Source organism: Leptothoe sp. EHU-05/26/07-4 (assembly GCF_043421015.1).
Taxonomy (GTDB): Bacteria; Cyanobacteriota; Cyanobacteriia; order Phormidesmidales; family Phormidesmidaceae; genus Leptothoe; species Leptothoe turfae.
Window position 1 is genome coordinate 1614805 of the sequence record NZ_JAXSQV010000007.1, and the last position, 57529, is coordinate 1672333.

A 57529-nucleotide genomic window follows, 5' to 3' on the forward strand; every position below is an offset into this window, starting at 1 on the left:
CATCATTAACGCATCCGCTGTGAGAGCATGGCCAATGGACACCTCTAAGATATTGGGAATCTGCAAAAACTGAGGCAAGTTTTCGAGGTTTAAATCATGACCTGCATTGACCCCTAGGCTACATTCCTGGGCCACTTTTGCCGCCACCGCATAGCTGGTATGCAGTGTTTCTAACTCCTCCTCAGTTCCTTCGCGGGATGCCGTAGCATAGGGTTCGGTGTAGAGTTCAATACGAGTCTCCGTCGGCCCCTGCATCGAACCTAATGTGGGGATCAGCCGAATTTGCTCTGGGTCAGGATCCATAAACAAGCTAACCCGCGCCCCTAGCCCTTGAATTTCCTTAATAATCGGGATCAGAGTCTCACCTTGATTGGCAATATCCCAGCCATGGTCGGAGGTAAACTGATTGGGATCGTCAGGAACTAACGTCACCTGATGAGGTTTTACATCCCGCACAATGTCCATGAACCTAGCTTCTAAAGGATTCCCCTCAATATTAAATTCGATCGTCGGATGTGCCTTGAGCATCTCCGCCAAGTCATAAACATCGTGACGCCGGATATGACGCTCATCTGGGCGAGGATGCACCGTGAGGCCATAGGCTCCAGCTTGAATGCAGGTTTCCCCCGCCTTCACGACACTGGGTATACCCATGGTGCGGGAATTCCGGACAAGGGCAATCTTGTTGAGGTTAACACTGAGGGCAGTCATAAATCTTGCTCTGATGCTAGCTACCAGGCCTATGGTGTGGGCTATAGATTGTACAACATACAGACTGACTGATTGTGAATTGCCTAGGGTTGATCCATCGTTATAAAGCTGCCACAACCACCTTTTTCCCATCGGAAAACCGATAGGGACCATCAAACTCGCTAACATACATGGTGTGGGAAACTAACGTCTCCTTTGTCCATACATGGAGTTGATAGGCGGGTGGTTCCATCACAAATTGGCTAGAGCTGTCAGGGTCAAAATCTATAGCACTTTGATGGACTAAGCTAGGCTGGCTGCTGGCCACCGTCCCGGCCCATGGGCAGTAGATAGTGCGGTGTAAATGCCCGCAGCTAATGCGTTTTACTTGAGGGTGTTGGCGAATTAATTCTGCTAGCGCCCCACGGCCTTGAAACCGTTTGCGATCCATCCAGGGAATGCCAGTGGCAAATGGAGGATGGTGCATAAACATGAGGGTGGGTGTTTCAGGTGCTGCTGACAGTTGTTGCCCTAGCCATGCCAAACGCTCGGCATCGATACAGCCCCCACCTTTTCCTGGGATAATGCTGTCGAGCATGATCAGGCGCATGGGATAGTTATCGACAGCATAACTAAGGTGAGAACTCGCCCTTGGCAGATAGGTGTGGGTATTAAATACCTGTCGTAGATGATCGCGATGATCGTGATTGCCTGGCATTAAATACACGGGACACTGCAATGGTGCGAGCATGACTTTTAGCAGCTCATATTCTTCCACAGTGCCGTCTTGAATCAGATCGCCTGATGCCACCACCACATCTGGTTGAGGATTAAGCCTGCTCAATCGGGCAATGGCCTCGGCAACTAAGGAATTAGTGTCTACGATGCCATAGGCGAGTTTGCCCGGCATCTGCACATGGAGATCGCTGATTTGGGCGATGAGGATCATACGACGGGTCCCCGACTCGCAGTGGTTAGAATAGGTTGAAAATGATCTAAGTCAGGGGTTTTTAGGTTTTTAATCTTAGCTAAATCATCCCAGCGACGCAGTTTGACAGCACTTTCTGCATTCGGCTGGTCAATAAAAGCTTGTGCCATCGACTGTGAGAAAATACCTCCCTGAAGCTTCAAACTTAGCTTAGAGGCAGGCGAGAGTGCTTCCCAATAGTTCTCATCTATCGCACAAAGATAGCGTTTGGCGGCTACGTGCAAACGAATGGGTGTGGTAACAGTTTCTGGAAATAGGGGCTCTAATACGGGAATTGCACGATATTCATGGCAATCATCAACGCCCCGCACTGCTGGGTTGTCACCAAGATGATGCACCAGATGTCCCAGGTCATGGAGGAAGCAAGCGGCGATCAGCTCTGGTGATTCACCATTCTCTTCGGCGAGGGTGGCGCATTGGAGGGCATGTTCTAACTGACTGACGGCTTCACCACCATATTGGGCTTGGCCACGTTGGCGATAAAGATCGAGAATTGGGTCTAGAGTTGTTATGTGCATTGCAAGAAAAGGGATAACCCATTGTCGGGACATTCCATGGAACATCCCGACAATGGGTTAACGCGGTTGTTTAACAGGACAAAATCGTCATAGTTTTGTTATAATCTAACAATCTTGTTGATAGGTATAAAGACCTTCAATCAAGTGTCTCAATGACTTAACCAGGAAAAGGAGAGAGAGAAAATCAGGTTTCAGTGAGGAAACTCTCCCATTCCCTTGCCTCTAAGCAATGCGATATCCCTGACGGACAGCGGATGTTAGTCGGGGAATCACACCATCATGGTGCAAGGTAATTATGTCAGCCCGTTTGCCGACCTCTAGACTGCCGCGATCGCAATCCAACCCAATCGCCTTAGCTGGATTTACGGTAAACAGACGCATTGCTTGATGCAGCGGCACCTGAGCCTTCTCCACAATCAGGAACATCGCTTGAACTAAACTTTGGGGCACATAGTCTGACGAGATAATATCGGCTAAATCTCGCTCGATTAAATCCATGGCGGACACATTGCCTGAATGGGATCCACCCAAGATTAAATTAGGGGCTCCCATCAGCACCTGTAGACCATGGGTGTGAGCTGCTTTCGCCGCATCCAATGTGGTGGGAAATTCGGCGATGGCAGCCCCGTCTTCAATGGCTTCTTGGACATGCTCCGGGGTAGCATCATCGTGACTGGCCAGACAAATGTCGCGTTGCTGGGCCAGTTCCACCAGTCTGCGACGGTTATCGACGGCATGGCACTGTTGGGCTTCGATGCGATCGCGAATAAAGCCATCCATTTCCTCAGCCGTTACCCCATGTTTGCCCTGGTAATACTCTTTGTACTTATCAAGTTTTACAAACTGTCGCTGTCCGGGGGTGTGGTCCATTAGGGACATCAGTGACAGCAGCGGGTGATCGGCATAGGTTTCCACCAGATCGTATACCTGGTTATATCCCAGCTCACAGCGTAGGTGTAGTCGATGGTCCACCGAGAAGCGCCCGTCGCTTTGTCCCTGATGAATCGTATTGATCATGGGGCCAAATTGGGTCATGCGCAGAGAGCCAGGGGTAAGATCGCCAATAGATATGGCGTCACACACGGTTGTAATACCGGCCCCCGCTAAATCTCGATCATGGTGTACGGCAGCCACATCCAGAGGCCAGCTCACCTTGGGGCGAGGTGACATGCACCGCTCCAGGTTATCCGTGTGGAGTTCGATCAGCCCTGGCAGTAGATAGTCGCCGTTGCCATTCTGCCCTTGATCCACAGTACCTGGCTGAATGTCTGCAATTAGACCGTCCTTGACGACAAGGGTGCCCAGTAGCTCCTGGCCTGGAAGCTGCAAGCGATAATTGGTGTAGATGGTTTCAATCATGGGGCGTATGGTCTGGATTTATTTGGGTAAACGGGCTTCTCTACCAATTAGACAATTAGATACAACTAGAAAATGTCTAGACATCTCTAACTGATATCTAACCAAGGTTAAGTTAACGTTATCTTTAGGGTTAGGAGACAAAAAATGGCTCAGATCATTGAACTTCCAGAGTCCTGTTATTTTTCTGACTATTTCAAGCTGAATTATTATCTGGAAGATATCGTGACCCACTTTGGGTATAGCTTAGAGCTGACGTCGCTGGTTTTGCCTCAGTCAGAAAAACCAGTAGACACTATCGATCGACTTAGGCAGCGTTTGGAGGAGAGTTTGCCGTTCGTCACATTAGATAGTGAATCGGCGCGCCGAGAATTTTTGATTGCGCCTCTGATTTTAGAGTTAGTGCATTTAATCCATGTCAAGGTTAAGGTTAGCTATTCTCTTAAGGCGACGGATCAGTTGAAGGGCCTTTTAGATTATTATCTTCAGTCTGGCCATAGTTTGCTGATTATCGAGGCCAAAGATGAAAATCTGGAACGCGGATTTAAACAGCTGGCGGCTGAACTCATTGCATTGGATAAAGTCACGGACTCATCGTCGGGGAATCTCCTTTATGGTGCAGTTTCGATTGGGCGTATCTGGCAGTTTGCTGTGCTTGATCGACAGCAAAGAAAAATTTCTCAAGATTTAGAGCTATATCGAGTACCCGCTGATGTAGACCCTCTAATGAGTATCTTGGTGGCTATTTTGACTGACCAAGCAAGCGAGGGTTAGCCAAAGAGGAGGGTGCGATCGCAAACCCTTTCCCTGACTTCGTCATCATGGAAAATTCCTACCATGGCACAGCCCTGGGCTTTACGTTCTTCGATTAACCGCATCACGACGTCTCGATTGGCCGCATCTAGCGCTGATGTGGGTTCATCTAAAAGCAAAATAGGGTAGTCCATGGAGAACGCACGAGCGATATTGACCCGCTGTTTTTCACCCCCAGAAAAGGTGGTAGGTGACAGTTCCCATAGTCGCTCTGGCAAGTTTAGCCGAGAAAATAAGTCTCGTACCTTATCTTTAGCCTTATCTGTATCTAAACCTAGTTCCATCAAGGGTTCTGCAGCGACGTCTACCGCTGGCACCCGAGGAATCACCCGCAGAAACTGGCTGACATAGCCGAGGGTATATTGGCGGACTTCAATTAATTTATGGGCTTCGAGTTGGGGCAGATCAACCCACTCCCCCTGGTGTTTGACCCAGATAGAGCCGCTATCCACACGGTAGTTGGCGTATAGAGAGCGCATAAAGGTGGATTTCCCTGAACCTGAGGCCCCTTGGAGGGCAACACATTCACCGGGATTAACGGTGAGGGAAACCCCTTCGAGCACGGGCAGATTGACACTGCCCTGGTGATGAAGCACAAAGCTTTTATGGAGCCGGTCTGCTTGCAGCAGGGCTGTTGTATTGGTTGGGGCGGTTGCTGGAGATGAGAGTTGTAAGGTGTTCATGGGGGGACAATTGTGTTGTAGTGAGTCTTCATTAAGGCACTAACGTGGCATTCACAAGCTGTTGCGTATAGGGATGATGGGGATCATCCAACACCTGGTCGGTGAGTCCGGCTTCGACAACCTGACCGTTTTGCATCACCATCAGTCGATGGGCCAGCAGTCGCACGACGCCGATATCATGGGTGACCAGGATGACGCTGAGGTTAAGGGTGCGTACCAGCGATCGCATCAGGTCTAACAGTCTGGCCTGGACAGAGACATCGAGACCACCTGTGGGCTCATCCATCAGCACAATGCGGGGGCGTGTGACCAGAATGCGGGCCAACTGCAGACGCTGTTGCATGCCGCCGGAAAAAGTACGGGGAAAGTTATCAAGACGGGCAGCCGGAATTTCAACTTCACTTAACCATTGGAGGGCTTCGGTACGAATATTGCCATAGTGCCGCTGGCCAACATCGAGCAGTCGTTCGCCAATATTGGCCCCAGCGGTCACGTTCATGCGCAACCCGTCACGGGGGTTCTGGCGGACAAAGCCCCACTCGGTTTTCATCAACCGACGACGACGGGGTTCAGGTAGCGTACGCAGGTCGATAGGGTTGTTGTCTCGGTCACAATAGGACATCTCTCCTGTTTCAAAGGGGATACGACCGGCAATGCTATCCAGCAGGGTACTTTTGCCGGAGCCAGACTCGCCGATGATGCCCAGAACCTGACCTGGGTAAAGGTTGAAGGAGATGCGATCGCAGGCACACAGATCGCCATAATACTTACTTAAATTATTAACCGTCAGTAGCGGCTGCATCATGTCTTTCTCCTATTGCCCTAGTTTTTGTGCACTACCCGATTGCGATCGCTGACGCTGCTCGCAATAGTCCGTATCTGAACAAATCCACATGCGTCCCCCCTGGTCATCAATGACCACCTCATCTAGATAGCTGTCAGTGGCCCCACAAAACTCACAGGGCTGCTCCCAGTTCTCCACCGAAAACGGATGATCTTCAAAATCCAGGCTTTTCACTTGGGTGTAGGGCGGTATGGCGTAAATTCGTTTCTCTCGTCCCGCCCCAAATAGTTGCAACGCCGGGTTCATATCCATTTTCGGATTATCAAACCGAGGAATTGGACTGGGGTTCATCAGATGCCGCCCATTTACCATGACCGGATAGTCATAGGCTAAAGAAATCCGCCCAAACTTGGTAATGTCCTCATAGAGTTTGACGTACATGGGGCCATATTCTTCTAACGCATGCATTTTGTTGGCTTCAGTCCGAGACGGCTCAATAAAGTACAGCGGCTCAGGCATGGGCACCTGATACACAAACACCTGCCCTTCTTTGAGAGGTGTTTCAGGAATCCGGTGACGGGTCTGAATCAGAGTCGCTTCCTCTGTGCGTTCGGTCGTTGCCACACCACACACCTTCTTAAAAAAACGTCGGATATTCACGGCATTAGTGGTGTCGTCAGCCCCTTGGTCAATCACCTTCAAGGTATCTTCTTTACCAATCACCGAGGCCGTCACCTGAATGCCACCAGTGCCCCAGCCATATGACATTGGCATTTCCCGCGAGCTAAAGGGAATCTGATGTCCAGGAATCGCCACGGCCTTAAGAATAGCCCGGCGGATAGATCGTTTAGTTTGTTCATCCAGATAAGCAAAGTTAAACCCTGGTTCAGGGTTAGAAGGAGCAGGGGAGACAGGGAGAACAGGCGAGGCAGGGGAAGTCATGGTTTAGCAAAGAGAAAAGGGATATGTGCCGTAGGGGCTGGTCTTGTACCTGCCCTGGAAAGAAAGATGATAGGGTTTAGCCCTTTAATCATGCTGTTTTTGCCTCCTGGGAAACAAGCGGATGACTCTCAGCCTGAGTCGATGGTGGGTTTGTTATCTCCTGGGTCCGTTCATAATCACGGCGTAGCTTACGAATCAGATTTAGTTCTGCCTGAAAATCGATGTAATGGGGCAGCTTAAGGTGCTGCACAAAGCCCTGAGCTTCAATATTGTCAGAATGAAAGAGAACAAATTCTTCATCCTGGGCTGGACCATCCAGAGATTCTCCTAAATCCTGAGCCTGAAGCGCTCGATCCACAAGGGCCATGGCCATGGTCTTGCGTTCGTTGTAGCCAAACGTAAGGCCGTACCCTTGGGTAAACTGTGGCGGAATTTCTTTACTGCCCTTAAACTGATTCACCATTTGCACTTCGGTGACTGTTATATCGGCAATGGCAATTTCAAATCCTAGTTCCTCAGGACATATGATCACATCCACCTCACCCATGCGAATCTCACCAGCAAAGGGATGATTTTTGCCATACCCCCGCTGGGTGGAATAGGCCATAGACAACAAAAAGCCTTCATCACCACGGGCTAAGTTCTGCAAACGAGCATCTCGATGGGTGGGTGTGGTGAGTGATTGTCGCGTAATGTCAAACGGTGCAGTGTCTTGCTGTTGATCACACCCATGCCCCACCGTTCCATTGCCAGGAGGCATCACCAATCCCTCCTGCTCCAACGTATGAGCCACCCGAGGCGTCGTTTCATTGACATCAACCTGTTCACTGGTGGGTGCAGAAAATGTATTATCCTCAGCCGCCAGCTTAAAGTCCAACAGTCGATGAATGTAGTCAAATGTGGGACCAAGCTTCTGCCCCCCCGGAGCCTCCTTAAAGATGGCCGAAATGCGCCGCTGAATCGCCATGGCACTCGTATCCAGCGGTTCACTGTAATACAGCCGAGGCAAGGTTGTTCGATATGCCCGCAGCAAAAAAGCCGCTTCGACCAAATCTCCCCAAGCTTGTTTTATGGCCAATGCTGCCAGGTCCGGATCATACAAACTGCCTTCTGCCATTACTCGGTTTACCGCCAGCTGCATCTGTTGCTTGATCTGCTCCACGGAAAGCTCCGGCACAGTCTCATCGCCTCGCCGCTTTGCCTTGAGTAAGGCTTCGGCATTGCGAATGGCTTGTTCTCCACCTTTGACCGCAACATAGGGCATGGATTTTCTCCTGAAGATTTCGTTAACTAAGTTCGACTCGGTAACTGTATCCGTGTTGGGTGAATCCTAAGGATTCGTAGAAGGCGTGGGCAGCTGTTCTGCGAAGGTTAGTGGAAATGGTGAGTTTGTAGCATCCGGCAGAACGGCACCGTGCGATCGCAACGTTCATCATTCGCCGACCAATCCCCTGGCCTTGCAAATCAGGAGCCACCCCCACAGCTTCGACAATGCCAGATGGGCTGCCATGGTGAACCAGATTATCCATAATCAGCAAGGCAAACGTGCCAACAACTTTCTCGGAGAAACAGGCAACCCACAGCGTGTAATTTGGATACTGTTGAACCCGTGAAAACCATTTCTCGGCATCAGCTAAGGTCAAAACAGCGCCATGCTCCAGCCCCGAATGATTATAGATATCCACAACTTGAGGTAAATCTTCGCGGCTGCCAGGACGAATTGTTAGCGTCATACGCCCCCTTGAGATTCTATGATGGGTTGAGCTGTGCGAGGCAGCCCCAGCACTCGATCGTCGACAAAATACCAGCAGTCTAAACCCAAGGGATAATCTGCCGTCATCATTTGCCACTGTTGCCAAAAATCAGAATTCAGAGGCAGACTCACCGCAATTTCATCCAAAATCCCTGGCCCTTTGAGTTTCATGGGTAATCCCCCCGTTAACTCAGGCAGTTGGATCAATAACGAAGTAGACGCTTCTGGATATTCAGCATTGCCCCAGGAGAATTCAGCAAGCTTAGGGGCGGTGGCGATTTCCTTAATCAAGGCAAAATCAGCAGCCTGGGGATTGTCGGTAAAGCGACAGCCCGTATGAAACACTAGCCACTGACGCACATCTTCAGTAAATCCTGACTGTAGCCACACTACAGTTTCTAAATCGAACAGGGTGAGGCAGGCAGCGGCGCAACTTAGCTCAAGACCATTAGGTGTGGTCAGGGAAACAGTTGTTTGCAGAATACCGGGTCTTGCCAAGGCATCTAATAACGCTCGGAAGGTTTTCTGGGCGTCGTAAACTGTATCTGTAAATCCGGTTAGCTGAGTAATCATCATTAGCTTTCCCCCCGCAGCATTGTGAAAAAGTTGACACGGGTGGATTCAACTTCAGCCGCTTCCCGCTCTCGTTTTTCCTGGGCTGCCGCTTGCAAAGGGATAATCACCTGGGCCTGCACCCGATCATGCCAACCAGGGTGCTGTAGCAGCCCATCACACACAGCTGCTAGCTCTGCATGGCGTTTGGAACGACCCGCTACATACCCAAAGCCAGTCAGCTCATCCAGCTGTACTACACAACGAGTCAGCGTCATTTCACCCAGGTTAAAGGGTTGCCCAGTCCCCTCGGCTCGACCTCGCACCATGGTCAAACCAATTTCGGGCGATCGCAAAAATCCATACCCAGGCACATCGTCAAGTGTCGCAACGCACTCTTCTAAAAGCATCAAGGGCGCTTTAGCTAGGACTGACATCCAGACGGCTCTAGATGGTTGTAGCGCTGTCTTTACCATAACTTAACCAATTTTTAACTGATCGTTAAATTCATGTAGACGTCTAGACAAATTATTGATCCTTTAGGCTGAAGATGCAACTGATTTATGGTGGTGTGTCGGGATGACATAGGGCTATGGCACTCAAAAAGTTCAGTGATGAAGTAAGGGGCTTAAATTTGCCTATTTCCCTTATAGCGATTTCATTGGCGTTTGAACCTGGTTTCTCATGAAATGGAGACCCAGTTTTTGATTTATAAATAAAAGTGATCCAATTTTGGTTAGGTGTCGTACCTCTAATGAACACCTGTTAGGAAGGTATTAATTCATGAAGAAGGTAATGGTACTCACCAGCCTATTGGCTGCTACATTTGCGATGTCTCCAGTGCAGGCTAAAGAGACAGCCTCTGCTCAGTCCAAAGATGGACACACTGGAAACACTATTGTTAGTATTGCATCCACCAATGATTCCTTTGATGTTTTGACTGCGTTGCTAAAACACGCCAAGCTAGTAGGTGTGCTCAATGGTGAAACAGAGTTTACAGTGTTTGCCCCTACTGATGATGCGTTTGGCCGTTTGCCTGAAGGCACAATTGAGAGTCTCTATCAACCCGAAAACAGAGAGCTATTGGCAACCATTTTGACGTACCATGTGGTGCCCGGCAGTGTGCGGTCTACCGATCTGGCATCGGGTAGCGTTGATTCTGTTGCTGGAATTCCTTTAAATATCTCTGTGGGTTCTGGAGTGACCGTAAATGACTCTAACGTGGTTTCAGCTGACATTGAAGCCAGCAATGGCATTATTCACGTTGTTGATGCGGTAATTTTGCCTCCTCAGTAATCATAGTCTTTTCTAGAATCTGTTACGTAGGGGCGCATTGCAATGCGCCCCTACGCAGGATATGGTGCATTGGCCTATAGCATTTGCCTGTATCTGAAGGGCGCACGACAGTGCGCCCCTAGCAGCCATTCTGAATTCTCAATTAAATAGCAGCCCCTAATTGCCCCTTAATCAGCAAGTTTTGTATGGTGCGTATAGCAATGTCCTAAGATGTCTAGAACATGGGGCAAACGCCCTATCTGTACGTTTACTTGCCTGTTTGAGAGGCCGCTAAATTATGGCTGCGTTAGTGCTATTTTCCATTGAGCTAGCCTTAATTATTATTCTTTGTGGTTTTTTATATATTTCTTTTAATTGGGGTTCTCGTTGGGTTTTACAAGCATCTCCACTACAGATGGATGATGCAGGCTTGCAAACGCTACGACAAAACGTATTTGGCATCGTTCTGATTTCAGGCTGCTTGCTCGTTCTATTAGTAGCAGGATTCAACGGATGGATACTACTACAGGGTGAAAAGCCAGATACGTATACCCTGTCTTTGATTCAAAACACACCTCAGGAAGTTTGGCTGGGCATAGCAGCAGGTGTTGCCAAAAGTATATGTTTGCTGGTCCTGGTCGGTATTTTGCAGCGTCCCCTCAAGCACAGGTTAGCTCAGATTAGTCGCCACGTTAAGCAGATAGAGCAAATCACGGCGAATGATGAGAGTATTGAACATTTGTTTAAGGCCTTAAGTACCGTATTACGTGTGGGCATGTGGCTTTTGGCCTTGATATGGTGTGCTCGTTTTTTGCATCTACCCGAAGAGATATCTCCTTATCTCTATGCAACCTGGCGCATCTATTTGATTATTTCCATTGGCGTTATCGTTTTTAGATCCGTAAGTGTTGTTGTTGATAGCTTGGATGCTTTGAGTAAAAAGTATTCTAGCCCTAGTAATCTGTTGCGGTTTTACGATCGTTTACAACATCTTGTTCCTTTTTTAAAGCGCTGTTTGGAATATGTTGTCTGGCTCTATGTAGGTATATTAGTAGTCAGGCAAATTGACTTAATTGCTAACTTAGCAGGCTATGGCGCAATGGCTGTGAAGGTCATTGTCTTAGTTTTTTTAGGGCGATTAGCTGCCAATGTCGCACAACTACTCGTCACAGAATTATTGCTGTCCACTGAGGAAACATCGACTGCAATTTATCAGCGACGGGTGACCATCACCCCACTCATTGTAAGTTCACTTAGATATATTATTTACTTTGGCACGGCTTTATTTTTGTTAAAAGCTCTCAATATTGATCCAGGGCCAATCTTAGCAGGTGCCGGGATTGTGGGTCTAACCGTTGGTTTAGGGGCGCAAAACCTGGTGAAGGATGTGGTCAGCGGTTTCTTTATCCTGTTTGAAGACTATTACTTAGTGGGTGATTTTATTGAAACTGCCGAAGCCCAGGGGACTGTTCAATCGATTGAGCTACGAACGACACGCATTCTGCATCCCGATGGCCAGGTTCAGATTCTGAGAAATGGCGATATTGGATCGATTATTAATTACTCTAAACATCCGATTAATGCAGCGGTAGAGGTGTCTATCACCTACGAGGTAGATCCGGAAAAGGCCTTTGAAATTATTGAGCGTGTGGGAATAGAATTGTGTCAGGACGAGGACGATGTCCTAGAGCCAACTCATATTGAAGGCGTAGAAACATTCTCGGAAGAGATTTGTTTAATTTATACCCAAACTAAAGTTAAGCCTGGCAAACATCTGAAGATTCAACGTGTGCTACGTCAGCGTTGTCTGGTTGCACTCTTGAAAGAGGATATTGAGGTAGGCTCGATGGATACAAAATTGGTTCTCAAGAGTGGTTTTGAGAAGTTTGGTGTGCAGAATGAAGCAGTATAAGGGCTTGGCAGACGTTCCATGGAACGTCTGTGCATGATTCTGAATGGAAGTGGAGAAATGCCCTAGACTTTCGATAGAAAATACCGAGCTTTTTCTCTTTGAAACCAGGTAAAAAACGAATTTGTTCTAGTAGTGCGTTGAGGAAGGCTATTGTTTCTGCAGATGCATGTTTCATGGTGGCCTATCCCTAAGCTACGGTTTTGTAGATTGAGGATAAACGTTAATCAGATGCGAAATAAATCCTAACTAGTATCGTTGAGCCATAAATCAAGAATTATGTTACTGGTTAGTGGCTGGGTACGCTCTAGGGCAAAATTAGACCAAATTAAAGGTCTAACCAAGGTCTAAGACACTGAAAGATACGTAGAGAGTAAACATTTATGGAATGGTATATCAAGGTTTTAAAGAACTATGCAGTATTTGAAGGACGTGCGCGCCGAAAAGAATACTGGATGTTTGTTCTATTCAATTTTCTCGCTGCCTTATGTTTAGGCTTCATAGAAGGCTTTCTGGGAGCATTCAGTAATACGGATCAAAGTATCCTCAGCTTTATTTATAATTTAGCTGTTCTGATTCCATCTATTGCTGTCGGTATTCGTCGTATGCACGATGTTGACCGTAGTGGGTGGTGGATTCTGTGTCCAATTGTAAATTTGGTCTTTGCTGTAACGGATGGGACCGCAGGGTCTAACAAGTTTGGGCCGGATCCTAAAGCAAATGAGCGTTAAAGTTTGAAAGAGCGCTGATGGGGTATAGGTGCCTTTAGATTAGTAACCCCATGCCCCCTTCCCTGTCCCTTAGCAGCAGGTATTTTATCAGCCACTAGATTACGTACAGAAACAATCGGTGTGGTTATACTGTTTCCTCCAACACTTTCTCTTTAGTTTCTTGGGTTGTTACCAAATGACATGCCGTTGGATGGACTCCGTCTACCCTGATCATTACCGCAAAAGCATTTCTTGCAGTTGCCAAGCTTCTGCTACTCAAGCTTGTGAGTTGCTGATTGTCAGCAGGAATATAGGTTTTAGAGGTTCACTCTTGTTTATCAGCAATAGAAATGACTTCTATCCAATAGCACCTCACCATGGTCAGGGACCCAAGCAGCCCAAGTGTTCTCTGATGCCTGGCAAAGTAACTTAGCCTTGTCATAAGCAAAATAGCTAGGTGGTTGCAGCAGCTTAACCCAGGTATCGCGGGTGTAATTAAGCTGACAAACAGAATACCAGCTTGGCGCAGGTTCTACTTCTGGTTCGGATACCAATGGGCATGTGGGAGCGCTAGCCGGAAGGAGCATACTTATTCTCCACTTCGCAGTTATTTATGTATTCAATTTTACAAAATAGAGGTTATAAAGATTACTCTATGGCAATAAGTTAATAAAACCTGACAATCAAAGATATTTTGCGATTGCTGATTTAGGGGATGAATCGGTCTAGAGCCATTGTTATCTGACCGCATCTCCCAGCTAAAATCATCCTGCCAGCTTGGCCTTAATTCCAATCGCTTTTGGCAACAGGATCTTCCGTTTTCTGTTGCTCCCAGTCAGGTGCATGTCTGTTTGTTTTATAGAGGTTAGTTTGGCGTGCTCAATGACGGTAGCTTCAGTCCCATGGGCGCAGGTGACGAGACTTCTCTGACTATCATGGTGCCTAGTGACTAACCAGGGAGGCAGCTTGCAGGAACCAAATGTATTCGCCAAACTAGTGCGAGGGGCAGGGGCCGCATTGACAGTGCAGATAATCAGTGCGGGGGTTTTATATAGCTCTCAAGTGTTGCTGGCGCGCTGGATGGGCACAGCCGCCTATGGGATTTATGACTATGCTACAGCCATTGGTATTTTCTGGGCCTTTATTGCTGGATTTGGCTTGCCAACGGCAGTTCTGCGGTTTATTTCAGCCTACAATGCCCAGGAAGATTGGTCCCATTTAAAGGGAATCATCTGGGGCAGCTGGCTACAGACATTGTTGATTGGTATTCTCACCTCGCTGTGTGGCACTGGCATTTTGTTGTGGCTCAATGCTAACCGTGATTTAGGTGCTTATACCATGCCTGTTGTTATTGGGATTTGGACAATTCCGACCGTTGCCCTGGTGAGTCTCCAAAAAGAGATTATTCGTGGGTTTCAAAGAATTGTATTGTCCTATGCACCATCACTGGTTATGCAGCCGCTGTTGTTGATCATCATGGCAGCTGTTTGGCAAAGGTTGTATGGGCTGACCAGCACAGTTGCGATCGCACTCTCCTTGCTTTCTGCATTATTAACCCTGGGGTTTCAATGGTTGTTATTTCAACAAAGTGTAGATGCCAAAATCCGTCATGCCCAACCCGCCTATGAGATTTCCCGATGGTGGAAAGCGGCTGTACCCTTAATGTTGTTTGGTGGTTCATTCATGGTGCTCAGCCAAACAGACACATTAATGATCGGTGTGTTTTTAGATGCCAAACAGGTGGGCATTTATGGCGCAGCCCTCAAAACCGCATTATGGGTGCCGTTTATTTTGGCCTCTGTAAATGCGATCGCAGCACCATTGATCGCCTCCCTCTATGCCCAGGGCGATCACGAGAGACTGCAACAATTAGTCTCTACTGTGGCCCGATGGATGTTTTATCCAGCCTTCATCACATCGATTGGGCTCATCAGTTTTGCAGGACCTGTACTACAGTTATTTGGCCCCGAATTTGTGGCTGCCAAGGGTGCATTAACCATTTTGATCCTAGGCCAGTTAGTGAATGTAGGAGCTGGTTCAGTGGGCTATATCCTAACAATGACCGGCTATCAAAGCCAGTCCGCCGTTGTTATGGCAATCAGTGCCCTGGTTAATGTCATTCTGAATTTAGTTGGCATTCATGTTTTCGGAATTGTTGGAGCCGCCATGGCCACCGCCTTTTCCATGGCTATGTGGAATGTTTGGCTATATTGTTTAGTGGTGCGGCATGTAGGGGTGCGACCATCAATTTTAGATGCACTGCGCGCACTGCGCTGAGAGAGTTGTCCACAGGCTTTGGGGACTGCACAAAAATAAAGACCCAGGTTGGGGTTGTCGATGGGTGGATGAGTGATGGGCTAATGGGGGGATTATTTAAGCGCAAGCGCCTTACCTAGGCAGTCGCAATACACGTTTGCTATGGTTGAGTTTCATCGTTACTGAGGCTTACACATAGCCAATGTTGGTAGAACTTGCGATTGGTGATGCCTATGGTGCTGGGTTTGAATATTCCCCCAGCAGTATGATCCGTGAACAGAATGATCTCAGTGGGTATGTGCAACATCCACGACATCAGATTCAGCCAGGTTACTATACCGACGATGCCCAGATGAGTATTGCAATTGCCGAAGCAATTGTGTCGGGTGAACCCTGGACTCGTGAGAATCTAGCCCATTATTTTGTTTCAGCCTTTAAGCGTGACCCTCGTGAAGGCTATGCCCGTGGCTTTTATGGATTTTTGCAAGCAATCAACGATGGGGATGAATTCCTTGCCAAAATTAGGCCCCATAGTGACAAAAGTGGAGCCGCCATGCGAGCCGTTCCCATTGGCATTTTCCCAACTGTTAAAACTGTGATTGAACGCTGCAAACTACAGGCCACCCTAACCCACGACACACCAGATGGCATCAACGCTGCAGTTGCGGCCAGTCTAATGTCCCATTACTTTATCTACCAGCTTGGCCCCAAGTCAGAATTGCCACAGTTTATTCATAAACGTGTACCTGGACCATGGATAACACCCTGGCAAGGCAAGGTTGGCTCCAAAGGTATGATGAGTGTTCATGCGGCCCTAACGGCTGTCACGGCCCACGATTCCCTCAGCGAAATTCTCAAAACTTGTATTGCATTTACAGGTGATGTAGACACAGTTGCCACCATTGCCCTTGGTGCAGCCTCTTGCTGCCAAGAAGTAGAACAAAATATTCCACCTGTTTTAATCGAGACCCTTGAAAATGGCGATTACGGCCTTGATTATCTTCGCCACCTTGATGGTCAGCTATTCCAAGCCGTTACATGAAATATTTCCATGGTCAAACAATAGCCGCCTCTTTCTCCTGATGCTCAGGACAATCCAAACGCAAATCGCGATCACCAAACGGCGCATCCACCAACATACAGTGATGAGGACGATCAGCATCCTCATATACATTGGCCCTAAAATATTCACAAGTCACACACATCCGTGACGGAGGAATCTTTCCCTGTGACTGCAGCTTCTGAATCATTTTAGTTAACCCTCTAAAGAAAATCGTTTGCTCTTCTTCAGAGAGTTCTGTGACTGCACTTAATAAGAAATCTGGCCAGCTAGCAGCTTTTTCCGCTTGTTCTTGACCTTTAGGCGTCAGGCGAATGGCGATGGCTCGACGATCATCCGTTGCCTTTTCCCGAGACACCAACCCCTTTTTTACTAAGGATGAGACCGCATCACTGGCCGTCGCTGCACTGGTAGCCAATCCTTTAGCAATGGCAGAAAGGCGAATTCCCCTTTCTGGACTGGATTGGAGCAATGCCAAAATCTGCCCTTGGGTGGGAGTTAACCCTTGAGCTTCCGCTCCTTGCCAGGACTGACTACGCAGAGCTATACCAATTTTGGAAAGCCCTGTGATGACCCGTTGGCCAATGGGTTCATTAATGGTGTCAAATGGATTATCCATTAAGTGTACGGTGGTATGATCGCGACAGGCTCTAACACATGGTTAATGATTTTACTCACCTCTGTTTCGGCTTTATGTCCAAACCATTGTGCCAGGATAGTGAAGTCTCCATCAAATAGAATCCAAGATGGAGTCCCTTGAAGCTGATTGACATGAAAGGTATATGCAGTAGGGGATAGTCTCTGTAGAACTTGCTTTATCCTAGCGCGGGCACGGGCTTGGGTTGCGTCATCCATAGGAGGGAATGAGGGTGTGAGATGACATACATGCTCGACATCGTTGTCATCAAACAGCTCAGCCGCGTCGCCTACCTGGTCAAAGGCTACGGGAAAGGTAATGGGGACGGTGTAGGATCGCTGACCATGGTGTTGAAAGTATAGTCTAGTGGCCCCAACAACTTCACCTGTTTCCAGCAGACATTGGGTGTAGTCGGCGGTGTTTAGATCAAAGTCCTCGAATGCGGTTGAAAGTCCTAAAACATTGAGACGATTACCATAGGTATGATGTAGGTGTTCTGCCAGGGGTAGGGCATGGATAAAACAGCCAGGGCAATTGACCTGAAAGACTAACAAAAGATTTAAATCCTTGATCTGAAAATCGCCCTGTAGAACTTGGTCAATGGTCATTTTAAATTTAGCCACAAGAGTCACCTCCTTTGATTTATCGCAAAAGATCTACACTGTGGGTGCAGTGTTAATGCACCCCACAACAGTCTCAACGGGCCTGAACCACATAGGGCAAACTCAAATCCCCTGAAACCACACTATAAACCTCGTAAACTCCAAGCAGAGGGCGGTTGGCGTCGGATGTGTTGACCTCCATGTAGGCAGCAACACCGTCAAAGTTAAACTCCGTGACATGGTTTATCCGTTGTGCAGGCACCAATACTCGCAATGTGCTCTGATCGGTTATGACCGAGAACCCAGGAGAATCCATATACATGGGCATCCCTGGATTAGTTGGCGGTAATACAACACTCTCATCTTCTTGGGCAAATTCCAGTACGGACAAACCGCCAGATACACGGTCATCAGGTGTTAGCACAACCCAATGGCTATGCCAGATAACTCCGTCATTCGCGAAATTACGATCATTGTTTTCATCCCATAGAGGTGTGTCATCAAAATCAGGATGTGAGGTAACGGCCAGGGCAACAATACCGTCAGTGGCATTGAAACCCACATCGTCAGGGGCCAATGTCGTTGGAAAAACATAGCCCAAGACAGGAGCACCATCTAACTGACCAGCGGCTTGAGGCAATGTAGCTCCTACCATGCCATTCACCTGTTGCTCGAACACCAACAGGTCCAGATCGTCCAGATATTTCACCTGTGCCAATTGAATCTCCAAAGCTGGGTTTTTGTCAGTTGCCTGAACTGCTCGAACGGGCTGGGATACCCCTGTAAAGATAATCAAACTGACAGCTAAAACAAGCAACCCAATAAAACGTCGCATAAACGACCTCCTTTATTTATTTAGGATTCCTAATAATTAGAACTACTAAATAGTATCCAGCTTAAAAGATGGCGTCAAGGGGGAAGGTTGCGATCGCCCATGCAAATCAGGTTTTGAAATCTTCTAATGCCCGTGTGGAACTGATCCTCTAGAAAGAGAAAAGTCTAGATGAAATATTGTTACTAAAAATCAGGATGCCCGTCGGATCGCTTCAGTTTTCTGGATTTGTTCTGGACTGAAGCCAGCCTGTCGTAAATGATCTAAAAACCACGACTCACGATATTGGGGGTCTAAAGCAACCGCCTGCTGATAGGTCTGTTGGGCTGCGCCAATTGCTTGGCTGTCCCATTGGGCTAGGGCTAAAGCTACCCAAGGATGGGGGTTGCCCGGTTCTAAAACCGTTGCCTGTTCTGCATGGTCAATGGCTTGGTCATACTCCTGTAGGCGATGATAAGCCAGGCTTAAGTTGTAGTATCCAATTTCGTTGTCAGGCTTCAGTGCGATCGCTTGGGTATGGGTTTCTACGGCAGCATCTAATTGACCATCCACCAAGTACACAATGCCCAATGCATTTAAAGCAGGCACGTGGTTATCATCTTGGTCCAATGCACGTTGCAAAACATCGATGGCATTTTCCGCCTGTCCATCTAAATGCAGGGTCCACCCCAATATCACCTGGCCCGAAAGATTCTGTGGGTCTAACGTCACAGCCTCCTGCAGGGCTGCGATTGCTTCTTTGTAGCGCCCCTGACCGCGATACTCTAGTCCCATCTGACGATTCTGGGCCGCCTTAGCTTTCTCTTCAGCAGATGGTTCAGTCATGGGAGTCTCGTTTATTTCCTGAGGAGTAGAGGCTACAGAAGTAGTGTCCGCTGAGTCTGATGTGTTAGTCGACTGAGATGGAGCGGTTGAGGTAGCCGTGCGACAGCCCGCTAAACTAAATGTCAGCAACGTAGTCAAAAGGAAACTACTAACTTTTTGAAGACTAATTTGCACTACAGTTATGCCAAGACTCTGGGTCTCATTTTAGCGGTTATTCACCTAAGGCGAGCAATGCTGATTCTGTCCTCTATATGCAAGCAATTATCAAATGCTATGGGTAACATCACTATCCGACAAGGCCCTATGCATTGGCTCATTGTCTTGCTGCTAAGTTTCTTATGTTGGCTTTTGCCCACAACCTTGCCTATGCTGCCCGGCTCAAATGGTGTTGCCTTGGCAGTAACAATTTCATCTGAAACTGCTTTGGCCCGGCTATTTACATCTTCAGAAATTCAGGCTAGCTGGTTTGCTAATAGCTTTTTGTCGCAGATTTCTCTGGCCCAAATTGAACAGGTTGTGCAGGGTATTACCGCTACCCTGGGTCAGTATCAGAGTGTTGAAGCCAGGGGGGATCAGTATCTTCTGACGTTTGAAAAGGGCACTGTGCCCACCCGTATTGCTCTGAATACATCGGGCCAGATTACCGGATTGTTGTTTGAACCGCCTCAGATTGCTGCATTAGATTTAGAGAGTTTGCAGACGGCATTTGCTGAGCTACCTGGTGATGCAAGTTTGCTGATCCTTAAAAATGGAACTGATATAGCCAGCGTTAATGCTGACCAGCCGCTGGCAGTGGGTTCAGCGTTTAAGCTATTGATTCTACAGGCGTTACAGCAGCAGATTGATGCGGGTGAACACAGCTGGGAAGAGATTCTGCAGGTGCAGGATGCCTATCGTAGTTTGCCCAGCGGCCGTCTACAGGATTGGCCAACAGGCACACCTCTGACTCTCCAGAGTTTGGCCACAATGATGATTTCGGAAAGTGACAATACGGCAACAGACCATTTGTTGGCATTGGTGGGCCGTGATGCAGTGGAGGCGCTGACCAAACGCAATCGTCCTTTTCTATCTACGCGAGAAGCGTTTATTCTAAAAGACCCGCAAAACCAGCGATTGCTGGATCGCTATCGTCAGGCCCCTGAGCGAGAAAAATACGACATTTTGAGAGCCATGGCCGCTCTGCCGCTGCCTGCTGTCACTATTTTTAACAATGGCCCTTTAGCTTTAGATGTGGAATGGTTTATGAGCGGTCGGGAATTGTGTATTGAGATCGCAACCGTTGCTGATTTGCCTCCTATGCAGGTCAATCCTGGCATTGCCAACCCAGCTAACTGGCAGCGTGTGGCCTTTAAGGGAGGTTCTGAACCTGGTGTGGAAAACTTCACGACCGATTTGCAAGATGCAGATGGCAACCATTACTGCATTGCCGCTACCTGGAACAATCCTGATGGCATTGACGAGCTTAAGTTTTCGGGTCTTTATCGCGGTGCGCTCTCATCGATAAAGTCAGACTAAAATACTGGTAGCGCTCTCTACCACAGTCATGACATCTGATTGTCTCAAGCGAGTACTCCCCTTTATCCTTGCGGTAATGGTGACCTTGGGAGGGAAGATTGTTGATGCCAAACTCAAGAATTATTGTCCCGGGGGTATACGCCTGATGATATTCGCAAGATCTGGGGTGGTAATTTGATGTGAGTATTTGATGCTGCGATCGCAGTAGCTGAACAGATGCAAGCAGAGGCTGAAGGCTGATGGGTATTTCCTTTTCTAACCCAGATGAGAAAATAGCGTATGAAAACAAGAAGCTTGCCCTAATTAAAGAAATTAACGAGGCATTTGATGGTGTTGCCCGTGAAGATGGCGTCACGCTCCATGAGGCGATGGTGATCGATGATTACGGTAGCCCGGCAGAGCGAGCTGAGGCTAGAGCACAGGATACTGAAGACCAGTGGCAAGACGTTCCAGAAGATGATATTCGATTTTCTGATGCGGTTCTGAGTTTTCTAGACTCAAAGGGTTTTCACTATTACCTTCCAGCCTACATGGTTTGGTATCTCCGCAACATTGATAATGAAGATCCTGCCTACTGGTCAAATACATTTGACTCGGTAATCTTTCATTTGACCTATCAAATAGATGTAGAAAACTATGTCGCTTCAAAATTTCAATTGTTTACCCCTGCTCAACTGAGGGTTACGGGATATTTTCTTCAATTTAACGTAGAACGAGAAGAGACAATTGAGAAGCAGAATTTGCAGGAATCTTTGTCCAAGGGTGGCTTATCACCAGAAGAGATTAACTCTATTTTGCTTGATCATACATTTCACAATCATGAAGACAGGCAAGCGTTAGAGACGTACTGGCGACAATTTATATAGATGAGTCACTAGTTAAGGGAGGCGACACACCATGACAACCCATAACCACGATACTTCCCTTGGCATGGGTGTTTATTTCGCCCCGGATGATTATGTTGGTATGATGCGTCGCATTGCCATTTTGCTTATCGACTTGGCAGTGCTGATCATCGTATATGTGTTATTTGCCATTTTTTTGATACCAATCGTTGGTAACCGCAACGGGTCAATGGGGTTGCTCTATTTTGGTATAGTGTGGGCTTACTTAACGACTCTCAAATCATCACGCATTCGCACGGTGGGTTATCGGCTGATGGGTGCCCGGATCATTAATCTGCGTGGTGGACGCCCCTCCATGTTTCGCATGACCTTTCGTTTATTATTATGGGCATTTGGCCCGTTTAATCTGTTGTTTGATTTGTTATGGTCCAGCGTTGATGACGATCGCCAATCCTTACGTGATCGAATTGCCGGCACCTGTGTTGTTAATGCTCAAGCAGAACCCATCGGTACAGCTGAAATTCAACTCAAGTATTACTATGCATTTGGTCTGGCGTTAATGTATTCGCGAGTGATGCGTCCGCAGGATCCAGAATGATAGATGATCTGGGGCTCAAAGCTTTGGTCTTTCGCATTATGGCTGACTGCAATAGCCTTTGACTGCATCCATCAAGACAGCCCCACAAAAATTTGTACCTTTAGTGGTCACATTGTAGAGACGGGCATGGCGCAAATTTGCCCCTTGTAAATTTGCGTGGTTAAGATTGACGGAATCCAGCTGTGCCCATCTGAGATCCGCATTACTCAAATCCGCACCAGTCAAATCCGCATGCTGAATGCGTACTCCTTTTAACCGACAGCCGGAACAATTTTTAGTCGCCCTTAAGGCAACTACCCTCAAGGGCGTTTCAGCCTGAAGTACTAGCAGGATAATGGCTGTGGTGAGTAAAACTCGAAACAGCTTCATAGCCTCCTCTCCGAATCTGAGACAGTGTAATCCTTTCCGAATCTGAGACAGTGTAATCCTTACATTAGACGAGCTTCAAGGATTAAATCGCAAAATTTAACACTTTTACGGATAATATATATTCTTTTTTAGCCGCTTTCACCAGTTTCCAATGTGTTCAAAGATTAACTATACTGATTTTTTCTGTATATCTCACCAATATTAGTGGACTATATTAACAACCTTCAGTCTATCCTGCTGATTCGGGTGAATAGACTGAAAGTTTGCAGTATAGTATGCCGACAAGACGAAAAGACACGGCCTCTCGCAGCTTCTCAGGCAACTACTCGCAACTTGAATTTTCATTCGCTATAATCGGAAAAATCTAAATAAACCTTGACCATATCCAGACCTAGTGGCTTGACCTACGGGGAAAGCTTAAGTTTTCAAACTAGATGTGGTCTAACCCCAACAAAGGCATTGATGGGAAAGAGTAATTTTTGTGTCGGTGTAGAGCGAGTCAGGGATGGTGTGAGCCTGACCATACGGCAAAAATGAATATCCTCCCTGAGCCGCCCTCCAAAAGAAGGATCGCTCGCGATCGCATTCGAGTAGACAGGGCCGTGGCCTGCACGTTATAGCAGGAGGCTCTTCCCATTTGGGAGTAGCTGCAAAGACCGACGTTGCAAAGCGTTGGCAAAATTGGGTGGTACCGCGCTCACCTCAGCGCCCCAATGTGGAGGAATAAGGTTGGCGATTGCCGACTTTATAACGGCTCTATACCCACAGGGAGTGCGGTAATCATGTTTCGCGATGTTGAAAAAACGCCTAGTTTCTCTAGCCTGGAGCAGACGGTTATAGCTTTTTGGAAAGCGCACCATATCTTCCAAAAGTCGGTAGATAAACCAGCCCCCCAAGGCAATTTTGTATTTTACGAAGGCCCACCCACCGCCAATGGTAAACCGGGTGTGCACCATGTCATCTCTCGGGCCTATAAAGACCTGTTTGTTCGCTACAAAACCATGCAAGGTCATCGTGTTGTCCGCAAGGGCGGGTGGGATACCCACGGCTTGCCGGTGGAGCTAGAAGTTGAGAAGCGCCTAGGGTTTACTAAAAAATCAGATATTGAAGCCTTTGGCATCGCCAAGTTTAATGAACTTTGCAAGGCGTCTGTGTTCGAGCGTATTCAAGATTGGCAGGCCATGACCGAACGGATTGGCTACTGGCTGGATCTTGAAAATGCCTATGTCACCTACGAGAATAGTTACATTGAGTCTTGCTGGTGGCTGATGAAGTCGCTGTGGGATCGGGATCTGCTGTTTGAAGATTATCGAGCTACCTGGCATTGTCCACGCAACAACACCAGTCTCTCGGATCATGAGGTAGCGCAGGGATATCGAGATGCTGATGACCCCTCAGTGTATCCGAAATTCCCGGTTAAAACCCGTCAGCTAATAGAACGGGGCTGGTTAGATGAGGGGAATAGCCAGCAATCGGTCTACTTGCTGGCGTGGACCACAACCCCCTGGACACTGGCGGCGAATGTTGCGATCGCAATCAACCCCAATGCGATTTATGGCTTATTTGAAGCCCCTACCCAGCATGGCGAGGAGACCCAAAAAGATTTCTACCTTTTGGCGCAGGATCTAGCAGATCAGGTCTTTGGTGAAGGAAACTACCGTACCCTCAAAACCTTTTCAGGGGAATCTTTGGTGGGTCTGGATTATACCCCGATCTTGCAAGGGCGAGTCCCCGACGGAGAAGACCTCACCAATGCGTTTCGAGTCTGGGGTGACGATAGCGTCATGATCGATGAAGGCACTGGAGTACTACACATTGCCCCGGCTTACGGTGACCTGGACCTGGGTCGTAAATATCAGCTGCCCATGCTGTTTTCAGTTGATCTGCTGGGACAAGTCTATCCAGAGGTGAAACTGCTAGCGGCCTCGGCGGGTGACGGTCCCTACACCGGCAAGTTTTTCAAAGACGCGGATCGGCTGATCAGCCAGGATTTGCTGGCCCACAATCTGTTATATAGGGCAGCGACGCTGACCCATACCTACCCGTTTAACTATCGGGACAATACGCCCCTGATCAACTACGCGAAAAAGAGCTGGTATCTGCGGACTACGGCAGTTAAACAACAGCTGCTGGACAACAATAACAAAATCAACTGGCACCCAGACTATATCCGGGCAGGTCGTTTTGGTGACTGGCTGAGAAACAATGTTGACTGGGCCTTGTCTCGTGAACGATATTGGGGAGCCCCCTTGCCGATTTGGGTGAGCGAAGATGAGAGCGAGCAAATCTGTGTCGGCAGCGTCAAAGAGTTGGAGACCCTAACCGGACAGGATCTGTCTGAGCTGGATTTGCATCGCCCCTACATCGACGACATTACCTTTGAACGAAACAGCAAGTTGTTTAAGCGTGTGCCTTACACCGTCGATGTATGGTTTGAGTCAGGGGCGATGCCCTATGCCCAGTGGCACTACCCGTTTGAAAATCAGGATGTTCTGGCCCAGAGCTTTCCAGCCGACTACATTTGTGAGGCGATCGATCAGACCCGTGGCTGGTTCTACAGTTTACATGCCCTGGCCACGCTGCTGACAGATAATGGAGACGAGCAGCGATCGAGGGGTGCTTTGACCCACCTGGTGGAAAATTCGCCTGCCTTCAAAAATGTAATCGTGTTGGGGCATATCGTCGATGAGAACGGCGAAAAAATGTCGAAGTCCAAAGGTAACACAGTGGACCCTTGGACAGTCCTCAACGCTCAGGGGGCAGATGCCTTGCGATGGTATCTCTTTAGCGCTAGTCCACCGGAGACCACTAAACGCTTTTCCCAATCTCTAGTGGACGATACCGTCCAAGATTTTCTCATGACCCTGTGGAATACCTATGGGTTCTTTGTGCTGTATGCCAATCTTGATGCCCCCGATCTGATCCAAGTGGTGCCTGATCGTCCTGATTTTGACCGCTGGCTAGTGGCTAAGGTACATGCGCTGACCAGAGCCGTTACCGATCAGCTAGATGACTATAACCCTACCCAGGCCAGCCGTTTGATCCGCGATTTTGTGGTTAACGATCTGTCTAATTGGTATGTCCGTCGCAATCGTCGCCGCTTTTGGAAATCTGAAAATGATCGCGACAAAGCATCAGCGTATAAGACCTTATACGAAGCGCTGGTAACAGTGACTAAACTGATGGCACCGATGGCTCCGTTTATCAGCGAACACCTCTATCAGAATCTGGTCCTGAGTGTTTTTCCAAATGAGCCTGAATCGGTACATTTGGCGGAGTGGAGCCCCTGGGAAGAAGCGGCGATCGATGCTGTATTACTGCAAGATATGGACATCTTGATCCGCCTAGTTGAGTTGGGACGAGCCGCGCGATCGACGGCTGGGGTAAAGCTGCGGCAGCCATTAGGAGAGCTTTTAGTACGAGTTCGAACAGCAGCTGAGATGGCTGGTCTCAAAAGATTTGAAGCTCAACTCAAAGCAGAAATCAACGTCAAACAAGTGACTTATTTAGAGTTAGCTACTGACTTTGTTGATTACATCGTAAAACCCAACTTACCGCTACTGGGCAAGCGATTGGGTAAACAGTTACCGATATTGATCCAAACGCTGGCCACGCTCGATAGCCGCGAGATTGTCCATAATATCCGCAATCATGTTGACACCGTCATCGACCTAGAGGGAGTCCTTGTTCATCTCGAACCAGAAGCCTTTTTAATCAAGGCCAAAAGTCCAGACGGGTACGCAGCTATCGAAGATCAGGGCTATCTTGCCGCTCTGAATACTCACCTCACTCCCGAGTTAATACAGGAAGGGCTGATGCGTCAAGCTATTCGGCACTTGCAGGAGGCCCGAAAAAATGCAGGGCTGGCGATCTCTGATCGGATTCAGCTAGGGTTGCAAACGTCGGGACTCGTTTTAGACACCTTAAAGGCACACTGTGCTAAGGTCGAAAGTGAGGTGTTGGCAACTGAGGTGAGGTTTGATGAGCTCGCAGTTGCCGATTACAGTGGAGCCGTCACGCTCCATAATACAGAGATGCGGTATTGGATTAAGCGACAAACCCCATAGTCACCCTTGCTGTAACGTGCGCTCCCTACTAAATAATAACTCCTATGCACACCGACCGTCGAAAGTAGATCTGTAGGATGCAAAGGTTATCTTCGGCGAGTGATGGGCCACGTTATGCGGCTCCAATTCAAGTATGAATTTTCACTAGACCAAATTATGCTATGTCTTCATTCAGCGTAGAACCTCAAACCATTTTATTTATTGCTGCTAACCCCAAAGACACTGGTCGTTTAAGGCTCGATCAGGAATTGAGAGACATTTCAGAAGGACTGCAACGTGCCCAAAAGCGGGAACAGTTCAACTTGGAGCAACGCTTAGCAGTGCGTCCCCACGATATCCAACGGGCCGTCCTGGATGTGGAACCTCAAATCATTCACTTCTCCGGGCATGGAGGAGGAGACCAAGGGTTAGTTTTTGAAGATGACCTTGGTAATATTAAACTCATAGACGGAGATGCCCTGGCGGGCTTACTCAAACTTTTTGCCGATAAAATCGGATGTGTGGTGATGAACGGCTGCTACTCTGAAGTGCAAGCAAACGCAATTGCCCATCACATTCCTTACGTTATCGGTATGAATCAGGCCATTGGAGATAGGGCTGCAATCGCTTTTGCTGTTGGCTTCTACGATGCTCTGGGGGCAGGGCGTGACATTGAATTTGCTTACAAACTAGGGTGTGCCGCTATTCGCTTAGAGGGGATTGCTGAGCACCTGACTCCAGTTCTAATTAAACGCTTCAACACAGGAATCACAGCTGTTTATCCATCTCCAGGCCCTCTGACTCCTGCCAATACCTCTACCAAAGAGCCGGTTGAGGCGTCGGTTACCGATTTTAACTCGAAACTCACTGGCCTTCAGTGGCAAGACCTAGAAGCGGAACGAGCAGGCTTACAACGACGCCATAACTTGCTCAGCCAAAAGATTCAACGGTTGGGGGAAGCGCTTGATATTGAAACAGATCCAGCAACTCGTTTTAAGTTGGAAATCCAGCTACAACAAGCTAAAGCCGAGCGAGACCCAATTAGTCGTGAAATATCGAATCTAAACTGTAAACTTGAAGAATAAACATCGGTTTTACTAATGATTTCATGCATGAGCTGAGCAAGCAGCAAGACTTATTAGTTGCAAAAATCCAGCGATTGGGTGAATCACTCGCTATAGAAAATGATCCCGCAAGCAAGTTTAAGCTGGAGAAACAGCTGGAAGAAAGCCGGGCAGATCTTGTAGCATTGAAACAACAAGCCCTTAGCCGGAATCTATATACTTGTCTTCTGCGTTTGGGCTACCAAGAACAAGAAGTTGCGTTTACTCGATTCATCCACAAGGAATCGGTGGCTGCATTTTTAATTCATACCAGCCCTGATCCTGATCACGGCTGGTTGTATGGACAACATTGGTTATTCAATCGCCTGAAGTTGCGAGTACTTCAGGGAATTACCGGGAAAAAGGTTATTTTGGATCTGAGCTGTATGGCTCGTAGCCGCGATGTTAAAGCTATGTGGCGAGAGCTGGGCCGTAAGGTAGGGCTTCGGCAGGATAGCAAAATCGATGATATTTGCGATCGCGTCTATCAGTGTTGGCAGACCCAAAACATCTTCCTGATTTTGGATAGCGTCGATTTCATGCCAGAAGCATATCTGAGGGATTTACTGCAAGAATTTTGGTCTCCATTGGTAGCTCGGAGCCAACGAAATCAGTCGATTTCTAAATTTAAGCTATTGATGTTCCTGATTGATAAAAGTGGCTTGGTAGGGCAGTGGAACATCCAGTTTGCTGATCGCCCAAATCCGTTCTGGCGCGCTGAAATCCCCGTAAAACTTCCCTGGATTCAAAAGTTCTCCAACTCCGAATTAACCAACTGGATTTTCTCGGAGTTCCCTAGCCTACCTCAGTTCATCGATAATACCGAAATGGCTATAGAAACAGTCTTGACCAATAGTGATGGCGGTGTTCCTCAGTGGGTGTTTGAGGAAATCTGCAGCCTTTCAAATTGTGAGTGGTGCGACGAATGGAATAGGCTATGACAAACAATGCATTAAGATACACAGGCACAGTACAGCCTCAGCCAAGAGAGCAAGATACGACAGGTCAACTACTCTCTCCATATTTTCCTGAACCGGAATTAGTCGAGATAGTAAATTTGGCGATTTATCTGGGGCGTCCATTGCTCTTAAAGGGGGAGCCGGGGTGTGGCAAAACTCAACTGGCCCGCAGTGTGGCTTATGAGCTGGGGCTGCCGTTGGAATCCTGGTACATCAAATCCACGAGCCGTGCTCGAGATGGGCTTTACATCTATGATGCGGTGGGACGTTTGAGGGACGCTCAACTGGCAGCGTCTGATCGGTTAACTACCAGTGAACTACAGCGGGTTAGCGATCCTGCCGTATATGTTCGTTGGGGACCATTGGGGCGAGCATTTCAAAATGCTCAACGCACTATTGTCCTGATTGATGAAATTGACAAAGCTGACATCGATTTTCCCAACGATCTGCTGCTGGAGTTGGATGAACAACGATTTTTTGTTGAAGAATTGGAGGTTGCTGGAGAAGCCAGAGAAGTCCGTTCAAAGCATGCACCAATTGTCCTTATTACTAGCAATGATGAAAAAGATTTACCGGATGCTTTCTTGAGGCGCTGTTTATTTCACTATGTTAAATTTCCACCGCAGGAGCAGCTAATGAAAATCGTGCAGGCGCACTTGACCGTGTCTTCTCAAGCGGTATCGCCTCAGCTGGTCGAGGTTGCGACGCAACGCTTTTGTGAATTGCGACAAGCTATGCAAGATCAGGGAAAAATTGGCAAGAAGATTAGTACCAGTGAGCTAATTGACTGGGTGCGTGTCTTAAATCAGTATTCTACGGATGAATCAATAGCAATGTTAGACGGTAAGCTGCCATACGCAGGTGTGCTGCTTAAAAACTGGGATGACCACATTCGCTACTTAAAGCAGGACATCCCCCATGAATGATGATCTCCCTTTGCTAGAGCTATTTACCCGATTGCAACAGTCTGGTTTTCCGTTAGGCATTGCCGAATACCAGGCTGTATTACAAGCGCTTCAGGGTGGGTTTGGGATAGGGAGTCGGACTGCTCTAGCGCGACTGTGCTGCTCTTTGTGGGTCAAATCTGCTGAAGAGGAACAAATCTTTAACTACCATTTTGAGCAATTGATTGGCTCCCTGAAAGTCGCTTCCTCAGACCGCCAAACACCAACTTTTATAAAAGATAAGCCTAGAAGACTTTACCCATTGTCACAGCGGTGGCTAAAACTATTACTAACCCTAGCTGCAATAGTAGTTTTAGGGGTGTCAGGCGTGGTCTTTGTTAGTCGATTTTTCTCACCTCCAGAGCCTCAGCCAAACCGTAACGTCGTTCTGATCGTAACAGGATTAGGATTGGCTGCAATAACGTCAGGCATGCTGTGGTTAATAGAAAATCGAGATCACATAAAGCAGAAACAAGGAAATACGCCAAGCAAACCGAAGCCTTCACCACCGCTGTCTTCGGGCTTAAGTGAGGAATTAGAGGATGAGGTACAAATTGCTCAGGCTGTTCGACAGATGACGCGTAGCAGGAATGACCTGCCCAATCAGAGATTCTTAGCCTCTAGTGAGTTTTTCCCCATCACACGTCGACAAATAAAGCAGAACTGGCGCTATCTGCGTCGTTTAGTGCGAGAAGGGCCAGCGACTGAGCTGGACATTGGTGCAACCATCAATCAGTGGGGACGGCAAGGTGCGTTTCTAAATCCAGTTCTGATTCCCCGCCGTCATAACCGAATAGAATTACTGTTGCTCATTGACCAAGACGGCTCGATGGTGCCGTTTCATACCCTATCCTCTCGTTTAATAGAAACGGCTGCACGAGAAGGGCGATTGGGTAAGACAGGCGCCTACTATTTTCACAATTGTCCGATCGACTACCTTTACCACGAACCCTACCTAACCACGGCAAAACCACTGTCGACTGTTTTAGCTCAGCTCAATCCCATGAAATCCGTTGCTCTGATTGTCAGTGATGCAGGGGCTGCTCGCGGTCACTTCAACCCGGAACGGCTGGAATTGACTCAGGCATTTTTGCAGCTGCTGCAACAGCATATTCCTCACATCGTCTGGTTGAATCCCGTTCCTCAAGCTCGCTGGCGTCGTTCCACCGCAGGAGCAATTACCCAACTCGTTCCAATGTTTGAACTCACTAAGCAGGGAATGAATGGGGCAATCGCTGTTTTGCGTGGTCGTTATTCTCCTTTGCAAAAGATTCTCCGCCTATGATACCCCCCACCAGCACTTCATCAACCGCCTCTCCGCGTCAACGGGCTGCCCAACGGCAAATTGTCGCATTTCGCCAAAAATTTGGGGATGCCCATCTCTATTTCAGCTATCATGCAGCGTTTCCTATAGCCTTAACGCCCGAATCACTTTACCAACTGTGGGCAAATTTTCAAACCGATCAGACAGGAATATTTCTTAATATTCCCTGGATTGCCGTTGCCGATTTGTTGCTCTCGGGATTATGCCGAGAGGTGGGGCATGAACTGTACGAGATGGATACGACTGTTCGGATGGAACTCCTGAAGCAGTTGCAAAATGAACCACGCTTCGGTCCACCTCGTATTCATCAGCTTGCAGAGTTTGTTCTGTCGTACATTCATCATCAACTCTACAGTCCTGACCTCGATGTGCGAGAAGTTGCTCTTACTCAGCGCTGGACAGCTCTAGCATACACACGCCCTGGTACGATGACCCGTGAGTTAATTGAAGCTATGGCAGATATTCCCTTAAATCAATCAGCCGAGTGGCTACGGATTACCTCCTTAATTGAAACCTTTGCCGAACCCTTGAAAGAATTCCAGCCCTTACTCGCCTATGCCAGAGGAATGAAATCTTTTTTTCATCGGCACATGGAGGATGCAACGGTTCAACTACAAACATTATCGGAAGCGGGGCAAATTATTTTAGGCGGAACGGAACTTCCTATTCCTGAGCAAATTCGCCGAAATTTTATTGCTGAAGAGGGGCGCGATCAACTCCAATTGCCTCAAAACTTAGTTGCTGGCACATCTTCAGCCGCAAGCAATCTTGCTATATCAAGTATCTCGGATACCCGTGCACCAATTATTAAACTTCACATCAAGTTGACCCCTGATGACATTGTCAAAGCACAGTACTTTCACATCAGGAAAAGCCTTTCTATTTTAACGATATCGATTGTCTTTTTCCTGCTTCTAGTCATCTCAGTTTTTATTTCGAAGATCATTCTATTTTTAACATCGGGGGATCTAAATTACTTAGGAGCGTTATTCCCTGAGCTTTGCATACTCTCTTGCTTTTATTATTTGCTATACATTTATTTTCCTCGCAGAATTCGCCACGATTTCAAGAAAACAAAAATCCTCAGAGTTGACGAGGACTTGACAATCTCTCCGAAGGTAGTCGAAGTAACTTCAGAAATTGCGATGACGCGCTATCAAATAGCTGATTGCTATATGTATAGGGCTAATTCCAAATTTATTTTGCTCTATTTGAGCATGCCTACAGTTTATTTGGTGCTTCCACTATGTATTCTCTTGCCGCGTCGTTGTTTTAATACAGACCAAGACTTTCAGCAACTTCTTGTTTATCTTAAAGCAGTGCTCGGCAAGCCTGGAAAACCTTTGAAACAAAAGTCTTTCTCTCCAAGGAATCTACCCTACCAAGCCTATAGTTCTTTCGAGTCAACAATTTCATTCCGTGTACAGCTCACTTCAGAAGATTATCTTAAATCCAATTATTTGCACCTACGACCAGGGCCAATACAAAAGAGGATCTATTATGCTTTGCTTGGAATTTACTTGGTTTTGGTTGCTTCCACTGGTTATTCTGCCATTCTGTCTGGCAGTAATATAGGTGTTTTTATATTCTGGCTGCTTTTAGGAGGCTTTGCATTGTATTGGTATTTTATAAGTCTTCCTTCGTCTGTACGTCGTTTATCCAAGCAAAATGCTTACCTCCTATTTGAGCATCAAGTAGAAATTTCTCCTGAAATATTGGAGATTACAGAAGTGAATGGAACTACAAGAATTCGCCTGGCTGATTATATTAAGTACAAATTCGATCAAGATTTAGTTATTTTGTATGTTACCGATCGCGCCTTTCATATCTTTCCACGTCGCTGTTTTTCAACTGAATCAAATTTCAAGAAGTTTCTGACCTACCTCCAGAACAATCTAGGAGCGCCTCAACCTTAACAAGTTGATAAATCAATTACTTAAACTAATCTAGATAATCCTTGCCAAAAAGAGAGATATAACGTATGCAGTGGTTTCATTTTCAAATTGGCTGGTTGAATCTATGGATTCTTGCATTAGTAATCTTTGCCACACCAGTTCTGTTGAACCTTATCAGAGGGAAGAAAGGAAAAGAAGGATTGGCGCGCGCTACTATGCTTCCGCCAATGTCACCCAAAGAACGAGCTTTCTACATGCTAGTGATGGCACCGCAGTTCTTGTTACCCATTTATGTGGTTTTCGTACCGTTCACCAGAAACGCAGTTCTATTAAGCGTAGGTTTGGGGTTGTTCATTGCAGGGCAAGTTTATCGGCTAAAAAGTATTTGGGACTACACCACCGTACCCAATGATGAGTTGATATCCCACGGTGTGTACCAGATTTCACGAAATCCTGGTTACTTTAGCGCAACCATGGTCTATTTGGGTATGGGAATAGCTGGTGGGTCCTGGTTTGTTGTGGCAGTAGCAGCTTACTGGTTCATTGGCTATCAGTGGGTTGCATCGATCGAGGAGCGTTTCTGTGAAAAACGCTGGCCAGATGTCTTTTCTGAATACAAGCGTAAGGTAGCGAAGAACTTTTTGTTTTTCTAGTGCGTTTACACTGAGCCAGCGCATCAAGGCACAATTCGTTTTACTGTGTCAGTCACGGGGCGATTGAACCGCAAACTGTTTGGCGGCAAGTATGATCATGATTGAAGTTAAACATCCACAAGAGCAGGCGCGTTTACGCCGTCTTGCCCTGGCTGCCCAAGGTTTGCTGCAGGCTCAACCCTATGGACGTGGTTTGGCAGGGGCACGTAAAGCCATTAACCACCTCGGTTATGTACAGATCGACACCATATCGGTGGTAGAACGAGCACACCATCATGTTTTCCACTCTAGGGTGCCTAAGTTTAAGCCCGCCATGACCAATCAACTGTTGCTCAATGGAGATATTTTTGAGTATTGGGCACATGCAGCAGCTTTTCTCCCCATCGCCGATTTTCGCTTCTCCTTACCCTACAAACACGCCATAAAAAGCGGCCAAACCCATTGGTATAGAAACCGTGATACAAAGCTCATGGGTGAACTGTTGGCCCGCATACGTTCAGATGGCCCGCTACGCTCCCGAGATATAGAAACTAACACCCAAAAACGTGCAGGTTGGTGGGACTGGAAGCCTGCTAAAAAAGCACTCGAACAGTTGTATATGGAAGGCGACCTCATGGTCAGCGATCGCAAAGGTTTCCAGAAAACCTATGACCTGACCGAGCGGGTGCTGCCATCTCACGTAAATTCACAAATGCCCAGCATGGAAGAATTTGCGACGCATATTGTCGATCAACAGTTGCGCTGCCATGGGTTGGTTTCACTCAAAGGACTGACCTATCAGCGCCGCAATGCTGACCTACGCAAGGCTGTAAAAGCTTTGGTAAACACAAAGTTGGCAGAGCGCACGTTAGAACAAGTACAAGTGAGCAGTGGCGAAGTATTTTTATTAGAAACAGGTGCCTTCGAACGCTCTCTTCCCCGATTGAACAACCGCATGTTGATTCTCTCGCCATTCGACAATAGTGTCATTCAGCGAGAACGGCTCAAAGCACTGTTTCAATATGATTACCGGTTAGAATGTTATGTCCCCGCAGCCAAACGTCAGTATGGTTACTTTTGCCTGCCACTCCTTTACCGCGATGAATTTATTGGACGGATGGATTGTAAAGCCCATCGAAAAAACAGCCATTTAGAAATCAAATTACTCCATTTGGAACAACATAATTTTGATGAAGATTTAGTCATTGCTGCATTTGTAGACGCCATCATACAATTCTGTCATTTTCAACAATGTGACTCCGTGGCTTTGACTAAAGCCCACCCAAAACATCTCACTCAATCCATAACAACGGCGCTAGACGGGGTCATCCCCTAAATCAGCCATCGCTAAATTGTTTCATTTCAGCATATACCCGTGCCAGGTCATTAACCTGATAATGGGCGTTGAGACCACTCGGATTAGGCAACACCCACAGGATAGCGCCATGTAACCCATGGGCCTGCCGCCCAATGACAGCCTTAGGCTGATGAAACGCCGTGCGATAGGCTGTGATACCTAGAATAGCCAACACCTTGGGCTGATAGTGTCTGATCTTTTGCTCAAGGGTTTGCCGCCCTGCCAATAACTCTTCTTTGGAGAGTTCGTCAGCCCTAGCTGTTGCGCGTTCACCAATGTTCGTCATACCCAATCCCAGGGATAGCAGCTCTCGATCCTCTGACGGATGAAACAGTCGAGGGGTGAACCCTGCAGCATGGAGCGTTTTCCAAAGGCGATTACCTGGACGGGCAAAATGATACCCCACTGCAGCACTGTAAATGCTGGGATTAATTCCACAAAAGAGCACATTTAGATTGGGAGCAATGATATCGGGAACAGTTTTACCGTAGGCCGCCTGAATTTCAGCTTTTGTGGGTTTTGGGAAAGAAGGCATGGAAGTAATAGTGAGTCGAACTGCCGCTACTAATAGCGTATGAGGGTAGGGTGCCGATGAACTAACGCACGAGTAATACTCATGCTTTTTTTGTAAGAATGGCATGCTGAAGTCGTATTTCAGCTAATCGTTCAGCGTGATCGCTGCGAGCCCCGATTGTAAATTCGCCCACTAGCGCGTAATAAACCATGCGAGCACGTACCATGGCCTCAAACGGTTCAAATCCAACTTCTAAAAATAAGTCTTTTGTATACTCCAAGCGTTGTTGATCAACTTCGACAAGAACGGTAGTAATTTTGGAATCACCCGTTGCCCAAGCCCGAATAGCATTCTCTACTCGACCATCATCCTGAACAGCTAACTCAAATAGGTAAAGCAGTTTTGTTGTTGCATCGCCCCCAATCGTTTCAACCTGTTCAATGATGCGACTGGTTTGACCATTGACCCATTCCTGCAAGATAGCTTCTAAAAACACGTCTCGATTTTTGAAGTGCCAGTAAAAGCTCCCTTTTGTTACCCCCATGCACTTGGCAAGGGGTTCAACGCGGACTGTCTCCACTCCGCTTTCTGCAAGTGTCTGGAGGCCTTGATTGATCCAATCTTGGCGAGTCAACTTGGACGATTTATTTTCCTTTTCCATACGGTAGCGTATTGACGTTTTTTAGGTACGACATTAATCTATATCCATACGTTGCCGTATGGAAGTAATGAGCATGACTACTTTAATTGAAAAAAATAAAGCGATCGCACTCCGCTTTGCCCAAGATGGATGGGGTATCCAATCTGATTGGCGTGGGGTATGGGATGAGTTAATGAGTGCAGATGTTGTCTATCACTTCAATAGTGCAGCGGAGCCAATTGTCGGGTTGGACGCCAATAAGGCATTTAACGAGACCCTTTTTCAAGGGTTTCCCGACATCTATCAACGTATGGGGGATATAGTCGCTGAAAATGACAAGGTTGTATACCGCACAACCATTCAGGGAACCCATACAGGCAACTTTTTAGGCACGCCCCCAACAGGTAAGTCTGTCAAAGTGAATGATTTCACTTTGCTTCAGATTGCAGATGGCAAAATTGTAGAGTGGTGGTACGAGTGCAATTTGTTAGAAGTTATGCAGCAGCTTGGTTTGGTTTCAGCTTAAGTCTAATTGGATGATGGCAAGCTGTTGCGGACCTGAACGTAACCCATATCATTGATTTGATTATCGCCAAATGAAAAACACTTTTTGGGTGGGACAGTCAGACCACCTCATTGGCCGTAATACGTAATACTGCTGATAGATACAGGCATCCCAGTCAATAACACCTCACAGAGTAACCGAGATACCGTTGGCAACTCCGCTTTCAACTTATGGAGACTGGCCTGTCTGGCTTCCAGTAAGTGAGCCAGATATCCCATAGAGGTCTGGCTCACACCAAAGCGCAAACCGTCTAGAATAACGAGAATAAAGGGCATTCCCATGTCAGGCTCAACAACAAAACAGTCCGCTGTAGAACTTGACGTACTTTTCTTAAGGCAACCCTTAAGGTAGTGTGCAAAACATAACTCCCTGTTAACCCTAATACAGCTAAAAATTAGATAGGTTAAAAGCGGGTTAAACTGTGGGTAACGACAAAAGGAATGATGCGCCAAGACGCCTTGCCTCTTTATCTTCAAATTGCTGACGAACTACGCCGTAACATCGAAGAATCGGTGTTTAATGTCGGCGATCAACTACCCACAGAACTAGAACTTAGTAAGCGGTTCGGAGTCCATCGCCACACCCTACGCCGCGCCGTAGAAGTCCTCCGTCAAGAAGGATTAGTCGATGTAGAACGTGGTCGCGGCACATTTGTAGTAGCGCCTATTGCTCTACCCATTGGCAAGCGCGTGCGCTTTAACGAGGCCCTCAAGGCTCAAGCGTTAACGCCTTCCTGGCAGGTGCTTAGAATCGTTGACATGAAAGCTGATCCAAAATTAGCGAAGCATCTTGAACTGGAGCTGGGAGCCTCGGTGATCTTATACGAGCGTCTCGGTCTGATTGACAATCTACCGATCAACATCAGCAGCAGTTATTTTCCTGGCGAACGATTTCCAGAGCTAGCTACCTACTGCGAAAACTATCGTTCTATTTCCCAGATGCTGCTCAAAGAATATAACTGTGACCACCTGCGTCGGTCCACACGCATCTCTGCGCGGGTGGCTCGCCCTCGGGATGCAAGACTCCTTAAAATGCCTGCCAATAGCCCTATTTTGTTATCAGAATCCATTAACGCTGATCAAGCTGGCGGTACCGTCATTGAGTATGGTGTGACCCGCTTCCGAGGAGATCGCATGGAACTGGTCATGGAACACGACGTGTAAAAACGCAGCGGACACATGCCAGAGATTAAGAACCTCAGCCAACATCAACCCCTTACAAAAAAAGGGATTACAGAGGATTACTAACAGCTTCTGTGCTCTTAACCCTTAACCTGACTTTATCTAAATTTTAATTTACCTTGGTTTATCTCTTAAGCTGCTAGCGATGACAATGACATTGAACATTGCTAGTTATAGATGTCTATACATGTCAATGTCTATGAATTTGGCATTGATATGTTTGGCTTAGTGGTTTAGTGGAATGAATGCCTTTGGGTCTAAGGATTTCCAAGGCTGTGTCAAACCCTTGTTAAAAGTGGCTTAGGGCGTTTTCCTAAATGGGTATCATCTGACAAATAAATAATTTAATTCGGCGGAGAGGCAATGCAATCAGTCGCAGAAATGAACTCGAATATGATATCCCCTCAGATTGCTGTGCAGGTAATGGGGGTATCAAAAGCGTTTAAGGGGAAACCTGCTTTGCAGAATGTCAACATGCGGGTGCACACGGGTGAAATGATTGCTCTCGTAGGCGCATCGGGTTCTGGTAAGTCCACATTACTGCGTAATCTCAATGGTCTACAGCAGGCGGATGCAGGGAGAGTAGAAATTTTTGGAAATATCTTACAGATAGAGGGCGAACTCCATTCCAAAGCTCGCCAGATTCGTAGCCAAATGGGATTTATCTTTCAACAGTTCAATCTAGTCAACCGGCTGACGGCTCTAGAAAATGTTCTGGTGGGAAATTTGTCTCAAGTGTCCCTATGGCGCTCCGTAAGTCACAATTTCACTAGGGTGGAGAAAGTGCGAGCGTTGTCGGCCCTAGAGCGGGTTGGTATTTTAGACCAGGCTCATAAGCGAGCATCGACGTTATCCGGTGGCCAGCAGCAGCGTGTGGCCATTGCCCGCTGCCTAATGCAGGGGGCCAAAATTATTTTGGCAGATGAGCCGATTGCGTCTTTAGACCCAGACTCAGCCCGTAAGGTTATGGAACTACTGACCAGTCTAAATAGAGAACAAGGCATCACAATAGTGACCTCGCTGCACCAGGTGCAGGTCGTGCAGCGCTATTTCGAGCGTTCTCTCGCGCTACGCCAGGGAGAGGTTTGTTTTGACGGTTATACAGTTGATCTAGATGCGGCTCGCCTCAACAGTATCTATGGATCGGCGGTTGAAGAGTTGGTAATGAGCGGTCACAGCGAGGTGTTTGCAAGCTGACAACTGCTCATTATCTGGGGTTCGCACACACACGGTTACAAAAACGGATAAGATCAAAGGAACACGGAATCATGTCTACTATTTCCTTGCGTCGATTCGCATCGTTATTTGCAGCTTCTACCATGATGGTTAGTTCTTTGGCTGCTTGTAGCGGTGCTGGTGGAGGTGTTGATACAGCAACTGATGCTGCAGAAGATGCAGCCACTTCAGTGACTGAAGGCGGCATTTGTGCAGCTGATATTAAAGAAATTGAGTTTGGTATTATCTCCACGGAGTCTGCCGACAATCTTAAGCCTCAATGGGAACCACTCTTGACTGATATGTCTGAGGCCATAGGCCGTCCTGTAAAGGGCTTCTACGCCACTGACTATGCTGGTGTAATTGAAGGCATGGGTGCGGGTAAGGTACAGGTTGCTTGGTACGGTGGTAAGTCCTACATTGAGGCGGCTGAGCGTTCCGAAGCGGAAGCATTTGTTCAGACTGTAGCGATTGATGGTTCCAAAGGTTATTACTCTCACCTGATCACTAACGTAGAGAATCCTATTGTTGGTGAAATTGATCTAGAAGCGGGTGACGGTGACAAGTATGTGGTTGAGAATGCTGCTGACCTTACGTTTGCTTTTAACGATCCCAATTCCACCTCTGGTTTCTTAGTGCCCACTTACTATGTATTTGCTCAACAGGGTGCTAATGCCGACAAAATTTTTAGCGAGCTTGTCTTTGCTGGTAGCCACGAAGCAACTGCTTTGGCTATAGCTGAGAACCAGGTGGATGTTGCCACTAACAACAACGAAAACTTGGCTCGTTTAGAAGAGACGGCTCCCGATGCCCTTGAAAAGATTCAGATTATTTGGACGTCTCCTGTCATTCCTAGCGATCCTCTTGCTTATCGTAAGGACCTGCCCGATTGTTTAAAGGATTCCATGAAGGATTTCTTTATCAACTATGACAATGCTGAAGTTCTAGAAGGTCTACAGTGGTCTGGTCTAGATTCTGCAAAGGATGAAGATTGGAACACTATTCGTGAATTGCAGATTGCTAAGGATCTGTTGGAAGTTCAAAATGATGAGAACCTGAGCGATGCTGACAAGCAGACCAAGCTTGACGAACTTAACAAGAAGCTTGAGGCGCTTAAGTAAGTTCTGCTTACCTGAGAGCTCATTGAGCTAAAACTGATAACATAGGCAGCCCAAGGGCTGCCCGTGTTTTTTAACCACGTCTCAGTCAAAACCTGTAGTGTTTTCTACAAAGAAATTGGCATTTTAGACGTGGCGGCGGTTCATTATTGACGTTTTTAAATATGGCTAAGTCGGTGGTTACGTCCCAAACTCGTGATGACGGTAATGTGTCAACTGAGGTCATGCGGGTGTTGGCTGAGGAAAAGAAGCTGGTTACCCCCCTACGGATTGTGTGGCTGTTGATTGCGATCGCAGTCTTGATCTATGCCGCCCAAAAGAGCGACATTAGCCTTATCGAACTAGCCGAAGGCACTGGCAATATGGCGGAATATATCAGCCGCTATTTCCCCCCGGACTTTACCGACTGGAAGTTTTATCTATCAGACATCCTAGAAACCATTGGCATGGGTATTTGGGGCACCCTGATGGCCGCAATCATTGCCGTGCCCTTAGCCGTTATGGCTTCTGAAAACGTTGCGCCACTGTGGATGGTCTTTATTATTCGGCGATTTCTGGACGCCATGCGCGCCATTAATGAAGTTGTTTTTGCCCTAATCTTTGTTGTCGCTGTAGGTCTGGGTCCTTTTGCAGGGGTGTTAGCGCTGTTTGTACATACCACTGGCACCCTGGGCAAATTGTTCTCAGAAGCCATTGAAGCCATTGAGCCTGGTCCAGTAGAAGGCATTCGGGCAACCGGAGCATCCAAGCTACAGGAAATTATCTTTGGTGTGATTCCCCAAGTTATTCCCCTGTGGACCTCCTTCACCCTATATCGCTTTGAAGCTAACGTACGCTCTGCTTCCGTATTAGGAATTGTCGGTGCAGGGGGTATTGGTGTATCACTCTATCAAAGTTTTCGAGCCTTCAAATACGGAAAAGTCTCCGCCATTTTGCTGATTCTCATCGTGGCTGTCGCTTTAATTGACACCATATCTGCTAGAATTCGTCAGCGTCTCATTTAGCTAGTTCTAGCAGGAAAGCTGTATGGCCCTGTTTCTATATCTAGGATTAGGCCTTGCGGTAGGGACCCTGAGCGGTCTCATCGGTATTGGTGGCGGTGTACTCATTACCCCTGCTCTTATTTATTGGTTTGGTTTTTCGCAACACAGTGCCCAGGGTACTACCCTCGCTTTGCTGGTGCCTCCCATTGGTTTATTGGGAGCCTGGACCTACTTTCAACAGGGATATGTGGATATTAGAGCCGCGACCCTCATCTGTCTTGGGTTTGTATTAGGTGGTTTAATTGGGGCTAAGTTTGCTGTTGATTTACCGGAACAGTTTCTACGCAGGCTGTTTGGCATCTCATTAATTTTGGTTGGTCTCCGCATGACTATTCGCTAGAGATTGGGGCCTGTGATCATTTGCTATTTTTTCGCTCAATGATTCTCTTTCGAGTCAGACTGGACACCTGTTCGACCATCAGAACGACCACAAAAATCACAATATCACCATTTAATGGTCTCGGTTTACCATAGAACTAGTTTGCAAGAAAGAACAATATCTCAGGAGAATTAGAGATATTGTTCTTTTTAATATGTTGTTAATAAGGCTTGGATCAGCCTTGAATATGCCTATTCAAGTTTCTCCCCCTTAATCTAGAGGCTAATTACAGGAGTTTGGCTACCCCTCTGCTCAAGCTGATACTCAAATACATTTATCGTATGGGTTCAACTCTAAGCTATTTAAGCTTGATTAGCCGACGTTAGATTCCGTTTACGGCAGGCTGCGACACCCATACCGATGAGACCAGGTAAGAGAGCTGGGGTCGGCACAGGAGTGGGGGGCTTACCGGGGTTTCCAGGATTACCAGGATTGCCAGGATTACCGGGATTGCCAGGATTACCGGGATTGCCAGGGTCGCCAGGTTGCTCTATTTCTTTATCTATGACAACAGTTTTGTTGCTTCCACCAGTAGTATCTAATCCCTCTGCTACGAAGTACAGCATCATCATGAATGCCAGGATCTCTGCCCAAGAATTTGCATCTCCCTTGGATGCAGTCGACCCTCCTTGAGAGATATAGTTTGAAGAGCTACCACCGTATGCTGATTGACCGAAGCTGCCAGTTGAAGAACTGAAGGAGTTAGAAGCACTGGGCGTTGTAAAACTATTGGAGCTACCAGAACTGAGCCTAAACGCTTGGGCTGGCTCAACTGATGCAGTGAGGGAGGCTGCTAAAGCTCCCAGGATCACACAAGAAAATCTTTTGAACATAATCATCAAGCAACAAGAAGAACAACAAAACCATAAAATGAAAGACCCTCAGATGGCAGACAGTTTGAAACAAATACCCTAATTAGGGCTACACATCAAATATGTGCGATTTCTCAAGCTAGGTTGAGTTTTTACTAGATTAATGAAAATTAAACCTGATAGTCTTATCTCAACCTCTTTATTCGAAATCTTTTATAAATTTCAGAAGGATAAGAATTGAAATGTCTTGCCACCATCAAAACTTAACAGAAATCGAAAACCTCCAGCATTGTCTTAGCAAATAGACTTTTCATCTAGACAAAGTCAAGGATGAATGACCCAGAGCCTGACATAATTTAAAGTCATCTAAGGGTTATTTTCTTACTTGAGGTTCCTGCCGTCAATCGTTCCTAGAACTGTACAATAAGTCGACTTGTGTCTTCAAAGGCTACAATACCAGGCATTAAAGCTAGGTTTATTATGTATAGGTTTTATCTTTACCCTCTTTCACTACAATTCTTGATATTTACTTTTTGTCGACTTTAATTATTAGTTATCTTTGTTTTTTTGATGTACTGAATTGCCAACTAAAATCACATTCTTATCCCTAAAAAATCTGATTACTTTTAGGAAATACCAGATATCAAAACATGACTCAAAACATGATATAGACATTTTTTATTTTCATGGGGCATAAATTCTCAATACGAAAAGAACAGAGTGGTAGTTTAAAGGACGTTTTTCAAACAAATGGCAGTCCGGAACCAGGAGGCAGTGAGATTCTAGATCCTGACTCCTGATGTCAAATCCAAATTCATTAACACTGATTACATGGACCATCCTGTAGGGGCACTTAATACAAAAAAACGGAGCTTCCACATAAAGGGAAGCTCCGTTCTCGCCAATAAATGGGGTCTATAACCTCATTTATTGTTTCCTAACACATGTTTGTCTAAGTAAGCTCACTTGTGAGTTCTTGACGTTCAGCAACATACTGTTGAAGCACCTGATTGTGACCATCCAACTCACGTTGCATGACAGCATATTGTCTTAGCAGGGTAGCTAGTTCAGTACGTCGCTCAGTTAGTTTTTTGGCAATTTGATCCAGTGTCTGTTGCTCTATCACCAACATTTGCTGGTGGTGGGATATGTCCATTAGCTCCTGTAAAGGCGCTTCATAGGCAGCTTCCTGCCATAGTGGATCGGGAGACTGTAGACTTGCTACATAGGCATAATCTGCCAAGATAACTTGAGCAGTCTGACGTAGCTGACCTTCAAGTTGGTAGTAGGCTGCATAAAGCTCCCCAAGCTGAGTGTTGTCTAAGTCAGGATTGCTAAATTCAACAGCAATGTCGGTTTCTAATGCTTTAAGTTGTTGCAGTTGCTCTTGATATACGCGGTCTGTTACTAGCAGATGGCTGATATAGTTAACTTCATCTGAGTCTAACGCCAAGATAGAGGTAACGTTAGAAAGCTTTTGCTGTAGCTGTTGCGATCGCACCGTTAACTCAGCCTGTCTATGGGAGAGATCGCTACTACGATACGCCAAGACTGTGCGATGTGTTTGCAGATTCTGCGTTGTATGCTTCGCTTGAAACATCTGCATTTCTGATCTCAGTGCACGAACTTGCTCTTGAATTTGAGGCACTTGTTGATCAATAAACTCAAGCCCCTTACAAGTACTGTCTTTGCAAGTAGTATCTCGCTCACCAGCACCAGAACTAAACGCCACACTCGATGACGCTTGTGGGCTGGCAATCGGCGGTGTAGACACGTCAGCTTCAGCGGCGGCAGACTCTGCGTCTGTTACAGTTGCTGTGTTGTCGTTTGAAGCAGAATCCTCTGGCGGATGCCAAAAACCTGTTTCCGTATGTTGCATCAGGGCTCCGGCAGAGCATACCACCGTTGCACCAATGGCTAAGGCTGTATGATATTGCCAAGGCGAAGATGGTGGAGCAGGAACCGATAAGTCATCTACCCAATAAACCTGATCAGATTTATCAGACGTAGATATATCAGAGTCCAGATCGCCATCTTGACGTTGGTAGAGCGTTTCATCTCCTAGACAATCAGCGATTAGCTGCTGCCAGGGCTTGGTGGGTTGTGGTGTGTTACAGAAAGAAGTCATACCAACGAAGACAGAAACAACATGGCTTGGCTTACAGACTTCTACAAGGTTTTAAGCAAATGTCCGGGGATTTACACAAAAAACCATGGCTATAGGAATAGTTAACGCCATCTATTCGGCAAAATTACAGTGTGATTTCGTCCTGAGCTATAAAACTCAAACTGTAAACGATGACATTCAAACTAATAACCTTGATAAATCAGCCAACAAAATCAGCATACTGTTGTTTACCCATAGAAATAGACTGTTCAGTGTAAAAACACTGCAAACAATGTAAGCACTCCATGAAGTTAACAAAGCTTACATGAAGCAAGTGTTTTTTTCCAGATAAGAACGCCTTATCTGGAAGGTTGAAACAGCTCAAACATGAGATATAGCACGCAAGTTATTCGCTTATTAGATGCACTAAGGGTTTCTGTTGACGCTGAACATCTTGACTCAAACAGAAGCCCTTTGGATTTTGAAAGTATACCGATCTCTCCCGTTGCACCCAAATAACTTTTTGCGTTATGCGACTCTCGACATACTCCCCCACCCCACAGGTAGTTACACCTGCGACGCATCCTTCAGTGCGTAGTAAACGTAAGCGCCTTATAGATATAGTTGGTGCTTTGCTGGGTTTAACGATTACCTCTATCTTATTTTTGCCAATAGTATTAGCAATTCGCTTAGATTCCGCTGGTCCCATTTTTTATAATCAACAACGATGTGGATTAAAGGGTAGGCAGTTTAAGATTTGGAAATTCCGTTCGATGGTGACGAATGCAGATAGCATGAAGCACCTGGTCAAGAATGAAGCTGCTGGGCACATCTTCAAAAATCGGAATGATCCTAGAATCACTCGTGTAGGACAATTTTTAAGAAAAACAAGCTTGGACGAACTGCCACAGTTCTTTAATGTATTAAAAGGCGATATGAGCTTGGTCGGCACCCGTCCGCCTACCTTTGAGGAAGTCGAACAGTATTCTAGATACCATTTCCAGCGGTTGAATGTCAAACCCGGCATTACGGGTGAATGGCAAGTTTATGGACGCTCTAATGTAGAAAACTTTGACGAAATTGTGCGGATGGATCTCAATTATCAGAGAAAATGGTCAATAACTTATGATCTTCTACTAATCTTGCAAACGTTCGCTGTTGTTTTTAACAGACAGGGAGCATACTAACACTCACTATTTGAGACCGTTCAATCAAGGCAAAAGTGCCCATTTCTAACTGAATAAAGCTCAATAGTCAAGAAAACATGAACGTTTTCTCGCGAGTTTAAGCTGCAGTCTTTATATAACGCTTTCCTATTTCAACGTTAACAACTTGTCTATATTGAGGTTTTTATGACTTCTCAAACATTAAAAATATCGCCAGCATCGATGATCTCACCTGCACAGAACCAAATTGCCTCTGAATTAGGTGGTGAAGCGGTGATTCTAAACTTAGAGTCAGGCATGTATTATGGCCTGAACGAAGTAGGCGCAAGTGTTTGGGAATTTATTCAAAAGCCATGTACATTCGCCAGTATACTTGAGCACTTACTGGCAGAATATGACGTACAACCCGACATTTGCGAGCATGATCTAAATACAATTCTCTCAGAAATGCAGCATGCCCACCTGATTGAGGTGAGTGATGAAACAGTTGAATAATCTCCTAAGACTTTCAGGAGTTGAGCGACGAGTTTTACTCTACGCATGTCTGTTGCTTAATGGAATTCGATTGGCTCTGTGGTTGTTGCCTTTCAATATGGTCAGGCAAAGAATATCGCGCCTTGCTTCTGTGTGGGTATGCCATAACTTGACTTCCCCTGTTTCCGTAGGAAAGATTGTCTGGAGTGTTGATATTGCCAGTCGCTATACCCCAGGCGGGGCAATGTGTTTAGTGCGGGCATTAACAACCCAGCTACTCTTAACTCGCTATGGATATAAGCATCAATTACATATTGGTGTTTTGAAAGGAGAAAATAACAGTTTTGCTGCCCACGCATGGATTGAATTTCAAGGACGGGTCATTGTTGGCGGCCTGCCAAATTTAAGCCAATTTCAAAAACTTTCTGCTGTAGGTACTGAATAATGAGCGGTATTGTAGGGGTTTATCATCTCAATCAAGAAACAGTTCGGTCCAGTGATGTACATCAAATGGTAGATGCCCTAGCTCATCGTGGACCTGATAGCATGGATGTCTGGTGCCAAGGACCTGTAGGTCTTGGTCACCGTATGTTATGGACAACCCCGGAATCACTCCATGAGAAATTGCCCTTAGTTAAGGGCGATTTGGCAATTACGGCAGATGCACGTATTGATAATCGAGACGAATTGGCTCAGGTGTTGACTTTACCAGATCAGCCTTTGGAAAAAGTGACTGATAGTGAGTTTATCCTGGCAGCATATGAGAAATGGGGCGATCGCTGCCCTGAATACCTGCTAGGAGATTTCGTTTTTGTTATTTGGGATGGACAACAGCAGCAGTTGTTTTGTGCGCGAGACCATTTTGGGATCAAGCCGTTTTATTATTACCATCAAGCAAGTCAATCTTTTGCAGTTGCTTCAGAAATTAAAGGATTACTCTGTCTAGATTGGATTCCGCAAAAAATCAACGAAACTCGGATTGCTGACTATCTGGCTCTAATGCTTGAAGATAAGGTGATAACAACCTTTGAAGGTATTTGGCGATTACCTCCCGCATCGAGGATGTGGGTTAACAGTGCGGACATTAAAATTGAACCCTATTGGACATTGAATCCAGATTATGAACTCAAACTAGAATCGGACGAAGCGTATGCGACAGAATTTCGTAAGATTTTTATTGAAGCAGTAAACTGTCGATTAAGACGAGCGTTTCCAGTAGGTTCTCACTTAAGCGGTGGCCTAGATTCTTCTTCGATCAGCTGCGTAGCGCGTAAGGTTTTAGCTGAGACCACGGGCGAAACACTCCATACATTTTCTAATATTTTTGATACTGTCAAGGAGTGCGATGAACGCCCCTATATTAATGCGGTATTACAGCAAGGTGGCTATACCCCACACTATATTCACGCAGATACATTTGGCCCCCTTAGCGATGTGGAAAAGATTTGGCAGTACGAAGATGAACCACTGTTGGGGCCTAGTCATTATTATCCTTGGCGCTTAAGCCAAGCCGCTCATCAAGCGAATGTGCGTATTGTTCTTGATGGCTTTGATGGGGACACCGTTGTTTACCATTGTTTAGATAGATTGCATGAACTAGCGGCTCAACAGAAATGGGCCGAATTTTCTGAAGCTGTGGAAACTACTAGCAAAAATTATAATCTTACCATTGGTACACTGCTGGCGTATTACGGTTTACCTGCATTAAGACAGTTGGGGAAGCGTGGGCGATGGTTGGCCTTTATTAAAGCTGCTAACTATATTCACCGTCGCTTTAAATACTCACGCCGGAGTTTGTATATCAAGCAAGGAATCAAGCCGACATTCGAACATCTTTTACATAAATTTCATCAATCCTCAAAGTATCAACATAACGATTTAGCTAAAGTAGATGAACTGGTAAACGCTCGTTTTGCAAAGCAGGTTAGTTTAAAGGAGCGAATTGATAAATTTACCCCAAAGCAGGTATCCGCAGCAGTATCAGTGCGACAAAATCACTGGCAAGCGATCACAGGGGGCGTATTATCGCTCAACTTAGAGATATTAGATCGCTACACAGCTGCTTTCGGGTTAGAGGCTCGTCATCCATTTTTAGATCGCCGACTCGTAGAGTTTTGTCTGGCTATTCCGTCTGATCAGAAGTTTCGGAAAGGATTTGGACGGGTCATCATGCGACAGGGACTGCATAACATATTGCCTGAAGCGATTCAATGGCGAGGTGATAAAACCGATATGTCCGCTAATTTTGTAAGTGGTGTATTAAATATAAACCGTTCATTATTTGAACAAACGCTTGAGCAGCATAAGAATTTAATCCTTCCATATATTAATCTTGATAACTGGCAAACATCTTGGCAGCGATTAAAAAAGTATCCCAAGTCTAATAAAGAAAAGAATTTGACGACGAAGGATAGTTTGGTTGTGTGGCGAACCACCGTACTCGCACTTTGGCTCCAACGTATGTAGAGATATTCCAGAAAAGTATCAAGTTTTCTTGGCAGGTTATAGTTTCTCAATATGATTAACTGTAGCTGTAAGTCCAAAACAGGGAGTATCGCCAAATCTCAACCCAACTGATTTACTTTGAGGAAATAACATCATGAAGAAGACATACACTCAGCCTAGCTTGACAGCTTATGGCAGCGTACAGCAGCTAACTCAAGGTAATGGAACTATTGCAATCGGCGATTCCATTATCTTCACAGATATACCTGGCCCTAATGGCAAGCCTGAAGAGGTCCAAGGTTTTGGTTCTGTAGACATCGAAATCCCAGACAATCTAGCTTCATAGGTTTAGAAAATAAGTCTAGAAGTTAGAACTTCTGGTTAGTTTTTAGGGTATCTAACACAAGATTCACTTTTTTCCACTGTTGCTAAAGATAGATAGGGAAATTCTCTGATGTCTTTAATGACCCTTTGGATGGAATAAAGGGCGTCTCGTTAGATACCCTTTATTGTTACCTTAACGTGAGTAGATTTCAACATATAACATTGTTTACTATCTAAATCTATATATAAAAGTGCCAATAGAAACAGTGTCTCAGAATTTGCGATTGCTGATTTAGGGAATTAACCGGTCTAGAGTGCTGGCTATCCGACTATGTCTCATAACTAGAGTTATCCCAAAGATCAGCAATACCCAGAATTTTATGTTGAGAGCTTTATTTTGGATGTAAGTGGAGCTTATTTTATAAGTTATGTACTGTTATTCTGCCTATCAGCTATGTGTTCACTCAGAAATTCCTTTGCCAGGTTTACCTGAAGCTGACGGTGAGCCAGACGTTATCGTTCGTTTGAAGCATGCGGATCAACAATCTAATTTTGAGAAGATAGAACCAACCACAGAGCTGTTTGGCCGCCTCAGGGGCATAGGAGACTGTTGGATCTCAGATGGAAAGTTTATAACTATTTCCCCTTTTGACGGTGTTAGTTATGAGATGCTGAGTCCCAATGTTTTAGGGGGCTGCATGTCGATTATTTTGCGACAGCGTGGTTTCCTTGTGCTTCATGCCAGCAGTATTGCCATACAAAATAATGTGGTGGCTTTTTTAGGACACTCTGGATGGGGAAAATCTACCCTGGCAGCTGCATTACATGTCCATGGCCACAGTGTGATTACAGATGACGTGCTAGCAATTGACCTGGAGAGTAATGGAACACCTAACGTGGTGCCATCCTTTCCCCAATGTAAGCTCTCTCCTGGAGCGGCAGTCGCATTAGGCAAAGATCCGGCCACTCTGGCCCCTCTTTGCAGCCATTTATCTAAACGGGCCTATAACTTTCAAACAGGGTTCCAACAAGAGCAGCTTCCCTTACAGAGTATTTACCTGTTATCCAAAGGCGATAGCCACAGTATCACTCCCCTGAGTTTCAAGGATGCATTTGCATATTTGGTCAGCCATACCCGTGCTATGGATGTGCTGCGAGATAACCAGTCCTTAAAGACTCATTTTCAACAATGTACCCAATTGCTTAAACAAGTGTCATACTACCGGTTTACTCGGAAACCTGGTTTAGAAGAATTGCCGGATTTAGTGCGAATGGTAGAGGAACATGTGCAAGAAACATCTATTTAACCACTAGGGGTTAACCTACCGTGCAATTTGCTCAGCCATTAGCGGCATTCTTTAAGAAAACCCAGCGATTGATGCCAGCTTTGCGCCTGGTTTGGCGTAGCAGTCCTGGTTGGACCATGGCTAAACTTAGCTTATTGGTAATTCAGGGGGTACAGCCGCTGCTGCAAATCTATCTAATCAAGCTGTTAGTTGATGTCGTGACAACTCAATCTGAGTTGACCACATCACCACAGTTTTTCAGTCACAATAAATTGCTATTTATCGGACTGGCTGTGGTCTTACTGGTTGGCATGATAGCAACTTCACTCTCAGAGCTAGTCACATCGTCACAATCTCAAAAGGTCTCTGACTACATGCGGGGTATTTTGCATGCTAAGTCCATTGAGATTGATCTTAGCTATTATGAGAACCCGCGTTATCACGACACATTACAGCGGGCTCAGCAAGAAGCAACTTATCGCCCTAATCAGATTCTAAAGCGGCTGGCGCTGGTTGGCCAAAACGGTATTTTATTGGTTGCCATGGTGGGTTTGTTATTAACCCTCCATTGGGGTATCACTAGCGCCTTATTAGTTGCAATTATTCCAACCGTGTTGGTTCGGCTACACTATACGCGTAGGTTATATGCTTGGCAGCGTACCTGGACCCCTGTTGAACGGAAATCAGCGTATCTTTCTTGGTTGTTGATAGGGGATCAGTTTGCCAAAGAAATTCGCTTGTTTGGCTTAGGTGACCTATTTAGTCAGCGATTTAATGGGCTGCGATCGCAAATTTACCACGCCAAGCTCAAACTAATGACATGGCGTTCACTCTCGTTTTTAGCTGCCAATGTCATAGCAGGGGTGATGGTTGGTGCAATTTATGCCTTTATCCTCTATCAAACGTTTCAGGGCATATTAAAGCTTGGGGATCTTGTACTTTACCATCAGGCATTACAGCGAGGTCAAAAGGGGCTCAAATCATTTATTGCTGGACTCTCCGGACTGCATGAAGACAATCTATTTCTAGCAAATCTATATGAATTTCTAGATTTAAAATCCCAGATTGTGACACCAGCACAGCCCAAATTCTGCCCCCCTGTAAAAGCGCAGGGCATTACGTTTGAGAACGTTAATTTCCAGTATGAAGGAACGTCTCGACAAGCACTTCAAGATATATCTTTCAATATCAAACCTGGAGAAACCATTGCTCTGGTGGGAGAAAACGGTTCAGGTAAGACAACACTGATTAAATTATTATGTCGCCTGTACGATCCGACTGAAGGACGAATCACACTGAATGGCATCGATCTGCGAGATCTCGATGTTCCCCATTTGCGACAACAGATTAGTGTTATTTTTCAAGACTACGCTAAATATAATCTTTCAGCCCAAGACAACATTTGGTTAGGTAATGTTCAGCTGCCGCTGGACGATCAACTTATTATCGAAGCTGCTAAACATGCAGGAGCCCATGAGGTCATTACCCAGTTACCCCATGGGTATGACACTATGTTAGGCAAATTATTCCAGGGTGGAGAAGAACTTAGTATTGGTCAGTGGCAGAAGGTTGCCTTAGCCAGAGCTTTCTTACGTCAGTCTCAGGTGATTGTTCTAGATGAACCCACCAGTGCCATGGACCCCAAGGCTGAGTACGAACTTTTTAGTAGGTTTCGTGAGTTAATTCAAGATCAGTCAGCAATTTTAATTACCCATCGTTTGTCTACAGTCAAAATGGCTGATCGTATTTATGTCATGGACAACGGCAAACTCATAGAAAACGGTACACATCAAGAGTTAATGGAGAAACAGGGAAATTACGCCCATTTATTTGAAATTCAAGCTAAAAACTATTGGTAGAGGTAGTATCTATTATTTAATTTTCAATTAACTACTTTAGAGCTGTGAGTACTTTAAGAATAACTGAGCTAAATCCAGAAATCTCATTTCTACTAAAATGTGCCAGAGTATATCTAAATATCGATGACCCGTGCGAGATTAACCAGCTAATCCAACAAACCAGCTTAAACTGGCATGAAGTCATTAAAATGGCGCAGGTTCATAGGGTATTGCCCATACTCCATAAGACTCTTACTCTAGTATCCCCACAGGAACTGCCAGATTTTGTCCTTCCAAAGTTACATCAACTACACTTTAAAAATATTAAACGTAACTTTTTTCTATTACAAGAGCTCATTAGATTTTTAGATATCCTAAAAAAGCATCAGATTGATGCAATTACATTTAAGGGGCCAATGACCGCAATGGTTGCCTATGGCGATTTATCATTGCGCACCTTCTATGATCTAGATTTACTAGTACATTCCCATGATTTTTTTAAACTTAGAGATATTGCCAAAAATCATGGTTATACGTGTGATTTGTTGATGGCGAAAGAAGAAAGAGAGTGTTTGACCAAACTTAGCTTTCAAGACCAAGAACTATATTTCAACTCACAAAAAGAGTATAGTTTAGTGAATGCCAAAAATCGTATTTTTCTTGATATTCATCAAGGAGTTTTATCTAAGCAATTCTCCCCATTATTTAACACTCAATGGATTTGGGAGCACACTCAGCAGGTTAAAATCGGAGGATATCAAGTCTTAGGTTTGACACCAGAGGTTCAGATACTTGTGTTATGCGCACAAGGTGTTGAAGATTGCTGGAATCATCTAGGTAAGCTTTTTGATGTTGCAATCTTGATCAAGAACCACCCTGATTTAGATTGGGATCAGCTAGTGAAACTATCAAAGCAGATGGATGTGCTTCCTAGGCTTTTATTGGGACTGTGTTTGATTCGTCAACTATATGGGTTCACTTTGCCCGACCAGATTGAACAGCCGTTGCAGAATTGTACCTTTATTCAAAAACTTGCTGAGGCATTACAACGACAAATAATACTAAAGAGTAATATAAATTCTAAGTCAAAGTTAGATCTTCTCAACGCTGCATATCAACTGCGGCTTATGAGCCAGTGGAAAAATCGTATTAAATTTATCCTAACGCTTATGCAGCCGACTCTTGCAGATATCGCTACAGTATCGCTGCCTAAATCTTTATTCTTTATATATTATTTATTGCGACCCTTCCGGGTGATGCAACTTAGCAAATAATGGCCATACGGACATGCCAACGTAGAAAAATGTCAGGAACTTTACGGATAGCTCCTTATGACCAGAGAAAATAATTAATACGTTATGCCTATTTCTTGATTAGTAAGACTATCGCTTTTGTTGCGATTAAACAAAGGAGGCAATCGAGAGGTGACAGACAAACTTTATAGGGACTAGTTTACCACATTTGAAGATTTATCTTCCCATTGCTCCTGCTTAGATTCCGAGATAATGCCCACTCTCATGTATGGGGACAACGCGATATATCATTCGTTAGTATCGCTTTAATATTAAGACCTAAGCGCCTAACTTATGTTCCGACACCACTTGATTTATTCTTTTTTGCCATGACAAGCCTTCCTAGACCCTTTCCTTCTAAAGCTAATCAAACAGATGTTGGCCAAAATCCACAGATGCCTGCTGCTAAGAATATTTGTTTAGTTGTTGGCTTTACCTGTTTGCTGGGATTTTTAGTTGACATGTTGGTGTTGGCTACACCGCTCAATGTCTTTGCTTTAGAATGGCGTATCAATGTGATGCAACAGGTTGGAGATCGCAGTATTGTATTGCTGCTGGCAGTTGGGATGCTGCTATTTGCCACTTTTGAACAGCGCCAGTTAAAACGTTCATTGGGGTATGCTTGTCTAGCTTTAGGAGTTGCCTTTGTCTTGTCCTGTGGTGTAGTAATCCGGGATAACTTGGTCTTTCAAAAACAGGCTTTGCAAAATATCAACAATCAGGAACAACAGATCCAGACGCAGATTGAACAGGTCCAAGCTGGTGGCAGCCTACCGGAAAACGTGACTCTTGAGCAATTACAGCAAGCGTCTCAACAATTGTCGAGTCAGGCTCAAGCCCTCAAGCAAAATGCTCGTCAGGGTATTACTAAAAATAGTGTGGCCAGCCTCGGTAATCTTATAGCAGTCGGACTAGGGCTGGTAGGATTAGGTCGCCTGGGCATTAAGCGTGGATAAGTCTGGTTGATATTGATACAGCTGATCGTTCAATAGCTATTATCATCAAATAACTGAATAGTCATTGAGTCCCTGTTAACTGCTAGGTGAGAGTTGATAGGGGCTTCTTATTTTAGGACTATTGTATAGCCAATAGTTTTTGGTCAATCCTAAGGAGAATGCTGGACGACGTTGAGTCTGATAGTAAGCGAGATTTTTTGTGTGGATATAGCACATCAGACAGCTTTCTCTTCTCCTTCCCTATTGCCCTAAATATCTCTATTATTGCTCCTTATTTTTGTACGATTTTCTGGATATCCTCGTCAAATCCTGGGGTTCTTTCTTTATTAAAGAAGACTCCGGGGATCGATGTTTAACTAATTAAAGTGTCACCAATTGAGGATATCTCAGCTTCATAGGGCAGAAAATGTATTCAAGAAAGCTTGATAAAGCTTTTTCCTTGATTCTTGCATATGCTTTAAAGTCTTATGGTGCATATGCATGAGGTGTTCCTGTTTCTTGTGCGATTCTGACAAATACTCCAGTTGAATGCAAGTGGGCAACTTAGTTCAACGAGGCTGGAGTTATAGGGTTAAATTGGGCTCTACCGATACATTTTTCAAGCAAACATTTTTCCCTACAAAATCATGCAAAAATATATTCTAACAGGTGCCCTGTTTGCAAGTACTTTAGCTACAAGTTTTCTGGCACAAGCTGATTCCGCAAACGCTGCTTCTATTACATATAACTTCAGAAGATTTGACGTACCGCTTCTAATTGATGTTGCACCATCCAGTTTTACAGTTGATGGTCTAACTGTAGATGTAAGTGGTAATGGTGTCGTCACTCAGACTGCTGACGGTTTGGGTTTGGCCAGGGTCCTAAGCGTTGCTCCTCCTGAACAGGTGGATGGCCTTGCCTTAAACGGTCCAGACTTCCTTGATTTTGACTTTGGTAGTCGGTTTGTAAACATTGTCTCTGCTACGTTCCGACGTGTTGGTACCAATGTGCCTATTGATGAGGTAGGTGAAGTTGGTAACGATGACTTTAGTCTGGCGGTTGACGGTAACTCTGTTATCGAGATCGCTGATATCCCTGGTGGTAATGGCCTTGACTCCGGTATAGGCACCTTTGACTTTACGCCCCTACTATTGCCTAGTGGTAATGTTTGGAGATTTAGTGCTCCTGAGCTGGATGATGACTACACCATTGCCAGTTTGACGGTCACTAGTGAAGAAATTCCCACTCCAGCTGTGTTGCCTGGTTTGATTGGTATGGGTGTTGCCTTTATGCGCAAGCGACGTGGTGAAGCCGCTGATGCCTAATGGGTCTACGGTAGTCTTTAAGAGCTAATGGTTTAGTTGTGGTTGACTAGAAAACCGTTGCTTAAAGATGCGTAGAAAAGGGTAAGCGTCCCCTATATGAAGCTGTTGGTATGACTTCTTTAAAGTGATAGGGAACGCTGGCCGAGATAGTTGACTAAGCGAAGTCGAAAAAAGAGATAGGCTCTAGTTCTTCTACAGTCTATCTCTTTTAAGGTTTATGAATAACGTGTTTGGGGCAAATGCTTTGGATAGCCTGGCTGAGACTGCTATGATTTTTTAGCCGCTCATCTGTCGAGACTGAGACTTCATTAGTGCCTCAACAATATAGTAATAAGCCGTAAACAAAACGCCCGAGAAAATTTGACCACCCCAAAAACCATGCCAGAATTTAAACCACTCTGGTCCCCAATACACATGGGCAATGGTTACCAACATGAGTCTGGGCACATTAGCGATCATGGCAATGATTGCAGCAGCGCTAATTAACAGCACCATTTGACGGCGATCTTGTTTGTACAACAACCCCATAAATAAACCTGCTGCGGCAATGGTAATTGCCATATCTAACCCATTACACCCCCAACCTACTTCCACAGCTCCTTCAGGAAATGTGATAAAGATGCCCTGCTGCGTTGCTGGGAATCCAATCCACTGCATTGATTGTGTGCCTGCCCAGGCCATAACTTTCTCTAATCCTTGATCAGGAACGAAAAAGTCCCACAGCCCCCGAGAAATAATGCCAATGCGAGGATATACGGTTAAACCAATAAAAAAGGTTGGCAGCATAAACTTGGTAAAGACTTTGAGCCCCCAGGTACTACAGGCCATACCGATAATAATAAGTAGCCACAATAACGCTTGGGGCCACATGGCAAATCGACAAAATGGGAATACGACTGTGCCGACAACAATTAATAAATAGCCTAAAGCTCGATCTTCTTCCGATGCTTTTAAGGTGCTAAACACCTGGCGACGCTGCCATAGCTTCCAAGCTGCGATGAGTAGCATACTTAATACTAAAAACCAGCCAATTTTTCCCTTCAGTGCTCGGGGAAAGAGATAGCCAACCCATACGGGTAGGTATACTAACCCCACAACTGAGCCCAAGAGCATCAACCGACCATGGTTAGTCTTTATGGCCTGTTGTAACTGAGCATAAACCACCGCTATAAGCTGCTTTATATCAAAGAATTTTTGTGTTGACATAGGCTTGGTAGTGGATAGTATGAAAATTGATAATGATCAAAATTACGCCACAAAGTACTAGGTTGATCGGGCCCGTGCTCTCAATTATCCACGACCTTTAATACGCAACTCGTGCCAGCGGAGCCCAACTAACACTATACTCGTCAGTGTGAAGCCAGGCTCTTCCATAAGAGTAAAGATAAAACCATTAACGATGACATTGAGGACTAAGAAACGAGATACATCGTCTTTAGTAATTCTAGTTAAGGTAACAAACCATAAATAGATGTAGCTGCCTAGACCTAAAAGACCTAAGTCTCCCCAGATACCGGCCCAGCCCCATAGGGGAGAGAAAAAACTTGAATCTAAATAATTCCCACGCCACCTTGACCAAACTAAATCAGTGACCGGATGGGTCGTTGCACCCATGGGTCCAACAAGAGACCAATAGTCTCTGATCATCCAGCCTCCTATGCGACCAATGGTGTGCCCAGGCCCCAAACCAAAGAACCAGTTTAAGAATGAATTGTAGTGGTTGGGAATAACTCTAAAAGGGGTGGTTTTGAGAACGGTTGCATCGCCGTTAGGGCCATAGATATGGGGGCGAATCCAGCCTCTATAGGCGCTAAAAAAATCGACATTGTAAATACACCAATAGAAGGTGTACCCCAGTAAACCGGCTGCAATAATATATTGGAAGGCTACTTTGAAATCGGTGATTTTGCTAAAAATTAGGCAGCCCCAGGCTAAAAATGCTACTAATATTACCTGTTTCGCATCAGCAAATAAGACCTGTGCCATCACTGCGGCAAGCACAGAAGTACGTATCCAAACGGGCATTGTCTTAGCACTGACGTAATAGTAAAGACCAAATACTAAGGATGCACTCGCCCCCACTACGTGACCACCGGAG

Annotated in this window: 57 protein-coding genes and 1 other annotated feature (2 of these 58 running past the window's edge); of the genes, 33 read left to right on the forward strand and 24 right to left on the reverse strand. The window is 45.9% G+C overall.

Annotated elements, in window-relative coordinates:
• The 4 genes from U2F10_RS31520 to phnM form a co-directional block, all read right to left on the reverse strand.
• Positions 1-711 carry the 5' portion of a pyridoxine 5'-phosphate synthase gene (locus U2F10_RS31520; RefSeq protein WP_499874275.1) on the reverse strand. Its footprint begins 57 nt before the window's first position, so 711 of the gene's 768 nt are visible here — the first part of the coding sequence; its start codon is at positions 709-711; the stop codon falls past the left edge of the window.
• 100 nt (positions 712-811) lie between these two features.
• A complete protein-coding gene (locus U2F10_RS31525) occupies positions 812-1639 on the reverse strand; it encodes a phosphodiesterase (RefSeq protein WP_499874276.1) in 828 nt (275 codons plus the stop codon).
• Positions 1636-2196: a phosphonate degradation HD-domain oxygenase gene (locus U2F10_RS31530; protein WP_499874277.1), complete on the reverse strand. Its 561-nt coding sequence runs from the start codon at positions 2194-2196 to the stop codon at positions 1636-1638. The genes U2F10_RS31525 and U2F10_RS31530 overlap by 4 nt, the downstream gene beginning before the upstream one ends.
• Before the next feature lie 222 nt (positions 2197-2418).
• On the reverse strand, positions 2419-3555 hold the full coding sequence (phnM, locus tag U2F10_RS31535) for a phosphonate metabolism protein PhnM (protein WP_499874279.1): 1137 nt from the start codon (positions 3553-3555) through the stop codon (positions 2419-2421).
• Positions 3556-3699: 144 nt separating this feature from the next.
• Between phnM and U2F10_RS31540 the strand changes: the two genes are divergently transcribed.
• Positions 3700-4326: a hypothetical protein gene (locus tag U2F10_RS31540; protein ID WP_499874280.1), complete on the forward strand. Its 627-nt coding sequence runs from the start codon at positions 3700-3702 to the stop codon at positions 4324-4326.
• On the opposite strand, the gene phnL is transcribed toward U2F10_RS31540, so the two are convergent.
• From phnL to phnG, 7 genes are all read right to left on the reverse strand, one after another.
• A complete protein-coding gene (gene phnL, locus U2F10_RS31545) occupies positions 4323-5048 on the reverse strand; it encodes a phosphonate C-P lyase system protein PhnL (RefSeq protein WP_499874282.1) in 726 nt (241 codons plus the stop codon). The genes U2F10_RS31540 and phnL overlap by 4 nt on opposite strands.
• Before the next feature lie 31 nt (positions 5049-5079).
• Positions 5080-5850, reverse strand: coding sequence for a phosphonate C-P lyase system protein PhnK (phnK, locus tag U2F10_RS31550; RefSeq protein WP_499874529.1), 771 nt, complete (start codon positions 5848-5850; stop codon positions 5080-5082).
• Between the two features lie 12 nt (positions 5851-5862).
• The gene (locus U2F10_RS31555) at positions 5863-6774 is read right to left on the reverse strand and encodes an alpha-D-ribose 1-methylphosphonate 5-phosphate C-P-lyase PhnJ (protein ID WP_499874283.1); all 912 of its coding nucleotides are present in this window, start codon (positions 6772-6774) and stop codon (positions 5863-5865) included.
• A gap of 88 nt (positions 6775-6862) precedes the next feature.
• A complete protein-coding gene (locus U2F10_RS31560; protein ID WP_499874284.1) occupies positions 6863-8038 on the reverse strand; it encodes a carbon-phosphorus lyase complex subunit in 1176 nt (391 codons plus the stop codon).
• Positions 8039-8060: 22 nt separating this feature from the next.
• Positions 8061-8507, reverse strand: coding sequence for a GNAT family N-acetyltransferase (locus U2F10_RS31565; RefSeq protein ID WP_499874285.1), 447 nt, complete (start codon positions 8505-8507; stop codon positions 8061-8063).
• Positions 8504-9103: a phosphonate C-P lyase system protein PhnH gene (gene phnH / locus U2F10_RS31570; protein ID WP_499874286.1), complete on the reverse strand. Its 600-nt coding sequence runs from the start codon at positions 9101-9103 to the stop codon at positions 8504-8506. Before phnH ends, U2F10_RS31565 begins: the two co-directional genes overlap by 4 nt.
• Positions 9103-9555 (reverse strand): phosphonate C-P lyase system protein PhnG, encoded by a 453-nt coding sequence (phnG, locus tag U2F10_RS31575; RefSeq protein ID WP_163670057.1) that lies wholly within the window; start codon positions 9553-9555, stop codon positions 9103-9105. The genes phnH and phnG overlap by 1 nt, the downstream gene beginning before the upstream one ends.
• 307 nt (positions 9556-9862) lie before the next feature.
• Here phnG and U2F10_RS31580 point away from each other — a divergent pair, with 307 nt between their 5' ends.
• The 3 genes from U2F10_RS31580 to U2F10_RS31590 all read left to right on the forward strand — a co-directional run bounded on the left by U2F10_RS31580 (position 9863) and on the right by U2F10_RS31590 (position 12994).
• Positions 9863-10375, forward strand: a complete 513-nt coding sequence (locus tag U2F10_RS31580) for a fasciclin domain-containing protein (RefSeq protein WP_499874287.1) — start codon at positions 9863-9865, stop codon at positions 10373-10375.
• Between the two features lie 277 nt (positions 10376-10652).
• The gene (locus U2F10_RS31585) at positions 10653-12266 is read left to right on the forward strand and encodes a mechanosensitive ion channel family protein (RefSeq protein ID WP_499874288.1); all 1614 of its coding nucleotides are present in this window, start codon (positions 10653-10655) and stop codon (positions 12264-12266) included.
• A gap of 380 nt (positions 12267-12646) precedes the next feature.
• Complete coding sequence (locus U2F10_RS31590; RefSeq protein WP_163670052.1) at positions 12647-12994, forward strand: DUF805 domain-containing protein; 348 nt, start codon at positions 12647-12649, stop codon at positions 12992-12994.
• A 317-nt stretch (positions 12995-13311) separates the two neighbouring features.
• Here U2F10_RS31590 and U2F10_RS31595 read toward each other — a convergent pair whose 3' ends face one another.
• Positions 13312-13560: a hypothetical protein gene (locus U2F10_RS31595; protein ID WP_499874289.1), complete on the reverse strand. Its 249-nt coding sequence runs from the start codon at positions 13558-13560 to the stop codon at positions 13312-13314.
• A 379-nt stretch (positions 13561-13939) separates the two neighbouring features.
• On the opposite strand from U2F10_RS31595, the gene U2F10_RS31600 reads away from it, so the two are divergent.
• Together U2F10_RS31600 and U2F10_RS31605 are read left to right on the forward strand one after the other, a co-directional pair.
• Positions 13940-15250: a flippase gene (locus U2F10_RS31600; RefSeq protein WP_499874290.1), complete on the forward strand. Its 1311-nt coding sequence runs from the start codon at positions 13940-13942 to the stop codon at positions 15248-15250.
• A gap of 181 nt (positions 15251-15431) precedes the next feature.
• Complete coding sequence (locus tag U2F10_RS31605) at positions 15432-16271, forward strand: ADP-ribosylglycohydrolase family protein (protein WP_499874292.1); 840 nt, start codon at positions 15432-15434, stop codon at positions 16269-16271.
• A gap of 13 nt (positions 16272-16284) precedes the next feature.
• Here the strand turns inward: U2F10_RS31605 and U2F10_RS31610 are convergent, their stop codons facing one another.
• The 4 genes from U2F10_RS31610 to U2F10_RS31625 all read right to left on the reverse strand — a co-directional run bounded on the left by U2F10_RS31610 (position 16285) and on the right by U2F10_RS31625 (position 19185).
• Positions 16285-16908, reverse strand: a complete 624-nt coding sequence (locus tag U2F10_RS31610; RefSeq protein ID WP_499874294.1) for a MarR family winged helix-turn-helix transcriptional regulator — start codon at positions 16906-16908, stop codon at positions 16285-16287.
• Positions 16908-17549: a hypothetical protein gene (locus tag U2F10_RS31615; RefSeq protein ID WP_163670043.1), complete on the reverse strand. Its 642-nt coding sequence runs from the start codon at positions 17547-17549 to the stop codon at positions 16908-16910. The genes U2F10_RS31610 and U2F10_RS31615 overlap by 1 nt, the downstream gene beginning before the upstream one ends.
• 73 nt (positions 17550-17622) lie before the next feature.
• Complete coding sequence (locus U2F10_RS31620; RefSeq protein WP_499874296.1) at positions 17623-18363, reverse strand: hypothetical protein; 741 nt, start codon at positions 18361-18363, stop codon at positions 17623-17625.
• Between the two features lie 189 nt (positions 18364-18552).
• Positions 18553-19185, reverse strand: coding sequence for a tetratricopeptide repeat protein (locus U2F10_RS31625; protein WP_499874297.1), 633 nt, complete (start codon positions 19183-19185; stop codon positions 18553-18555).
• Between the two features lie 366 nt (positions 19186-19551).
• Between U2F10_RS31625 and U2F10_RS31630 the strand changes: the two genes are divergently transcribed.
• The 3 genes from U2F10_RS31630 to U2F10_RS31640 all read left to right on the forward strand — a co-directional run bounded on the left by U2F10_RS31630 (position 19552) and on the right by U2F10_RS31640 (position 22143).
• Complete coding sequence (locus U2F10_RS31630; protein WP_499874298.1) at positions 19552-20700, forward strand: serine hydrolase; 1149 nt, start codon at positions 19552-19554, stop codon at positions 20698-20700.
• A 239-nt stretch (positions 20701-20939) separates the two neighbouring features.
• Entirely contained in the window at positions 20940-21566 is a 627-nt protein-coding gene (locus U2F10_RS31635) for a DUF6714 family protein (RefSeq protein ID WP_163698055.1), read from the forward strand.
• A 31-nt stretch (positions 21567-21597) separates the two neighbouring features.
• On the forward strand, positions 21598-22143 hold the full coding sequence (locus U2F10_RS31640) for an RDD family protein (protein ID WP_163670030.1): 546 nt from the start codon (positions 21598-21600) through the stop codon (positions 22141-22143).
• A gap of 36 nt (positions 22144-22179) precedes the next feature.
• On the opposite strand, the gene U2F10_RS31645 is transcribed toward U2F10_RS31640, so the two are convergent.
• Entirely contained in the window at positions 22180-22512 is a 333-nt protein-coding gene (locus U2F10_RS31645; protein WP_163698057.1) for a pentapeptide repeat-containing protein, read from the reverse strand.
• 450 nt (positions 22513-22962) lie between these two features.
• Positions 22963-23228 (forward strand) — a binding site (T-box leader).
• 66 nt (positions 23229-23294) lie between these two features.
• Between U2F10_RS31645 and ileS the strand changes: the two genes are divergently transcribed.
• The 8 genes from ileS (at position 23295) to U2F10_RS31685 (ending at position 34751) form a co-directional block, all read left to right on the forward strand.
• Positions 23295-26579, forward strand: coding sequence for an isoleucine--tRNA ligase (gene ileS / locus U2F10_RS31650; protein WP_499874300.1), 3285 nt, complete (start codon positions 23295-23297; stop codon positions 26577-26579).
• 161 nt (positions 26580-26740) lie between these two features.
• A complete protein-coding gene (locus tag U2F10_RS31655; RefSeq protein WP_499874301.1) occupies positions 26741-27643 on the forward strand; it encodes a CHAT domain-containing protein in 903 nt (300 codons plus the stop codon).
• A gap of 23 nt (positions 27644-27666) precedes the next feature.
• Positions 27667-28602, forward strand: a complete 936-nt coding sequence (locus U2F10_RS31660; RefSeq protein WP_499874302.1) for a hypothetical protein — start codon at positions 27667-27669, stop codon at positions 28600-28602.
• Positions 28599-29546 (forward strand): AAA family ATPase, encoded by a 948-nt coding sequence (locus U2F10_RS31665; RefSeq protein WP_499874304.1) that lies wholly within the window; start codon positions 28599-28601, stop codon positions 29544-29546. Before U2F10_RS31660 ends, U2F10_RS31665 begins: the two co-directional genes overlap by 4 nt.
• A complete protein-coding gene (locus U2F10_RS31670) occupies positions 29539-30849 on the forward strand; it encodes a hypothetical protein (RefSeq protein ID WP_499874306.1) in 1311 nt (436 codons plus the stop codon). The genes U2F10_RS31665 and U2F10_RS31670 overlap by 8 nt, the downstream gene beginning before the upstream one ends.
• A complete protein-coding gene (locus U2F10_RS31675) occupies positions 30846-32804 on the forward strand; it encodes a YcxB family protein (RefSeq protein ID WP_499874308.1) in 1959 nt (652 codons plus the stop codon). Before U2F10_RS31670 ends, U2F10_RS31675 begins: the two co-directional genes overlap by 4 nt.
• A gap of 65 nt (positions 32805-32869) precedes the next feature.
• Entirely contained in the window at positions 32870-33436 is a 567-nt protein-coding gene (locus U2F10_RS31680) for a methyltransferase family protein (RefSeq protein ID WP_499874309.1), read from the forward strand.
• A 97-nt stretch (positions 33437-33533) separates the two neighbouring features.
• Positions 33534-34751, forward strand: a complete 1218-nt coding sequence (locus U2F10_RS31685) for a winged helix-turn-helix domain-containing protein (RefSeq protein ID WP_499874311.1) — start codon at positions 33534-33536, stop codon at positions 34749-34751.
• Between the two features lies 1 nt (position 34752).
• Here the strand turns inward: U2F10_RS31685 and mug are convergent, their stop codons facing one another.
• Both mug and U2F10_RS31695 read right to left on the reverse strand, forming a co-directional pair.
• Positions 34753-35307, reverse strand: coding sequence for a G/U mismatch-specific DNA glycosylase (mug, locus tag U2F10_RS31690; RefSeq protein WP_163670017.1), 555 nt, complete (start codon positions 35305-35307; stop codon positions 34753-34755).
• 79 nt (positions 35308-35386) lie between these two features.
• Positions 35387-35947, reverse strand: a complete 561-nt coding sequence (locus U2F10_RS31695; protein WP_163698066.1) for a TetR/AcrR family transcriptional regulator — start codon at positions 35945-35947, stop codon at positions 35387-35389.
• Between the two features lie 73 nt (positions 35948-36020).
• Between U2F10_RS31695 and U2F10_RS31700 the strand changes: the two genes are divergently transcribed.
• A complete protein-coding gene (locus U2F10_RS31700) occupies positions 36021-36452 on the forward strand; it encodes an ester cyclase (RefSeq protein WP_163670014.1) in 432 nt (143 codons plus the stop codon).
• Positions 36453-36559: 107 nt separating this feature from the next.
• On the opposite strand, the gene U2F10_RS31705 is transcribed toward U2F10_RS31700, so the two are convergent.
• A complete protein-coding gene (locus tag U2F10_RS31705; protein ID WP_163670012.1) occupies positions 36560-36772 on the reverse strand; it encodes a hypothetical protein in 213 nt (70 codons plus the stop codon).
• A gap of 159 nt (positions 36773-36931) precedes the next feature.
• Here U2F10_RS31705 and phnF point away from each other — a divergent pair, with 159 nt between their 5' ends.
• The 5 genes from phnF (at position 36932) to U2F10_RS31730 (ending at position 41388) form a co-directional block, all read left to right on the forward strand.
• Complete coding sequence (gene phnF / locus U2F10_RS31710) at positions 36932-37654, forward strand: phosphonate metabolism transcriptional regulator PhnF (RefSeq protein WP_348918262.1); 723 nt, start codon at positions 36932-36934, stop codon at positions 37652-37654.
• Positions 37655-38065: 411 nt separating this feature from the next.
• A complete protein-coding gene (gene phnC, locus U2F10_RS31715; RefSeq protein ID WP_250565168.1) occupies positions 38066-38869 on the forward strand; it encodes a phosphonate ABC transporter ATP-binding protein in 804 nt (267 codons plus the stop codon).
• A 71-nt stretch (positions 38870-38940) separates the two neighbouring features.
• The gene (gene phnD, locus U2F10_RS31720) at positions 38941-40008 is read left to right on the forward strand and encodes a phosphonate ABC transporter substrate-binding protein (protein WP_163670010.1); all 1068 of its coding nucleotides are present in this window, start codon (positions 38941-38943) and stop codon (positions 40006-40008) included.
• Between the two features lie 161 nt (positions 40009-40169).
• Complete coding sequence (phnE, locus tag U2F10_RS31725) at positions 40170-41009, forward strand: phosphonate ABC transporter, permease protein PhnE (RefSeq protein ID WP_250565713.1); 840 nt, start codon at positions 40170-40172, stop codon at positions 41007-41009.
• 22 nt (positions 41010-41031) lie between these two features.
• Complete coding sequence (locus U2F10_RS31730) at positions 41032-41388, forward strand: sulfite exporter TauE/SafE family protein (RefSeq protein WP_163670008.1); 357 nt, start codon at positions 41032-41034, stop codon at positions 41386-41388.
• Between the two features lie 341 nt (positions 41389-41729).
• Here the strand turns inward: U2F10_RS31730 and U2F10_RS31735 are convergent, their stop codons facing one another.
• Both U2F10_RS31735 and U2F10_RS31740 read right to left on the reverse strand, forming a co-directional pair.
• Positions 41730-42266 carry a PTPA-CTERM sorting domain-containing protein gene (locus tag U2F10_RS31735; RefSeq protein ID WP_499874312.1) on the reverse strand — a complete coding sequence of 179 codons (537 nt, stop codon included), beginning with the start codon at positions 42264-42266 and terminating at the stop codon, positions 41730-41732.
• Between the two features lie 925 nt (positions 42267-43191).
• Positions 43192-44367: a GumC domain-containing protein gene (locus tag U2F10_RS31740; RefSeq protein WP_163698074.1), complete on the reverse strand. Its 1176-nt coding sequence runs from the start codon at positions 44365-44367 to the stop codon at positions 43192-43194.
• A 509-nt stretch (positions 44368-44876) separates the two neighbouring features.
• Between U2F10_RS31740 and U2F10_RS31745 the strand changes: the two genes are divergently transcribed.
• From U2F10_RS31745 to U2F10_RS31790, 10 genes are all read left to right on the forward strand, one after another.
• Positions 44877-45533, forward strand: coding sequence for a sugar transferase (locus U2F10_RS31745; protein ID WP_163670002.1), 657 nt, complete (start codon positions 44877-44879; stop codon positions 45531-45533).
• A 165-nt stretch (positions 45534-45698) separates the two neighbouring features.
• Positions 45699-46007: a PqqD family peptide modification chaperone gene (locus U2F10_RS31750; protein ID WP_499062072.1), complete on the forward strand. Its 309-nt coding sequence runs from the start codon at positions 45699-45701 to the stop codon at positions 46005-46007.
• Entirely contained in the window at positions 45991-46431 is a 441-nt protein-coding gene (locus tag U2F10_RS31755) for a lasso peptide biosynthesis B2 protein (RefSeq protein ID WP_499874313.1), read from the forward strand. Before U2F10_RS31750 ends, U2F10_RS31755 begins: the two co-directional genes overlap by 17 nt.
• A complete protein-coding gene (locus tag U2F10_RS31760) occupies positions 46431-48452 on the forward strand; it encodes a lasso peptide isopeptide bond-forming cyclase (protein WP_499874315.1) in 2022 nt (673 codons plus the stop codon). The genes U2F10_RS31755 and U2F10_RS31760 overlap by 1 nt, the downstream gene beginning before the upstream one ends.
• 133 nt (positions 48453-48585) lie before the next feature.
• Positions 48586-48777: a lasso peptide gene (locus U2F10_RS31765; RefSeq protein WP_499874316.1), complete on the forward strand. Its 192-nt coding sequence runs from the start codon at positions 48586-48588 to the stop codon at positions 48775-48777.
• 406 nt (positions 48778-49183) lie between these two features.
• A complete protein-coding gene (locus tag U2F10_RS31770; RefSeq protein ID WP_499874318.1) occupies positions 49184-50062 on the forward strand; it encodes a hypothetical protein in 879 nt (292 codons plus the stop codon).
• A 20-nt stretch (positions 50063-50082) separates the two neighbouring features.
• Positions 50083-51900 (forward strand): ABC transporter ATP-binding protein, encoded by a 1818-nt coding sequence (locus U2F10_RS31775; RefSeq protein WP_499874319.1) that lies wholly within the window; start codon positions 50083-50085, stop codon positions 51898-51900.
• Between the two features lie 44 nt (positions 51901-51944).
• On the forward strand, positions 51945-53153 hold the full coding sequence (locus tag U2F10_RS31780) for a nucleotidyltransferase domain-containing protein (protein ID WP_499874320.1): 1209 nt from the start codon (positions 51945-51947) through the stop codon (positions 53151-53153).
• Positions 53154-53500: 347 nt separating this feature from the next.
• A complete protein-coding gene (hpsJ-C, locus tag U2F10_RS31785; RefSeq protein ID WP_006518636.1) occupies positions 53501-54127 on the forward strand; it encodes an HpsJ-like protein, cyanoexosortase C-associated in 627 nt (208 codons plus the stop codon).
• Between the two features lie 626 nt (positions 54128-54753).
• Complete coding sequence (locus U2F10_RS31790; RefSeq protein WP_163669987.1) at positions 54754-55431, forward strand: PTPA-CTERM sorting domain-containing protein; 678 nt, start codon at positions 54754-54756, stop codon at positions 55429-55431.
• 276 nt (positions 55432-55707) lie between these two features.
• Here U2F10_RS31790 and crtC read toward each other — a convergent pair whose 3' ends face one another.
• Both crtC and U2F10_RS31800 read right to left on the reverse strand, forming a co-directional pair.
• A complete protein-coding gene (gene crtC / locus U2F10_RS31795; protein ID WP_499874322.1) occupies positions 55708-56637 on the reverse strand; it encodes a cyanoexosortase C in 930 nt (309 codons plus the stop codon).
• Between the two features lie 84 nt (positions 56638-56721).
• On the reverse strand, positions 56722-57529 hold the 3' portion of the coding sequence (locus U2F10_RS31800) for a hypothetical protein (protein ID WP_250565715.1). The gene runs 353 nt beyond the window's last position; 808 of the gene's 1161 nt are visible here — the last part of the coding sequence; its start codon lies beyond the right edge, outside the window — the gene reads right to left on this strand; the stop codon is at positions 56722-56724.

Excerpts from the sequence above, each read along its gene's own strand:
- ileS (WP_499874300.1), top strand. The coding sequence starts at position 23,295 with ATGTTTCGCGATGTTGAAAAAACGCCTAGTTTCTCTAGCCTGGAGCAG.
- U2F10_RS31660 (WP_499874302.1), top strand. The coding sequence starts at position 27,667 with ATGCATGAGCTGAGCAAGCAGCAAGACTTATTAGTTGCAAAAATCCAG.
- U2F10_RS31540 (WP_499874280.1), top strand. The coding sequence starts at position 3,700 with ATGGCTCAGATCATTGAACTTCCAGAGTCCTGTTATTTTTCTGACTAT.
- phnM (WP_499874279.1), bottom strand. The coding sequence starts at position 3,555 with ATGATTGAAACCATCTACACCAATTATCGCTTGCAGCTTCCAGGCCAG.
- phnF (WP_348918262.1), top strand. The coding sequence starts at position 36,932 with ATGATGCGCCAAGACGCCTTGCCTCTTTATCTTCAAATTGCTGACGAA.
- U2F10_RS31685 (WP_499874311.1), top strand. The coding sequence starts at position 33,534 with ATGATTGAAGTTAAACATCCACAAGAGCAGGCGCGTTTACGCCGTCTT.
- U2F10_RS31735 (WP_499874312.1), bottom strand. The coding sequence starts at position 42,266 with ATGATTATGTTCAAAAGATTTTCTTGTGTGATCCTGGGAGCTTTAGCA.
- phnD (WP_163670010.1), top strand. The coding sequence starts at position 38,941 with ATGTCTACTATTTCCTTGCGTCGATTCGCATCGTTATTTGCAGCTTCT.
- mug (WP_163670017.1), bottom strand. The coding sequence starts at position 35,307 with ATGCCTTCTTTCCCAAAACCCACAAAAGCTGAAATTCAGGCGGCCTAC.
- U2F10_RS31530 (WP_499874277.1), bottom strand. The coding sequence starts at position 2,196 with ATGCACATAACAACTCTAGACCCAATTCTCGATCTTTATCGCCAACGT.
- U2F10_RS31625 (WP_499874297.1), bottom strand. The coding sequence starts at position 19,185 with ATGACTGAACCATCTGCTGAAGAGAAAGCTAAGGCGGCCCAGAATCGT.
- U2F10_RS31580 (WP_499874287.1), top strand. The coding sequence starts at position 9,863 with ATGAAGAAGGTAATGGTACTCACCAGCCTATTGGCTGCTACATTTGCG.
- U2F10_RS31640 (WP_163670030.1), top strand. The coding sequence starts at position 21,598 with ATGACAACCCATAACCACGATACTTCCCTTGGCATGGGTGTTTATTTC.
- U2F10_RS31610 (WP_499874294.1), bottom strand. The coding sequence starts at position 16,908 with ATGGATAATCCATTTGACACCATTAATGAACCCATTGGCCAACGGGTC.
- U2F10_RS31730 (WP_163670008.1), top strand. The coding sequence starts at position 41,032 with ATGGCCCTGTTTCTATATCTAGGATTAGGCCTTGCGGTAGGGACCCTG.
- crtC (WP_499874322.1), bottom strand. The coding sequence starts at position 56,637 with ATGTCAACACAAAAATTCTTTGATATAAAGCAGCTTATAGCGGTGGTT.
- U2F10_RS31765 (WP_499874316.1), top strand. The coding sequence starts at position 48,586 with ATGAAGAAGACATACACTCAGCCTAGCTTGACAGCTTATGGCAGCGTA.
- U2F10_RS31695 (WP_163698066.1), bottom strand. The coding sequence starts at position 35,947 with ATGGAAAAGGAAAATAAATCGTCCAAGTTGACTCGCCAAGATTGGATC.
- U2F10_RS31565 (WP_499874285.1), bottom strand. The coding sequence starts at position 8,507 with ATGACGCTAACAATTCGTCCTGGCAGCCGCGAAGATTTACCTCAAGTT.
- U2F10_RS31675 (WP_499874308.1), top strand. The coding sequence starts at position 30,846 with ATGATACCCCCCACCAGCACTTCATCAACCGCCTCTCCGCGTCAACGG.
- U2F10_RS31585 (WP_499874288.1), top strand. The coding sequence starts at position 10,653 with ATGGCTGCGTTAGTGCTATTTTCCATTGAGCTAGCCTTAATTATTATT.
- U2F10_RS31700 (WP_163670014.1), top strand. The coding sequence starts at position 36,021 with ATGACTACTTTAATTGAAAAAAATAAAGCGATCGCACTCCGCTTTGCC.
- U2F10_RS31755 (WP_499874313.1), top strand. The coding sequence starts at position 45,991 with ATGAAACAGTTGAATAATCTCCTAAGACTTTCAGGAGTTGAGCGACGA.
- U2F10_RS31635 (WP_163698055.1), top strand. The coding sequence starts at position 20,940 with ATGGGTATTTCCTTTTCTAACCCAGATGAGAAAATAGCGTATGAAAAC.
- U2F10_RS31740 (WP_163698074.1), bottom strand. The coding sequence starts at position 44,367 with ATGACTTCTTTCTGTAACACACCACAACCCACCAAGCCCTGGCAGCAG.
- phnK (WP_499874529.1), bottom strand. The coding sequence starts at position 5,850 with ATGCAGCCGCTACTGACGGTTAATAATTTAAGTAAGTATTATGGCGAT.
- U2F10_RS31790 (WP_163669987.1), top strand. The coding sequence starts at position 54,754 with ATGCAAAAATATATTCTAACAGGTGCCCTGTTTGCAAGTACTTTAGCT.
- U2F10_RS31525 (WP_499874276.1), bottom strand. The coding sequence starts at position 1,639 with ATGATCCTCATCGCCCAAATCAGCGATCTCCATGTGCAGATGCCGGGC.
- U2F10_RS31665 (WP_499874304.1), top strand. The coding sequence starts at position 28,599 with ATGACAAACAATGCATTAAGATACACAGGCACAGTACAGCCTCAGCCA.
- U2F10_RS31770 (WP_499874318.1), top strand. The coding sequence starts at position 49,184 with ATGTACTGTTATTCTGCCTATCAGCTATGTGTTCACTCAGAAATTCCT.
- U2F10_RS31745 (WP_163670002.1), top strand. The coding sequence starts at position 44,877 with ATGCGACTCTCGACATACTCCCCCACCCCACAGGTAGTTACACCTGCG.
- U2F10_RS31670 (WP_499874306.1), top strand. The coding sequence starts at position 29,539 with ATGAATGATGATCTCCCTTTGCTAGAGCTATTTACCCGATTGCAACAG.
- phnL (WP_499874282.1), bottom strand. The coding sequence starts at position 5,048 with ATGAACACCTTACAACTCTCATCTCCAGCAACCGCCCCAACCAATACA.
- U2F10_RS31590 (WP_163670052.1), top strand. The coding sequence starts at position 12,647 with ATGGAATGGTATATCAAGGTTTTAAAGAACTATGCAGTATTTGAAGGA.
- U2F10_RS31555 (WP_499874283.1), bottom strand. The coding sequence starts at position 6,774 with ATGACTTCCCCTGCCTCGCCTGTTCTCCCTGTCTCCCCTGCTCCTTCT.
- phnG (WP_163670057.1), bottom strand. The coding sequence starts at position 9,555 with ATGGTAAAGACAGCGCTACAACCATCTAGAGCCGTCTGGATGTCAGTC.
- U2F10_RS31595 (WP_499874289.1), bottom strand. The coding sequence starts at position 13,560 with ATGCTCCTTCCGGCTAGCGCTCCCACATGCCCATTGGTATCCGAACCA.
- U2F10_RS31655 (WP_499874301.1), top strand. The coding sequence starts at position 26,741 with ATGTCTTCATTCAGCGTAGAACCTCAAACCATTTTATTTATTGCTGCT.
- U2F10_RS31605 (WP_499874292.1), top strand. The coding sequence starts at position 15,432 with ATGTTGGTAGAACTTGCGATTGGTGATGCCTATGGTGCTGGGTTTGAA.
- U2F10_RS31645 (WP_163698057.1), bottom strand. The coding sequence starts at position 22,512 with ATGAAGCTGTTTCGAGTTTTACTCACCACAGCCATTATCCTGCTAGTA.
- U2F10_RS31705 (WP_163670012.1), bottom strand. The coding sequence starts at position 36,772 with ATGGGAATGCCCTTTATTCTCGTTATTCTAGACGGTTTGCGCTTTGGT.
- U2F10_RS31680 (WP_499874309.1), top strand. The coding sequence starts at position 32,870 with ATGCAGTGGTTTCATTTTCAAATTGGCTGGTTGAATCTATGGATTCTT.
- phnC (WP_250565168.1), top strand. The coding sequence starts at position 38,066 with ATGATATCCCCTCAGATTGCTGTGCAGGTAATGGGGGTATCAAAAGCG.
- phnH (WP_499874286.1), bottom strand. The coding sequence starts at position 9,103 with ATGATGATTACTCAGCTAACCGGATTTACAGATACAGTTTACGACGCC.
- U2F10_RS31560 (WP_499874284.1), bottom strand. The coding sequence starts at position 8,038 with ATGCCCTATGTTGCGGTCAAAGGTGGAGAACAAGCCATTCGCAATGCC.
- U2F10_RS31760 (WP_499874315.1), top strand. The coding sequence starts at position 46,431 with ATGAGCGGTATTGTAGGGGTTTATCATCTCAATCAAGAAACAGTTCGG.
- U2F10_RS31630 (WP_499874298.1), top strand. The coding sequence starts at position 19,552 with ATGCTGCCCGGCTCAAATGGTGTTGCCTTGGCAGTAACAATTTCATCT.
- hpsJ-C (WP_006518636.1), top strand. The coding sequence starts at position 53,501 with ATGACAAGCCTTCCTAGACCCTTTCCTTCTAAAGCTAATCAAACAGAT.
- U2F10_RS31750 (WP_499062072.1), top strand. The coding sequence starts at position 45,699 with ATGACTTCTCAAACATTAAAAATATCGCCAGCATCGATGATCTCACCT.
- phnE (WP_250565713.1), top strand. The coding sequence starts at position 40,170 with ATGGCTAAGTCGGTGGTTACGTCCCAAACTCGTGATGACGGTAATGTG.
- U2F10_RS31620 (WP_499874296.1), bottom strand. The coding sequence starts at position 18,363 with ATGCGACGTTTTATTGGGTTGCTTGTTTTAGCTGTCAGTTTGATTATC.